Genomic DNA, 57671 nt, shown 5'->3' on the forward strand with positions numbered 1-57671 from the left:
AGGCGAAAAGAAAATTTAGTAACGCTAATACACAAAATGAGCGGTATTCAATATAAAAGTCTTCATATTTTAGTTTGGTTTATAATGGGGTGTGTGCTTTGGCACACGCCCTTAATTGCTCAAAAAAAAGCGGTTAAACCACCCTCGCCTGTAGTTGCCGAAAAAGGCGGCAAGCTAAGCTACAATCCGGCGCCCAACGGCGACCGCATACCCGATTTTTCGTACGCGGGTTATATGGCATCAGAAAAGCCTATTCCCGATGTTCCTGTTAAAGTAACAGTTCCGGTAAAGCCGGGTGACGCTACCCTGCGTATACAAGCAGCCCTGGATTATGTGGCAGTATTGCCTGCCGATAAAGACGGCATACGCGGAGCGGTTTTGTTAGATAAAGGCACATATCAGGTAAATGGCAGTTTAAAGATCAATGCTTCGGGTGTTATCCTGAGGGGTAGCGGTATGGGCAATAATGGCACAGTGTTATTAGCGGCCGGTACAGACAGGGAGACTTTTATTAAGATGATCGGTAAGAACGATCGCCGCAAGGATAAAGAAATTAAGATAACCGATGCCTATGTACCGGTGAACGCTTTTACATTTCACGTAGCATCTGCCGGTGATTTAAAGGCCGGTGATCTGATTGTTGTGCGCCGCCCTTGCACTACTGCCTGGATCAGCAAATTAGGTACGCAAACCTTTGGCGGCGGCCTTAGCTCTTTAGGCTGGCGACCGGGTGATGAAGATATTTATTGGGACAGAAAAATTAAAGCTATAGATGGTAATACCATTACTGTCGATGCACCCTTAACCACCGCATTAGATACCACATACGGCGGCGGCACTATTGCTAAATACCAATGGCCGGGCCGCATCAATCAAACCGGTATCGAAAACCTTTGCCTGCGTTCGGCTTATGATGTAAACAATCCAAAAGATGAAGCACACCGCTGGATGGCTATCACAATAGAAAATGTGAGCGATGCCTGGGTACGGCAGGTAACGTTTGAGCATTTTGCAGGCTCGGCCGTATATGTGCTGGAAACAGCCAACCGCGTTACCGTGCAGGATTGCAAATCCCTGGCTCCCGTATCCGAAATTGGCGGCTACCGCCGTAATATCTTCTGGACAATGGGCGGGCAAACGTTGTTTCAACGATTATATTCAGAAAATGGTTATCACGATTTTGGGACGGGTAATTGTACCCCGGGTCCGACTGCTTTTGTACAATGCATGGGCTGGCAATCCTTAAGTTTTAGTGGTGGTTTGGATAGCTGGGCATCGGGACTTTTGTTTGATGTGACCAGTATCGACGGGCAATCGCTAAGCTACAAAAACCGCGAACAGGATGGGCAGGGCGCCGGCTGGAATGCGGCCAACAGCTTGTTTTGGAATTGCACCGCCGCGCGTGTAGATAATTATAACCCGCCGACCGCCCAAAACTGGGCCTTTGGTACCTGGGCGCAATTTGGCGGCGATGGTTATTGGGAAGAATCGAACAGTACAATTAATCCCCGGAGTTTTTTTTACGCGCAACTGGCTAACCGCTTAAATAAAGATGTAAGTAAACAGGCCGACCTGTTACTGATCATGACCGAGCCATCCAGCAGTCCAACACCCGAACAGGCCGCGGCACTGTTGGCCGAAGCCCGTAAACCTGCTACAACCATAGCCGACTGGATAGATGGCGCCCCAAAACGTAACCCCATCAGCACCTCGGCATCCGGCGCAAAAAGTATTGATGTGATAGGTTTTAAAATGGCTAATCCCCCGGCCTTAGCGCCCAAAATGGATGTAAGTAATGGCTGGCTGGTACGGGGAAATACGTTATTGCAAGGCATGCACTTTGAAGCCCCGTGGTGGAACGGAAACGTGAAGCCCGGTTATTTAGAAAAAACAGCCAAACCGCAGATCAGTCGCTGGGTACCGGGCCGTACAGGTACGGGTTTAACCGACGATATTAATGAGGTAAGCGACTGGATGCTGCAAAATCACATTACCGTGTTTGAACACAACTACGGCCTTTGGTACGAACGCCGCCGCGATGACCACGAACGTATCCGCCGTGCGGATGGTGATGTATGGGCGCCGTTTTACGAATTGCCTTTTGCCCGCAGCGGCCGTGAAAAAGACCTGGCTTTTGACGGGTTAAGCAAATACGACCTGACCAAATACAACACCTGGTACTGGAACCGCCTGACGCAGTTTGCCGACTTGGCCGACCAAAAAGGCCTGGTGCTGTTTCATCAGAATTTCTTTCAGCATAATATTATAGAGGCCGGCGCGCATTATACCGATTTCCCTTGGCGCACAGCTAACAACATAAACAGTACGGGCTTCCCCGAGCCGGTGAACTACGCGGGCGATAAGCGCCAGTTTATGGCCGAGCAGTTTTACGATGTAACTAACCCTACAAGGAAGAAATTGCTGACCGCATACATTAATAAATGCATGGATAACTTTGCCGATAACAACGGCGTTATCCAGTCTACCAGTGCCGAGTTTACCGGTCCCCTGCACTTTATGCAGTTTTGGGTAGATGCGGTAAAGCAGTGGGAAACCATCCATAAAAAGAAACAGATCATCGCGTTAAGCGCAACCAAAGATGTGCAGGATGCCATACTGGCCGACCCGGCAAGGGCAGCGGTAATTGATGCCATTGATATCCGCTATTGGTATTACGAAGGTAACGGTAAACTATTTGCCCCGGCCGGCGGCCAAAGCCTTGCGCCGCGCCAGCAAGAGCGCGTTTATAAACCCAAAGCGGTATCGTTCGAATCGGTTTACCAGGCGGTGAACGAGTATCGTACCAAGTATCCTGATAAGGCCGTATTGTTTTCGGCTGATGGGTTTGATCATTTTGGTTGGGCCGTGTTTATAGCCGGTGGTTCGTTACCGGTATTGCCGGCTACTACCGATGCCAAATTCTTGGCTGATGCCACTACGATGAAACCTATTAAACTGGCAGGTAATCCTACCGGGCAATGGGCATTGGGCGGGGCTAAAGGATATATCGTTTATAATAATACTGATAATGCCATCCGTTTGGACCTGGCAGCAAATACCAATTATAAAGTACAATGGATAGATCCTAAAACAGGCGCTGAAATCCCCGGTCAGCAGCAGGTAAAAGGTGGTAACGGCGTGGAAATAAAAGCTCCCCGAACCGGCGCAAATATCCTTTGGTTAACACGTATCTAAAATGATATTTAAAAAAACTGCTTTGTTAAGTATAGCCTGCGCTATGCTGCTCGCTTTTAAAAGCGACAAACCTGCCGAACTGCCCGTGGTAAAAGTATCGGACAATCATCGCTATTTTACAGCGGGTGATAAGCCTTTTTTCTGGCTGGGTGACACCGGCTGGCTGCTGTTTGCCAAGCTAAAACGCGAGGAGGCTTTGCAATACCTGGAAACCCGCCGCAAGCAGGGTTTTAACATGATACAGGTAATGGTGGTGCATAGCAGCAAAGAGGTAAATGCCTACGGCGATTCGGCTTTGGTGGGCAAAAAAATAACCCAGCCTAAAGTTACACCCGGCAATACCTTTGGCAAAGGTAAAGAGTATGATTATTGGGACCATATCGACTGGATTATTAGCAGAGCGGCCGAGAAAGGCATCTACATTGCACTGGTACCCGTATGGGGATCGGTAGTGAAAGAGAGCCACATTAACGCTGCGCAAGGGAAAATCTACGCCGATTTTTTAGTGAAGCGGTATGCAAGCCATTCCAACATTATCTGGATGAATGGTGGCGATATCCCGGGCACGGATTCCCTGAAAACATGGAACGCGATAGGTAATACCATCAAAGAACTTGATCCGGCGCATTTAATCACCTATCACCCACGCGGGCGTACGCAATCATCAACCTGGTTCCATAACGAGGCCTGGCTTGATTTTAACTGCTTTCAATCGGGCCACCGTAATTACGCGCAGGATACCTCAAAAAAAGACTTGAAATATGGCGAGGACAACTGGAAATATGCAGGGGTGGATTATGCCAAAACACCCATAAAACCCACACTGGATGCCGAGCCGTCGTACGAAAACATCCCATACGGGTTGCATGATGTGAAGCTGCCCCGCTGGACCGCTGCCGACGTGCGCCGCTATGGCTACTGGTCGGTTTTTGCAGGTGGCTGTGGCTACACCTATGGTAATAACGATGTAATGCAAATGCATAAACCCGGCGATAAAGCAAAGGATGTATCGTACGGATCGAAAGCGTATTGGTACCAATCCATTAACGCCCCCGGCGCACGGCAGATGGTTTATCTGAAAAAACTAATGTTATCGCGCCCTTACTTTGAGCGTGTACCCGATCAATCGCTGATAGCAGGCGGGCAGGGCGAGCGGTATAACCGTTTGATAGCTACACGGGGCAAAAGCTATGCCTTTGTGTATACCTATAACGGCCGCGATATGCAAATAAACACGGAGCAACTGGAGGGCACAAAAGTAAGGGCATCATGGTACGATCCGCGTAGCGGGAAGACGACGGTTATAGGCATGTATGCTAAATCAAAAATGCTTAAATTTAATCCTCCCGGAACCAAAAAGAATGGCAACGATTGGGTACTTATCCTGGATGCCATATAAACCAATTGAACTGAAAATGAAACGCCTGTATACATATCTGCTTGTTGGTTTTGCCTCCATGGTTTTGCTATCGTGCAAAAGCGGTAAAAGCGTGTATGTATTCAGTTCGTTTCACGAGCCGGCTAACGAGGGGCTGCGCTTTTTGTACAGTTATGATGCCTATCACTGGACTGACCTGAACCATATTTACCTGAAACCAGAAGCTGGTGATGCCAAAATTATGCGCGATCCCTCGATCGCTCAGGGGGCGGATGGGATATTCCATCTGGTTTGGACAACCGGCTGGAAAGATGATAAGGGCATAGGCCATGCCAGTTCTAAAGATCTGGTGCATTGGTCGGCACAGGAACATATTAATGTAATGGGCTACGAACCGACCACCAAAAATGCCTGGGCGCCGGAAATATTTTATGATGACGAGGCCGGGCAGTATATGATTGTGTGGGCATCTTGCATCCCCGGCCGTTTCCCTAAGGGCCAGGAGGATGAAGATAACAACCATCGCCTGTACTATACTACCACTAAGGATTTTAAAACATTCAACCCGACTAAATTATTTCTCGATCCCGGCTTCAGCGTGATCGATGCCGAAATTGTAAAACGCGGCAAAGGCGATTATGTGCTGGTGATGAAAGATAATACCCGGCCTAACCGTAATATACTGGTAGCATTTGCCAGTAACCCGTTGGGGCCATACAATAATTATACCCCGCGCTTTACCGAATTATTCAGCGAAGGGCCTACAGCCATCAAAGCCGGGAACGATTGGCTGATCTATTATGATTCGTACCGCTTGAAACGCTACGGCGCTATGCGTACCACCGACTTTAAAACGTTTAAAGATATAGCCGATAGTGTAAAAGTACCCGAAGGGCACAAGCACGGTACCATTTTTAAAGTGACCAAAAAAACGCTGGCCGGCTTAAAGCAGGCCGCCACTAATAATTAGATATGAGCAGGAATATAGCCATAACGATATTTACCCTCCTGAGTTTTTGCCTTGCGGCACAAGCGCAGGATACGGTGCATTATACCGGTAACACAGTGGTGAACGTAGATTATCACCACGGGCAATTAAGTCCGGCGGTAGGGGTGCACAGTATGCAGATCTTCCGCGCTAACCGGGAACATCCCGAATTGGCCGAGGGCTTTGGTTTTACCTATAACCATGCCCCCATGCTGGCCTATTGGAACAATACATTTTATGTAGAATACCTGAGCGATAAGGTGGGCGAGAGCATCCCGCCGGGACAAACATTGCTCATTACATCAAAAGACGGCCAAAACTGGAGCAAGCCCGAAGTGGTTTTCCCGCAGTACAAAATACCCGACGGCACTACTAAAGAAGGCAAAACCCAGGTAGCGAAAGACCTGTATTCTGTAATGCACCAGCGGATGGGCTTTTATACTTCTAAATCAAAACGCTTTTTCGTATTGGGCTTTTATGGGATCGTTTTAGAACCGCATGACGACCCGAACGATGGCCTGGGTATTGGCCGAGTAATACGCGAGGTTTTGCCTGATGGCAAATACGGCCCCATTTACTTTATCCACTATAATCCTAAATGGAACGAAAAAAATACCTCGTACCCGTTTTATAAAACCAGCAAGGATAAAGGTTTTGTGCAAGCCTGTGACGAGTTAATGGCTAACCCGCTGATGATGATGCAATGGGTAGAGGAAACCGACCGCAAAGATCCCCTGATCCCGCTGCACAAAGAGTATAAAGCTTTCAACTATTACCATCTGCCTGATGGCCGTGTGGTAGGTTTATGGAAAAACGCGCTGACCAGTATCAGCACCGATAATGGCAAAACCTGGCCGACAAATGCTGCCCGTGCGCCGCGCTTTGTAAATAGTAACGCCAAAATATGGGGACAAAGAACATCCGACGGTAAGTATGCCACGGTATATAACCCATCCGAATTTAGGTGGCCGCTGGCGATATCAGTCAGTAAAGATGGCCTGGATTATACCAACCTGCTGCTGGTGAACGGCGAAATCTCGACCATGCGTTATGGCGGCGCTTATAAATCATACGGCCCACAATATGTGCGCGGTATAGATGAAGGCAATGGAGTTATTCCCGATGGCAAACTGTGGGTAACCTACAGCATGAATAAGGAGGATATCTGGGTATCATCTATCCCAGTGCCGGTAACGGATGTGGCAGACGGCCCGGCTAACGAAGATTTTAACACTCTGCCAGCTGGGAAAGAACTGGAAAAATGGAATACATTCAGTCCGCTTTGGGCAAAAGTTGGGATAGAGAAAATGGCCGATGGCAGCAAAGCACTGGCTTTGAACGACCATGACCCCTTTGATTATGCCCGCGCCGAACGCGTGGTGCCTGAAGCCAAAAGGATGACGGTAGATTTTACCATTGTCCCCGGTCAAACCAATACCGGCATGCTGGACATTGAGTTTCAAAATGCCAAAGGCGATGCGGCTATCCGCTTAACGCTGGACTCGACCGGGGCGCTATTTGCTAAGGCGGGCTATCGCAATAAAAACCTTTTAAAATACGAGGCGGGCAAGCCTTTGCATATTGTGCTCAAGTTGAATACAGATACGCGGTTTTATTCGATGAATATCAACGGGAAAGAGATGTCGGCCAGTTTGTTTTTCGCGCCGGTATTATCGATAAAACGGGTAGTGTTCCGCACCGGTGGTGTGCGCCGTTTCCCGGATGCCGATACCCCAACCGATCAGGATTACGACCTGCCAAAAGCAGGCGAGCAAGTTAAGCAAGCAGTATTTTATATCAAATCGTTTAAAACTGGTAAATATTAGCAGATGAAGAGGAGCGGGATATACATCGGATTATTTTTTCTGCTCTGCTGTTTCAGCGGCTACGCCGAAGTGGTGCTGCCTAAAATACTGGGCAATGGCATGGTGCTACAGCGCGAAAAGCCGGTCCCCGTTTGGGGTACCGCTATTGCGGGCGAAAAGGTGATTGTTAAATTCGGCAAGCAAACTAAAACTACAATAACCGATGCGTCAGGCAACTGGAAGGTAATGCTTGATGCCATGCCTGCATCCGCGAAAGCGGCAACATTGACCATATCAGGAACAAATACCATTAAGCTAACTGATATTTTGGTAGGCGAGGTTTGGCTGTGCTCGGGACAATCAAACATGCTGTACGAGATGCGGAAGAACAGCAAGGTGTCCAAGCCCGATACCATGACCACGGCCTACTCGCCGGTAGATGAGCTGGAACACGCGCATAACCCGCAGATCAGGATCTTTTTAGTGACCCAAAAGAATTTAGCCAAGCCTGATTCCACGCATTCGGGTTGGGCTATCGCGCAGGATTCGGCACTACGCCAGTTTTCAGCAGCAGGATATTTCTTCGCCAAGAATTTAAATCACGACCTGAATGTACCCGTAGGCGTAGTTTGCGCGGCCGTGAGCGGCAGCCTGATAGAGCCATGGATCCCGGAAACGGCATTTAAAACGTCTGCTTATTTTAACCGGGTATCAAAAGACTCGGCCAGGGTAAGCGGGGCTGATGGCAAGTTTTGGCACAGGATGATAGAGCCGTTGGCTCCCTTTGCGCTGCGTGGTTTTTTATGGTACCAGGGCGAAGCCAATATGACCGAAACCACCAGTTACGTTTATAAAATGCAATTGTTGATCAATGCCTGGCGCACGGCCTGGGATGGGAAAACCATGCCGTTTTACTATGTGCAGATCGTACCATATTACTATTCAAAAATGGACCCGAAGGTGCTGATCCCGCCGCAAACGCTTCCCCGTTTTTGGGAGGCGCAGGCATTGGTGCAAAACATCCCGAACACGGGCATGACCATCACCAACGATTTGAATGACGACCCTAAAAACCTGCACCCTAAGTTTAAATGGGAGATAGGCCGCCGGTTGGAGTTATTAGCTTTAGGCAAAACCTACAATAAATCGGTAGTTTATTCAGGGCCGGTGTACCAGCAAATGCACATCAGCGGCAGCAAAATTATACTCGATTTTAAAAACACCGGCAGTGGTTTAGTGAGCCATGACGGAAAACCGCTCAGCCACTTTACTATAGCCGGCAGCGATGGTGCTTTTGTAGAAGCCAATGCGGTAATTAAAGGCAACACGGTAGAAGTATCTGCCCCAACCGTTACTAATCCAACCGCCGTACGTTTTGCCTGGAACGAAGATGCCCAGCCAAATTTATTTAACAAAAACGGCTTGCCCGCCGCGCCTTTCCGTACGGATAACCCGCTGAAGTTTAACCCAACCGACAATTAATAGATATATGAGAAGAGCCGGATATAAAATATTAACGTTTGCCCTGCTGCTTTTGGCGGTATTGAAAACCTACGCGCAGGAAACCCAAAAGGTATTTTTGAGTGGTACCGGCAGCGACCATACCGTTAACTGGCAGTTTTTCTGTACCGAAGGCCGCAACTCGGGCAAATGGACAACTATCCCGGTGCCATCAAACTGGGAGTTGCAGGGTTTTGGCAAATATAATTACGGACTGGATAAGGATAGTTTAAAAGGCAAGGAAAAAGGCCTGTATAAATATGAGTTTAATGTACCTGCCAACTGGCAGGGTAAAGCGGTAAATATTGTGTTTGATGGATCGATGACGGATACGGAAGTAAAGATCAACGGTAAATCTGCCGGGGCTATTCACCAGGGTTCATTCTACCGTTTTAAGTATGATATCAGCCAATTGCTGAACTATGGCAAAAGCAACCTGCTGGAAGTAACGGTATCCAAACACTCGGCCAATGCATCGGTAAACAATGCCGAGCGTAAGGCCGATTTCTGGACTTTCGGGGGCATCTTCCGCCCGGTATTTTTAGAGGCTTTCCCGCAATCGCACATTAAAACATTAGCGGTTGATGCCAAGGCGAGCGGCGTTTTTGATGCCCAGTTAAAAATGGCATCCGCGAAAGCGGGATCGGTTACCGGGCAGATCTATACCCTCGGCGGACAAAAATTTGGGCCTGCTTTTGTGGCCGGTGTTAAGGCCGGAGATACAGTGGTGAAACTGACAGCCAATATCAAAGCGCCGAAATTATGGTCGCCGGAGTTTCCTAACCTGTACAACGTAGTGTTTACGTATAATCAAAATGGCAAAGCGGTACACACCGTAAAACAGCGTTTCGGTTTCCGTACGGTGGAGCTGCGCAAGCAGGACGGCATTTATGTTAACAACGTAAAGATCAAGTTTAAAGGTGTAAACCGCCATTCGTTTTGGCCAACCACGGGCCGCGCCATGAATAAAACTCAAAGCATTGCCGATGTGAAGATGATCAAGGATATGAACATGAATGCGGTGCGGATGTCGCATTATTCGCCTGATGATCATTTCCTGGATGCCTGCGATTCCTTAGGACTTTTTGTGCTGGATGAGCTGACCGGCTGGCACGGCAATTATGATAACGAAGTAGGCGCCAAACTGGTACACGAACTGATAGAGAAAGATGTGAACCACCCGGCTATTGTAATTTGGGATAATGGCAACGAAGGCGGTTTTAACCTTAACCTCGATCATTTATTTGGCGATCTGGATATCCAGCGCCGCCCGCTGATCCACCCGTGGACAATTTACAACGGCACCAATACCCAGCACTATATCAATTACGATTACGGCACGGCCACCAATTTTCACGGTCATGAAGTAACCTTCCCAACCGAATTTCTACATGGTTTGTATGATGGCGGCCATGGTGCCGGTCTGGATGATTTTTGGGAACTGATGTGGCATACGCCGCTATCAGCAGGGGGCTTTTTATGGGTTTTCGCCGATGAAGCCGTAGTACGCACCGATAAAAACGGCGAGTTGGATAGCGATGGCGACCATGGTCCCGATGGCATAGTAGGCCCATATCACGAAAAAGAAGGCAGTTATAATGCCATTAAGGAAATTTGGTGCCCCGTACGCCTGGAAGCACGCGAGATCACTCCGAAATTCGATGGTAAACTACGTTTGGAGAACCGTTATTTCTATACCAATTTAAAGCAGTGTACTTTCAGTTATAAACTAACTAAGCTGGGCAATCCTTATCAAAAGGTTTCGGCAGATGCGAAATCCGGCGTTATTGCCGCGCCTGATGTGGCTCCCGGTCAGTACGGCAATCTGCAAATGGCCTTACCTGCAGGCTGGCAAAACTATGATGTGCTGTATATGACCGCCTATGGCCCGGATAAACGCGAACTGTACACCTGGAGCTGGCCGATCAGTGGTCACGAGGTGATTACCGCCCGCATGGTGACCAAAACAGGCGGAAGCAAACCAACTATTAAAGAAGCAGATTCGCTGTACAAAGTAAGCGCCAACGGTATCGAACTGGACTTTAACCGCAATAGCGGGGTATTAACAAGGGTGAAAAACGTTAAAGGTAATATCCCTTTTAACAACGGCCCGGTACTGGCCGAAGGCGGCGATAAAACCGGGTTTAAACAATTGAAATATCATTACGAAGGTAATAATTTAATCATCGAGGCCGAGTTTGAGAAAAAAGCCAACGCGGCACAATTAAAGTGGACGGTATACCCATCGGGATTGTTAGAATTGGCCATGCGCTATTGGCCGATTGGCGAGGAAGGCAACCTAATGGGCATCAATTTTTCCTATCCCGAAAAGGAGGTAAAAGGCGTAACCTACATGGGCGATGGCCCGTACCGTGTATGGAAAAACCGCATGAAAGGGGTTACACTCAACGTATGGGACAAGGCGTATAACAATACCATTACCGGCCAGGGCCTGGTGCAATACCCGGAGTTTAAAGGCTATTATTCTAACCTGTACTGGATGAAACTGAATACTACCAGTCAGCCTATAACCATTGTATGTGATAACCGCGATGTATTTATGCGTTTGTTTACCCCCGCCAATCCTAAAAAAGTATATAACACGGCACCGGCGTTCCCATCGGGTGATATATCGTTTATGAACGGTATTACGGCCATCGGTACCAAATCGCAAAAGCCGGAAAAATTGGGCACACAAGGTTTCCCTAATAAGTATTTTGATTATTACAGGGATATCAACATGGCATTAAATATCACCTTATATTTTGATTTTTCGGGGAAATGATCAAACGTGCACATATCGCCATCATCGCATTGCTGCTACTATCGTATCAATGCATTGCCGCTACCGGCACGCAAAACCTGCGTTGCGAAATGCTGGTGAACCCGGAGGGTATCGGTACAACCCACCCACGCTTAAGCTGGGAAATTACCGGCGATGGGCGGGGTATTAACCAAACAGCGTATCAAATTATCGTAGCATCAAGCCCGGCAAAACTGGCGGCTAATGTGGGGGATCTTTGGAATTCGCATAAAATTGTATCCGCTAATTCTGTGATGGTTAAATATGCAGGCAAACCACTAATCAGTCGTACAGCGTGCTACTGGAAGGTAAAAGTGTGGACTACCACCGGCGAAAGCACCTGGAGCCAACCGGCCCAATTTACCGTAGGTCTGCTTAACCCTGCCGACTGGAAAGCCAAATGGATAGGCTATGATAACGGCTTTGCCTGGGATAGCGTTTCTAAATTCTCGCGCTTATCGGCACGGTATTACCGCAAAGAGTTTACGGCAGCGCAGGCGGTTAAAAAAGCGACGGTTTATGTGGTAGGCTTAGGCCATTACGAGTTATATGTGAACGGTAAAATCATCGGCGACCAGGTACTATCCACCCCGCCAACCGACTATACCGAATCGGTGATCTACAATACTTTTGATGTGACGAAAGAAATTAAGCAGGGAACAAATGCCGTAGCTACTACCTTAGGTAACGGCCGCTTTTTTACCATGCGGCCCAAGTACAAACCTAAAAAGATCAAGGAATTTGGCTTCCCCAAAATGCTGCTGCAACTGGAATTGGAATATGCTAACGGCACTAAACAAACCATTATCAGCGATGGTAGCTGGAAGTTCACAGCCGATGGCCCTATCCGTACCAATAACGAGTACGATGGCGAAGAATACGATGCCACCAAAGAAATGCCGGAATGGAATACCGTTGGCTATAACGACAGCAAATGGCTGAAGCCCGAACTGGTGCCTGCACCCGGTGGCAAACTGGTACCGCAAACCAACGAGCCGATCCGCGTGGTGCAAATGGTTAAACCAGTATCGGTAAAGTTGGTCAAATCGGGGATGTATGTGATGGATATGGGGCAGAACATGGTGGGTTGGCTGAATATGAAAGTGCACGGCACACGCGGCCAGCAAGTACAATTGCGCTTTGCCGAAACCACGCAAAAGGATGGCGAGCTTTATGTAGCTAACCTGCGTGATGCTAAAGTAACCGATATTTATACCCTGAAAGGCGGAGGCGAAGAAAGCTGGCACCCGGTTTTTGTGTATCACGGTTTCAGGTATGTAGAGATCGTTGATTATCCTGGTACACCAACCATAAACGATTTTGAAGGACAGGTGGTGAATGATGATCTGGAAGTTACGGGTCAGTTTGAAACCTCAAACACGCTGGTTAACCAGATCTACCGCAACGCAGTTTGGGGGATACAGGGCAATTACAAAGGGATGCCCTTGGACTGCCCACAGCGTAACGAACGGATGCCCTGGCTGGCCGACCATGCAACCGGATCGTACAGCGAAAGCTTTGTGTTTGATAACGCCAAACTATACGCCAAATGGCTGGACGATATTGAACAGGCCCAAAAACCAAACGGATCTATCCCCGATGTGGCCCCGGCTTACTGGAATTATTACAGCGATAACATGACCTGGCCCGCCACCTATTTGCAGGTGGCCGATATGCTTTACCAGCAATTTGGCGATAAAGAGTCGATTGCCAAACACTACGCCTCGATGAAAAAGTGGCTGACTTATATGCGCACTTTTATGAAGGATTATATCGTAACGAAGGATAAATATGGCGATTGGTGTGTGCCGCCCGAGTCGCCGGAGTTGATCCACTCTAAAGATACGATGCGTACTACTGATGGTAAGCTAATCGCAACAGCTTATTATTATCGCCTGCTGGTTACCATACAAAAGTTTGCCAAACTGCTAAACAAATCGCAGGATATTAAAGAATTTGCAACCCTGAATGCTAAGATAAAAGCCAAATTTAACCAAACTTATTTTGATGCGGAGCAGCATCGCTATGCCAATAACTCGGTAACATCAAACCTGCTGCCGCTGTATTTTGATATGGTGCCCGAGGCTAACCGGAAAGCGGTTTTTAAAAATATCGAGGATAAGATACTGATTGATAATACCGGCCATATCAGCACCGGCGTTATCGGTACCCAATGGCTAATGCGGAGCCTGAACGATCATGACCGTGCCGATATTGCCTGGCGCATCACTACTAACACCAGTTACCCAAGCTGGGGCTACATGGTAAACAAAGGCGCTACCACCTTTTGGGAATTGTGGAACGGCGATACCGCCAATCCGTCTATGAACTCACAAAACCACGTAATGCTGCTGGGCGACTTGCTGGTATGGTTTTACGAGAATTTGGCCGGGATAAAATCAGATGCACAGAGTGTGGCGTTTAAAAAGATCATCATGAAGCCGGAGACAGTTGATGGTTTGAATTTTGTGAATGCCAGCTACCACTCTATCCATGGGATGATCAAAAGTAACTGGAGAAAGGACATCGGCGGGTTTAACTGGAATATCACCATCCCGGCTAATACTACCGCTATGGTTTATGTGCCGGCAAAAGCTGCAGATGCGGTAACCGAAGGCGGGCAAAAAGCATCAGGCGTAAAAGGTGTAAAGTTTATCCGTATGGAAAACAACCGCGCTGTATTTGAAATAGGCTCGGGAAATTATGTATTTGAAAGCAAATAATTGATATGAAGAAATTGAATATCATAGGTATGGTACTGGCAGTAACACTGTCATTATCAACCGCAGTTAAAGCACAGGAAACGATAAAGGCTAAAGTCGATTTTTCGCCCGAAGCATTGGCTAAAGCCGATGCCGAGGTAAATAAACGGGCAGGCGAATTTGTCGCAGCCTTAAACTTAACAGATGCCGACAAGGCCGCGCGTGTGAAAGAGGTAGTAGCTACCCACCTAAAAGCCGTGCGCGACTGGAATAACTCGCACAGCGCCGATATGGTACCCGCAGGTATCAATCCTTTATCAGGCAAAGCTTTGAGCGATATGGACAGGCAGATCATCGTTAACTCGGCCATCCCAAAATCGGTACACGAAAACCTGATGACGGGTTTACGTAAGGATCTATCCGAAGATCAGGTAGAATTGATACTGGACAAATACACCATTGGCAAAGTGGCCTTTACGCTGAACGGCTATAAATCTATCGTTTCCGATCTGACGCCGACCGAAGAAGCTGTGATTTTAGCCAATCTGAAACAAGCGCGCGAGCAGGCAGTTGATTTTAAAAACATCAAGCAGGTGTCGGCCATATTCGAGATCTACAAAACCAAGAACGAGCAATACCTGAACGAACATGGCCGCAACTGGCACCAATTATATGGCGATTATACCAAAGCTATTATAGCCAAAAAAGCGGCTGATAAAGCTGCGAAAGAAAAGGCCGCTCCAAAACAATAAATATGATGATTAAAAAAATAGCACTTACCGGGATCAGCATTTGCCTTTTAATAACAGGCGTATCCGCGCAAACCAACCCATGGCGCAAGGGTATTGTTAAGGATGAATTTATCTACGATAAGGCGCCTTATCCAGAATGCCATGCCGCAACCATCGCCCAAACAAAAAAAGGTTTGGTGGCAGCCTGGTTTGGCGGTACCAAGGAGCGTAACCCCGATGTATGTATTTGGGTAAGCCGCCTGGTTAAGGGCAAATGGACAGAAGCCATTAACGTAGCTAACGGTATTCAGAGCGATACTTTGCGTTACCCTACCTGGAACCCGGTTTTGTTTCAGATCCCCAGTGGCGATTTAATGTTGTTTTATAAGATCGGCCCCAGCCCCTCTACATGGAAGGGTTATCTGAAAACATCGGCCGATGGCGGTATCACCTGGTCGGCGCAAAGGGCGCTACCTGAAGGTTTTTTAGGCCCGATTAAAAATAAACCTGTTTTATTGAAAGATGGCACTATCATGTGCCCAACCAGCACCGAAGGCAAGGGCTGGCAGGTGCATTTTGAAGCGACAAAAGATAAGGGTAAAACCTGGACGATGATTGGCCCCATTAACGAAGCCAAAGACTCGATGAAAGCCATACAGCCCAGCATCCTGTTCCATAAAGATGGCCGCCTGCAAATAATGGCACGCAGCCAAAACAGGGCTATCCTAACCTCATGGTCAAGTGATAACGGTAAAAGCTGGTCGCCTTTGGCCAAAAGCAATTTGCCTAATAACAATTCGGGTACAGATGCGGTGACGTTGAAGGATGGCCGTCAGTTATTAGTTTATAATCACGTATTGCCACCGGGAAAAGAAATTAAAGGCGCAAGGACACCGTTGAATGTGTCGCTATCCAAGGATGGCATTCATTGGTATGCCGCTGCGATCCTGGAAGATTCGCCAATTAGCCAGTACTCTTATCCATCTGTTATCCAGTCATCGGATGGGATGGTACATGTGGTTTATACCTGGCGCAGGCAAAAAATAAAACACGTAGTGTTAGATCCGGCCAAGCTGCAAATGAAAGAGATAAAAGACGGTATATGGCCGGCAGTAAAAGGTTATACCCTGCCCGTAATAACCGGCGAAGTGGACGTAATGAAATAAAGGTATATGAAAAAGCTATTGTTTTTATTGGGTATGATGGTAGGCGCGATGGTTGCATCGGCGCAGCAAAATTCCGACGATCAGTATAAAAAACCGTTGAAAGATGTGCTGTTGCAGATACAGGATAAATACCACGTAAAAATAAAAATAGACGATAAACTGGTTAAAGATAAATACGTAAAGTACGCCGAATGGCGCTTCCGCCAGGATGTGGAAACCACGCTGAATAATGTACTGGCGCCTTATGATATGAAGGTGATTAAAGAAGGGGATCACTACAAACTTAAAGAATACGAATACTACCGCTGGGATGTGCAGGACGGCTGGAAGGAGTTAGACCGCATAGCCGCGCAATATCATGATAAGGCAACTTTTGAGCAGCGTAAGGCGCTGTTAAGGCCGCAGATATATGCTGCATTGCAACTGTCACCGCTGCCCGCTAAGCCGGTATCAAAGCCTATTATCACCCCCAAACGGGTTTATGATGGTTACACGGTAGAAAACATTGCCATTGAAATTCTGCCGGGATTATATATCAATGGATCCTTATACAAACCGGCAAAATTTAAGGGAAAGATCCCCGTGGTATTAAGTCCGGATGGGCATTGGGACAAGCAGCGTTACCGCGCCGATTGCCAGATCCGTTGCGCCAATATTGCCCGCATGGGTGCCATGGCCTACAGTTACGATCTGTTTGCCTGGGGCGAGTCGCTGCTGCAGTTTAAAGCGGAAGATCACCGCCGGGCATTGGCGCAAACCGTGCAGGCGCTTGGCGCGATACGCATTATAGATTATATGCTGACGCTAAAGGAAACCGACCCAACAAGGATTGGCATTAGCGGGGGATCGGGCGGTGGCAGCCATACCGCTTTAATGGCGGCAATGGACGAACGCATTACTTTGAGCGCACCGGTAGCGGCCATATCATCCTACTTTTACGGCGGTTGCCCTTGTGAAAGCGGCATGCCCGTGCACCAGTGCGGTAACGGTACCGACAATGTGGAACTGGCCGCCATGGCCGCACCGCATCCGCAATTGCTGATCAGTGATGGCGGCGATTGGACAGCCAATATGCCCGAGCACGACTTCCCTTACCTGAAAAAGATCTACGGCTATTATGGAGCACAGGATTTGGTAGAGAACGTGCACTTGCCAAACGATAAGCACGATTTTGGTACAACCAAGCGCTTCCCGCTGTATAGTTTTTTGGCTAAAAATTTCCATTTGGATCTTAAAGCGATACAGGATAAAGCCGGGAATTTTGATGAATCGCACGTAACGATTGAGAAGGAACCAGCCATGTATGTATTTGGCGATAAAGGTGAGAAATTACCCGCTGGGGCTATCCATGGGTTCGATCAGTTAGAGAAGCTTTTTGCCGTAAATCATCAAAAATGAGGAAGAGATTAGCCATCGGATTGTTAGGCATTGCGCTTTTAGGCGGAATGTTTGAAAACGCATCAGCCCAAACTAAGCAACGTTACAAAGTTGCCGTAGCCGATATCATGATCCTGAAAAGGCAAAAACTGGGCGCGTTCCAACTCACTAAAGATATTGGCGCCGATGGTGTAGAAGTAGATATGGGTGGGCTTGGCGACCGTGAAACCTTTGATAACCAACTGGCAAAGGATTCCACCAGGCAGGTGTTTTTAGCGAAGGCTAAGGAATTGAATTTGGAGATCTGCTCGCTGGGGATGACCGGTTTCTTCTCGCAATCATTTGCCAAACGCCCGAGCGCGGTAAAAACCGTGAGCGATTGCATTGCCACCATGCGGCAAATGGGCGTAAAGGTGGGCTTTTTACCTTTGGGCATCACCAGCGATCTGACCAAAAACCCCGAATACCGCCCGGATATTGTATCGCGCTTAAAAGAAGTGGGTAAGATAGCCAAAAAGGCCGGGGTGGTGATTGCCATCGGTACATCGCTGGATGCAACAAGCGAACTGGCTTTACTGAAAGAAGTGGGCTCATCCGCCATAAAAAGCTATTTCAATTTCCAGAACGCGCTGGATAATGGCCGCGATTTGCAAAAGGAACTGGAAATATTAGGCAAGAAAAACATTGCCATGATCCATTGCACCGATACCGACGGCGAATGGCTGCAAAACGACCCAAAGATCGATCTTAAAAAAGTAAAAAGCACGCTGGATAAAATGGGCTGGAGCGGTTGGCTGGTGATAGAACGATCACGCGATGCGAAGGATGTGCATAACGTGAAAAAGAACTACGGCGCGAATACGGCTTATGTTAAATCCATTTTCCAATCTGGTAACTAATGGAACGCAACAAACAAAAAATTGTCATTTCGAACGAGGAACGAGGAGAAATCTTCTGCGTTAAGCATGTCGCTCGTATAAGATTTCTCCCTCTGGTCGAAATGACAAGGTTTCTTTTTGCCTGTCTGATGCTTTTTGCAATTAATAGCTACGCCGCCGATATCTACGTAGCAAAAAACGGTTCGGATAAAAATACAGGTACTAAGGATCAACCCTTAGCTACCCTAAATATGGCTTTAAGGAAAGCCCGCGAACTGCGCCGCTTGAACGATGCATCGGTAAAAGGTGGCATCACCATTAAAATAGAGCAGGGCGTTTATCCTTTAAATGAAACCGTATTTATCCGTCCCGAAGATTCGGGCACGACTGAAAGTCCGACCGTGATTGAAGGTAGTGCCGATGGCAGATCCATATTAAGCGGCGGTATCAACATCACCGGTTGGAAAAAAGTTATCGGTAATATCCCCGGTCTGCCGGCTGAAGCCAAAGGCAAAGTTTGGGTAGCTGATGCACCGGTGATAGGTAACGAAGCCTTGCTATTCCGCCAGTTATGGGTGAATAATGTAAAAGCTACCCGATCGCGCGATACCGAAGTGCCGTTGATGAACCGCATCCTATTATGGGATAAAAAAACGGAAACTTGCTGGATCCCTAAACCGAAAGGGATGGATATCAGCCATATTAAAGGCATGGAAATGTTTATCCACCAATGGTGGGCTATTGCCATGCTGCGTATAAAAGATGCAACGGCGCAGGGTGATAGCGTAAAACTATCCTTTTATCAACCCGAAAGCCGTGTACAATCCGAACACCCATGGCCTGCACCCTGGATCTCTAAAAAAACGGGTAACTCTGCTTTTTATCTCAATAACGCCATTCTGTTTTTAAACAAACCCGGCGAGTGGTTTTTGGATCAGCGCCGGCAAAAGATCTATTATATCCCCCGCCCCGGCGAGGACTTACGCACCGCGACTGTTACCGTCCCTTACCTGGAAACATTGGTGAAAATGCAGGGGACAATTGATAACCCGGTGAGTTACGTGCGTTTTAAAAACATCTCGTTTCAGCATAGTACGTGGTTGCTGCCATCAAAGCAGGGCTTGGTGCCGCACCAGGCGGGTATGTATATGACGGATGCCTACAAACTGAAAATCCCCGGCACACCCGATAAAAAAAGTTTGGAAAACCAGGCCTGGGTTGGTCGACCAGCGGCGGCGGTAGCAGTTGCTTATTCACACCACACCGGTTTTGAAGGCTGCAGTTTTGAACATTTGGCATCAACAGGCTTGGATTATCAGCGTGGTACCCACAATGATGAAATAAAAGGCAACTTGTTTAAGGATATCGGCGGAACGGGCATACTGGCCGGCGTATTCAGCGATGAAGCGCAGGAAGTGCATTTGCCCTATAACCCGAAAGACCCGCGCGAGATTTGCACTAACGACCGTATTGAAAACAACCTGATTACCGATGCGACTAACGAAGATTGGGGCTGTGTAGGCATAGGCGCGGGTTATGTAAAGAATATCAGCATCAGCCATAACGAAATTTGCGAGGTGAACTACACCGGCATCAGCGTAGGCTGGGGCTGGACCAAAACCGAAAACGCCATGCGCGATAACCGCATCACGGCTAATAAGATCCATCACTACGCCCGCAATATGTACGATGTGGCGGGCATCTATACCCTGTCATCCCAGGCAGGAACGGTGATCAGTAATAACTCAGTCGACAGCATTTACAAAGCTCCCTACGCGCACGACCCCGATCATTGGTTTTACCTGTATGGCGATGAAGGCTCGTCATACATTACCGTAAAGGACAACTGGTGCCCGGCCGAGAAATTCCTGCAAAACGCCAATGGGCCCGGTGATGTATGGGAGAATAATGGACCGCAGGTTTCGGTTGGAATAAAGAATAAGGCAGGGTTGCAACCCCCTTACCAATATCTGCTAAAATACCGGGTCATCAATCCGGCTAATCAAGCTATAAACCATAAAGAAGATAAAGATGAGGGTAAAAAGAAATAGCGGCTGGCTGCTGGGCCTGCTGGTACCGCTATGCCTGTTAGCGGCGTGTAGTGGTAATAACACTAAAACGCCAGCGGCTGATAGTTTGTCGCTAATAAAACCGCTTTTACGCAAAAAAATAATCGTCGAGATCATCGTCGCCAAAGATTCGGTATTTAATTCACACGCCCTTCACGATCTGTCGAAAGGCTTTGCGCTCGATCACCAAAATTTGGTTCAGTGGAAAAATAGGGTAGCGATATATGCCGATCTGTCTAATCCGGATGATTTGGTGAACAGCATCAAAAAGGAATACCCTACCGATACGGTACAATACTTTGATGCGCCGTTTTACAACTTCAACCGCAAAATGTGTGCAGATACTACTAACGCTAAAGAGTGGACAAACATATTCCTCTCCGCTAACCTGGTAGCCGACACTAAACTTCAACAGGAATATTTAGACTACCATAAAACCCAGTTTGAAAAATGGCCCGAGGTATCTAACGGATTCTGTAAGGCCGGCTTTCAGCAATTGCTGGTGTTTAAAAATGGCAGGCAGTTAATGCTGGTGATCAGTATCCCGAAAGGAAAAACTCTGGATGAATTAAACCCGTTGACCACCAAAAATAACCCGCGGGTTGATGACTGGAACAAGCTGATGAGCAAATACCAGGAGGGCTTGCCGGGGACTAAAAAAAGAGAGACGTGGGTGTTTTTGAAACCCATATAATAAACCCAACTTGTCATTGCGAGGAGCGGCGTAGGCATGAGCGTAGGGGCGACGCGGCAATCTCGTAGTTTGATTTGCACATTACGAGATTGCCACGCTATCGCTCGCAATGACAATATACGAGCAGGACGGTATAGGAAGATAAACCCGATTATCCTGCGGATTTTAGATGTTCGATAAACCAATTAGCAGATAATCTTCCGGACTTTCGGTCTTTCCGTCTTCCGGACTAACAATAAAATTGATGAAGATAGGCATATTAGGATTAGGCGAAGGGCGCAGTACCATGTCGGCAGCTTTACAAAGTTCAAAAGTAGAACTAAAGATGGTATGCGACCGGGATATAGAAACCTGCAAGCAGCGCGCTCACGAATTTAATTTCCATAACTATACCACCATTTACCAGGATATGCTGGATGACGCGGAGATAGATATCATTGCCATTTATACGCCCGATCACCTGCATGCACAGCATGTAAAGCAAGCCTTGCAGGCGGGCAAGCATGTTGTTTGCACCAAGCCCTTTATTGATGATTTGGCCGATGCGGCAGAGTTAATGGAAATAGCCGAACAATCGGGCAAAAAGGTTTTTGTGGGGCAAAGCTCACGGTTTTTTGAACCCGCAAAACGCCAGCGCAAGGATTTTGAAGCCGGCCTGATAGGCGATCTGATCACCATTGAAGGTGAGTACAGCGCCGACCACCGCTGGTTTTTAGAGAAGCCCTGGGCGCTGGAGAAATCGTTTAAATGGTTGTACGGCGGCTTAAGTCACCCGGTTGATTTTATCCGCTGGTACCTGCCCAATATTGAAGAAGTAATGGGTTACGGCATGATCAGCAGTAATGGCAAAAACGCCGGACTGAAAAACGAAGATACCATGCACTTTATTTTCAGAGCTGCTGACGGGCGCATCGCGCGGGTAAGCGGTGCCTATACAGGCCCTACCCAACCGGCGCAGCGCGACAGCAGCATGAGCACCATATTACGTGGCACCGAAGGTGCATCGCAGGCTGATTACCACGAATTACGTTATGCCGTTACCGATAAAACCGGCGAAGAAAAAATAGTGGTTTGGGGCGATAAAACGCTGAAACACTACTTCAGGTTTGAGGGGCAAAGCCACCACGCGGGCGAGTACCAGAACTACCTGGAATACTTTGCCGATAGCATTACCGAAGGTTTTACCGCTTACCCCGATTTGAAAGAAGGTGTGGGTACAGTCGCTTTGTTGCAGGCCATGGACCGCTCCCTGCAAACCGGCATGCCTGTGAAATTGGACGCCATACTGGCCGAGTTTAATTTATCACGTACACAAATCAGCGCATGATGATCATCGGCATGAGCAATATCGTATCCCGCCTCACTACTTTGGATTATGCCATTGTGGTGGCCTATTTGGTGATCCTGATGGTGATAGGATACCGGGCCAGCTTTGGCAAAAAGAAAAAATCAGAAGAAGGCGAAACGTTGTTTTTGGCTAATAAATCATTAGGCTGGAGCAGTATTGGCTTTAATATGTGGGGCACTAACGTAGGCCCGTCTATGCTGGTGGCTTTTGCCAGTATCGGGTTTAAAACGGGGATAGTGGCCATCAATTTTGAGTGGTATGCTTTTATTTTCCTGATGCTGCTGGCGCTGGTTTTCGCGCCGAGGTATATTGCCGCCAAGGTATCTACCATGCCCGAGTTTATGGGACAACGTTATGGCGATTCGACACAGAATATCCTGGCCTGGTACGCATTGATTAAGATCCAGATCTCGTGGTTAAGTCTTGGTTTATTTGCCGGGGGCTTTTTGGTGCGGCAGATCCTGGGCATCCCCATGTGGCAATCGGTTATTGTGCTGGTATCCTTCGCTGGCTTGTTTGCTTACGCTGGTGGTTTAAAGGCCATTGCTAAAGTAAACGTTTTCCAAATGATCCTGCTGATCGGCGTATCGGTTACGCTCACCATTATCGGCGTAAACAAGGCCGGCGGTCTATCAACGGTTTGGCATGCGGTACCCTCGCATTTTTGGAATTTGGTGCGCCCCGCCAGCGATCCTGATTATCCCTGGTATGCTATTCTGTTAGGTTACCCGGTATCGGCAGTAGCCTTCTTCTGTACCGATCAGGCTATGGTGCAATCAGTTTTAGGCGCTAAAAATTTAGAACAGGGTCAGTTAGGCGTAAACTTCATCGGCTGGCTAAAAATACTCTCGCTGCCGCTGTTTATCCTTACAGGGATACTGTGCCTCATCCTGTTCCCAAACATCGGTAGCCCTGATGAAGCCTATATGACCATGGTGACCAACCTTTTCCCATCAGGCATGAATGGTTTGGTTATCGTGGTCCTGATAGCGGTTTTAGTGGGCACCATCGGTTCATCGCTCAACTCGTTAAGCACCGTGTTCACTATGGATGTTTACGCTAAAAAAATCAAACCAGATGCTACCAATAAAGAGCTGATCAGCATGGGGCGTTTGGTGGTGGTGGTGGGCTGTTTGTTCGCTATCGGCATGGCGCTGGCTATCGACAGTATAAAGGGTCTGAATTTGTTCGATGTGTTCCAATCCATATTGGGCTTTATCGCGCCGCCATTATCGGTGGTATTCCTGCTGACGGTTTTTTGGACACGCATGAGCAAAAAGGCGGTTAATACCATCCTTTCGGCAGGCTCGGCATTTAGTTTGGGTACCGGTGTGATGTACCTGTGGGTATTCCCGCAAAAGGATTATCATATCTGGCCGCATTATATGCTGCTGTCGTTCTATATTTTCGCATTCCTGTTTGTGGTGGCCGTGCTGATCTCGGTATTAGACCCATCGCCAACTTTATACAAAGCCACCGCGCAGCAAACCGCCGATATTGCTAAACCAACCAAACGTGTAAAAATTGCCTGGGCCATGCTTTGCGTGGTGATGGTGATTTTATATATTGTATTTAACGGACATTAAACCAAAAATGAGAATCAACCCTAATCAAAAAAAACTGACCCGGTATATTGGCATGGCACTATGCTTTGGTATGCTGTTTTTTGCCGATGCCGCCATGGCCCAAAAGGCTACCTGGATCTGGTACCCAGGCGATTACGAAGTTTGGCTAAGCAATAAGATGCAAAACCGCCGTACCGAACGTGGCGCTTTCCTGCCGCCGCTTTGGAAAGAGGACAGCCACTACGTGCTGGTAGAATTTCACAAAGATTTTGTGTTGCCTAAAGCCGAAAAGGTGGAGATAGCGGTAGAAGGCCAGTATAATTTAAAGATAGATAGCAAGGCTTATGCGGGTTATCCAAAATCGATAGAAGTGCCGGCCGGCAAGCACCGCATCAGTCTGAAGGTGTATAACCAGGCTAATGTGCCATCTATATATGTTAAAGGCGAGCATTTGGTATCAGATGCGTCCTGGCTGACCACTTTTGAGGATAAGGAATGGATTGATGCATCGGGCAAAGCATCCGACCTGTCGGCTACCATATACGCCAACGCCGGGGCATGGAATTTTTACGATCCTAATTTCGCGCCGTCCATATTCAAACTCCCTACTGAAGAGCACCAGGCCGTTAAGAAAGAGAAAAAAGGTAATACAATTTTGGTGGATTTCGGTAAGGAAACCTTTGGTTTTGTAAAGCTGTTGGGCGTAAAAGGCAAAGGCAATGTAACCCTGTATTACGGCGAATCGAAAGAGGAAGCGCTATCGCCGGATCACGGTGAACTAATGGATGAACTGCCGGTAGATCAATCCGCGAAAGCGGATATTACGATGGAAGGCTCGCGGGCTTTCCGTTATGTAAATATTAAGCTTGATGATAAAGTAAGTGTGGATGATGTGTCCATGCTGTATGAGTATTCGGCGGTTGAACAACGGGGCAGCTTTAAATGTAACGATGAGCAGCTGAACAAAATTTGGGATGTGGCGGCTTATACCCTGCACCTGAATACCCGCGAGTTTTTTATTGATGGTATTAAACGCGACCGCTGGGTTTGGAGCGGCGATGCTTACCAAAGCTACGCCATGAATTATTACCTGTATTTCGATTCGCCAACGGTAACCCGCACCCTGTATGCGCTGCGCGGGAAAGACCCGGTAACCAGCCATATTAATACCATTATGGATTATACCTTCTATTGGTTTTTGGGTATTTACGATTATTACCAGTACACCGGCGATAAGGCGTTTATTAAACAAATGTACCCCCGCATGCAAAGCCTGATGCAATTTTGTCTGAACAGGAGGGATAAATACGGCCTGATGACCGGTCTGCCCGGCGATTGGACTTTCATCGACTGGGCCGATGGCCTCAGCAAAAAAGGCGAGGTGAGTTTTGAGCAATTACTGCTTTGCCGCAGCCTGGAAACCATGGCTCTGTGTGCCAATTTAATGGGGGATAAAGGAAACGGCGCAACCTACAAACAACAAGCAGCTACGCTAAAAACCAAGATTTTCCAATATTACTGGAATGCCCAGAAAGGTGCCTTAGTGCATAGCCGCGTTAACGGCAAGCAAACCGATAATGTAACGCGCTACAGCAATATGTTCTCTATTTTCTTCAACTATTTTACCGAAGCGCAAAAACAGCAGGTAAAGAAAACAGTACTGCTGAACGATAAGATCCAAAAGATCACCACCCCATACATGCGCTTTTACGAGTTGGAAGCCTTGTGCGCCATGGGTGAACAGGATTACGTGCTGAAAGAAATGAAAAGCTACTGGGGCGGTATGCTAAACCTGGGGGCAACCAGCTTTTGGGAAGAATACAACCCCACCAAAACCGGCGCCGACCATTACAGCATGTACGGTCGCGAGTTTGGCAAAAGCCTTTGCCATGCCTGGGGGGCCAGTCCGATATATTTGTTAGGTAAATACTACTTAGGCGTAAAACCAAGCGCGCCGGGCTATAGCCAATATACCATCACCCCTAAATTGGGTGGTTTACAATGGATGGAAGGCAGTGTGCCTACACCCAACGGCGATATTAAAGTACGTTGTGATGCCAAACAAATAAAAGTAAGTGGCGATACGGGTACCGGCACCCTGCATTTTAGCAGCAGCACGCTACCGGTTTGCAAGGATGGAGCGGTGGTAGCCAAAGGTAAAAATGTTTACGAGGTGAGTATTGCGAAGGGTAAGAAATATACGGTGGAGTATACAGCGATGTAATCACATAATTTGTCATTGCGAGGAGCGATAGCGACGTGGCAATCCCAGAGGCAGGTCCACGTTGCATGTCCTTTGGGATTGCCACGCTATCGCTCCTCGCAATGACAAATAGTTATTCGCCCGTTCAAGCGTCCACGCTTGAACGCATTCCTAATTAAGCGTCCACGCTTAATTTAAAAAATAACGTAAGCGTGGACGCTTACACTAAAATTAGGATCAAGCGTGGACGCTTGATCCGGCGTTTTTTTGGTAAAAATGATCATACGCAAATTAATATACGTAATACTTTTACTGCCGCTTGGCGCATTCGCCCAACTGGTGGATAAAACCCCGGCGGCTATCCCCAATGTGCCGGCTATTTATAAGGACGAGCCCTGGGAAAACCCGATGGTAACTGGCATTAACCGCGACGCGGCCAGGGCCACGGCTTATTCATACGCTACGGTTGCCGAGGCATTGAAGGACGACCGCGACAAATCGGGCCGAATGATCAGTCTCAACGGTAAATGGGATTACTGGTATGCCAGCAAACCCGCCGATGCGCCACAGGATTTTTATAAAGGCAAGGTAAGCGGCTGGCATAAAATTATAGTGCCATCGAGCATTGAAATGCAGGGTTATGATAAGCCCATTTATAAAAGCGCCGTGTACCCGTTCCGCCCGGTTAACCCGCCGCATGTGCCGCAGGATTATAATGCCGTCAGCAGCTATCAGCGTACTTTTACCGTTCCGGCTAACTGGAAGGATATGAATATCACCCTGCATTTTGGCGGGGTAAGTTCGGGTTTTAAGGTATGGCTGAACGGCCAGTTTTTGGGTTATGGCGAAGATAGTTTCCTGCCGTCGGAGTTTAACATTACGCCGTATTTGCAGGCAGGCGAGAACACCGTATCGGTACAGGTGATCCGCTGGAGCGACGGCTATTTTTTGGAAGACCAGGACCAGTGGCGTATGAGCGGTATCCACCGCGAGGTGCTGCTGCTGGCCGAACCTAAGTTGCGTATCGCCGATTTTCAGTGGGAATGCAAATTGGATAAGGATTACAAAGATGCCATGCTGATGATCCGCCCGCGGATGGAGAATTTGACCGGTAAAGCTATCCCCGGTTACCAACTGAAAGCGCAATTATTTGATAAGAACGATAAAGAAGTATTTGCCAAGCCCCTGCAAAAAAGTGTAGAAAGCATCGTCAACGAAATTTATCCGCGATTGGATAATGTGAAGTTTGGGATGATGGAGGCCAAGATCAAAAACCCTGATAAATGGAGTGACGAAGCCCCGAACCTGTACACTTTGGCTTTAACTTTAGAGGATAGCACCGGCCACGTACTGGAAGTAAAAAGCTGTAAGGTTGGTTTCCGCAGTATTGAGTTTGGGAAGGATAATGGAAAACTACTGATTAATGGAAAAATAACTTACCTGTACGGTGTAAACCGCCCCGATCATGATCCTATAAAAGGCAAGGCATTATCCCGTGAGGATATTTTGCGCGATGTACAAACCATCAAACGTTTCAACTTTAACTGTATCCGTACCAGCCATTACCCATCCGATCCTTACCTGTACGATCTTTGCGACCAGTACGGGATTTTGGTGATCGACGAGGCCAATTTGGAAACGCACGGTTTGGGTTCTAAACTGAGCAACGACCCGCAATGGGCGGGGGCTTATCTGGACAGGGTAACCCGTATGGTGATGCGCGATAAAAACCATCCGAGTGTGATCATCTGGAGTTTGGGTAACGAAGCCGGTCGCGGGCCAAACCACTCGGCTATGGCCGGCTGGGTGCACGATTTTGATATCACCCGCCCCGTGCATTACGAACCTGCGCAAGGCACACCGCAAGCCGAAGGCTACATAGCGACCGACGATCCGCGCTATCCCAAAACAAACGACCACTCGCACCGCCTGCAAAACCCTATCGATCAACCTTATGTGGATATTGTGAGCCGCATGTATCCGGGTTTGTATACCGCGCCATTGCTGGCTAATCAAAAAAATGGCGATAACCGCCCGATATTTTTTGTGGAATATGCCCACGCCATGGGTAACTCGGTAGGTAACCTGAAAGAATTTTGGGACCAATGGCGCACCACGCCGCGCATCATCGGCGGGGCCATCTGGGAGTTTAAAGACCAGGGTTTATTGAAGAAAGATTCAACCGGCAAATCGTTCTACGCCTACGGCGGCGATTACGGCGAGAAGTATTTTGATGATTTTACCATCAAGGGCATTGTAGCGTCGGATGGCCGGCCTAAGGCTGCTATTTACGAATGCAAGCACGTATTTCAACCGGCGGAATGTAAGTTGGTGGATGCGGCTAAGGCAACTATCAGCATTAAAAACTGGCATGCCGCTACTAATTTGAATGTGTATGATGTAGAGCTGGATGTTTTAGAGGATGGGGCTATTATCGACAAAATTAAAATGCCGCGGATCAATCTTAAAGCTGGCAATGACACAATCATCAATATCAAACAATACTTGCCTGCTTATGCAGCCGGGCACGAGTACTTAGCCAATATTTATTTCGCGCTTGCGGAAAACAGAACATGGGCCCCAAAAGGATACGAAATAGCCGAAGATCAATTCGCTTTAACTGGGCTGGCCAAACTGAAACCTGATACCAAAAAGTATGCACCGCTTAGCGTTGAAACTACCAAAAACGATTACAAGATAAAAGGCAACAATTTTCAATTAACGTTTAGTCGCCAGGATGGCGCTATCCACTCTTATGTTTGGAAAGGGAAGGAGCATGTTTTTGCACCGTTGCTTCCGCATTTTACGCGCCCGGTTACCGATAACGACCGTAGGGGTTGGAAATCTCCCGTTAAGTTAAAGTTTTGGTATGATAACAAACCCCAGTTAAAAAGTATAGGTCTGTCAAATAAGGAACAGAACGGTTATGTCGGTATAACTTCATCCTATAATGTACTGAACGATTCGGTAAAAGTGGACGTTAGTTATATCATCAGGGGTGACGGGGCGATCAGTGTAGATTATCAAATGCACGTTATAGGGAAACACCCGGATATGCCTAAAGTTGGTATGCAGATGGGGATAGCAAAAGCGGATACCAACATAGTCTACTATGGCCGTGGTCCGCTGGAAAATTACATAGACCGTCGCACAGGTTTCAAGGCGGGTATATACATGTCTACCATCAGCAACTTTATCGAGCCTTATGTGGTTCCGCAGGAAAATGGAAACCGTACCGATGTGCGCTGGATGTCTCTTTCCGATAAAAAAACGGGGTTATGGATAGCGGCCGATAGTTTATTGAGCATGAGCGCCTGGCGCTATACCGAGCAAAACATCACAAAAGCCCGCCACACCAATAAATTGGTTGATGCCGGTTACATTACCTTAAATATAGATTTGGTGCAAATGGGCGTAGGCGGTAACGATAGCTGGAGTGCCGTTGCGGCACCGCTTGATCAGTATATGGTACCCGCGCGTAATTATCACTACCGTTTCCAATTGCTATTCGCTGATGATCTGCCGAAGGATTTAGTAGAAATGGGCCACGGAATAAGAGTTAAAAAACCATGACGATTAAAAGAGCGATTCTGATTATTTGTGTATGTCTGGTTTATTTCATTATTCCGGCCACGGCCCAGGTGCTCGGCAAAGTCATCGCTAAAGATCAGCTCAAGCAGGTATTCCTGCATCCGCCCGAAGCAGCCAGGCCCTGGGTGTTTTGGTACTGGATGTATGGCGCGGTAACCCGCGAAGGGGTGACCGCTGATTTGCAAAGCATGAAGGATGCGGGCATTGGCGGTGCTTACCTGATGCCCATAAAAAGCGTCACCAACCCGCCCATGATCCCCAACCCGGTGGCGCAGTTAACGCCCGAATGGTGGGCCATGGTCAAATTCACCATGCAGGAAGCCGACCGCATTGGCGTAAAACTGGCCATGCACGATTGCGACGGATTTGCCCTGGCTGGCGGCCCCTGGATCACGCCTGAATTGTCCATGCAAAAGGTGGTGACCTCGAAAACGTTTATTACAAGCGGCAAAGTTTATCATGATACGCTGCCTATTCCGGCGCACTATAAAAACTATTATAAAGATATTGAAGTGCTGGCCTACCCAAGTCTCCCCGGCGAAGGCAGCAGCAGTTATGATGCACAGCCTAAAATTACCGTTAGCCTGCCAAATACTGATGTGCAGTATTTGGTTCTGCGGGGTAACAAAAAAAGCTTCTCTACCTCGGAGGCCTGCTGGCTGCGGCTGGAGTTCGAAAAGCCTTTTACCTGCCGCTCGCTGGTAATCCATACGGCGGCCAGTAATTACCAGTCGGAACGCTTATTGGTAGAGGCCAGTCAGGATGGTGAGCATTATTTTAACGTAACGCGCTTAATTCCGCCGCGTCACGGCTGGCAGGATGGCGATGCGGAGATCACCAATACCATCCCGACAACCACCGCCAAATATTTTAGGTTCACTTACGATAAAACAGGCTCGGAACCGGGTGCTGAAGATCTGGACTTTGCCAAATGGAAACCGTCGCTCAAGATATCTGGCATCGAACTATCATCCGAACCCAAACTGCATCAATACGAAAGTAAAACCGGTGAAGTATGGCGCATCAGTAAAAGTAGCACAACGGCGCAATTGCCAGACGACTTGTGCGTACCGAAAGACAAGATCATCAACATCACCGGTAAATTAGGTGCCGATGGTAAACTGAACTGGACTGCGCCTGCGGGTAACTGGACCATCCTGCGTATCGGGCATACCAGCACCGGGCATACCAACGCTACGGGCGGGGCGGGTAACGGCTTGGAGTGCGATAAATTTAGTCCCGAAGCGGCCACCATACAGTTTAATAATTGGTTTGGCGAGGCTATTAAACACGGCGGTCCCGAGTTGGCAAAGCGGGTTTTAAAGATCTTCCATATCGATAGCTGGGAGTGTGGCAGCCAAAACTGGTCGCCCATATTTGCGGCCGAGTTTAAGAAACGCCGCGGGTACGATCTGCTGCCTTATCTGCCGCTGATGGCGGGCGTGCCTATCCAAAGCGCCGAAGAATCTGAAAAAGTACTGAGTGACATACGCGAAACCATTGCCCAGTTAATGGTTGATAATTTTTATGGCACCATGGCCAAACTGGCGCATGAAAAGGGCTGCACTTTCACAGCTGAGAGCGTGGCGCCAACAATGGTGAGCGACGGTATGCTGCACTACAGTAAATCGGATATCCCTATGGGCGAATTTTGGTTCCGCAGCCCTACGCACGATAAGCCTAACGATATGCTGGACGCTATTTCGGGCGGGCATATCTATGGCAAAAACATCATCCAGGCCGAGGCTTTTACCGAGCTGCGCCTGATGTGGGACGAACACCCCGGCATGCTGAAAACCATGGCCGACCGCAATTTTGCCTTAGGTATTAACCGCATGGTGTTCCACGTAAATGCTCACAACCCCTGGCTCGACCGCAAGCCCGGCATGACACTGGACGGCATTGGTAATTTCTTCCAGCGTGACCAAACCTGGTGGAAACCGGGCAAGGCCTGGATAGATTATATCCAACGCTGCCAGGCGCTATTACAAATGGGGCACCCGGTAGCTGACATTGCCGTTTTTACGGGTGAGGAAACACCGCGCCGTGCGGTATTGCCAACACGCCTGGTGAGTACACTGCCAGGCTTATTTGGATTGAAAAAAGTATTGAGTGAGGTGGACAGGTTAAGCAATAAAGGTGAACCTATCAGGAATATGGTAGAAGATGCCAGCCACTCAGCCAATATGGAAACTGCGGATATGTTTACCGACCCACTGCGTGGCTACGCTTACGATTCGTTTAATAAGGATGCGTTACTGCGTTTGGCTAAGGTTAAAAATGGCCGGATTGTTTTACCAGGCGGGGCAAGTTATGGCTTATTGCTAATACCGGGCAAAACGCTGATGGATCCAAATGCACAAATGTCGGCAGAAGTGTTTAATAAGATCCAGGAGTTGATAAAAGCCGGGGCTAACGTAATTTTTAACGATGAAAACACGGACACGATAGATTACCCATCGCCCGGTATAAAAGGATCAAAAGGGAAATTACTAATCGGTCCGTATAAAAAAGAAACACTTGACGAATTAGGCATCGCGCGCGATGTTTGGGCAACTGATAGCGCGGGTAAACACGCCGAAGATATTGTTTGGAGGCACCGCTCGGGACAAGGTTTTGATATCTATTTTATCTCCAACCAGCAGGCTGCTGACCGGACCATTAACCTGTCATTACGTAACGGTAGCCGCGCACCACGGATCTTTAACCCGGTTACTGGGGAGATCAGTAACGCCACCAATTGGGAAACTAAAAATGGCCGTTCATTAATGAAACTGGATCTCCCGGCCAACGGATCAACCTTTGTGGTGCTCGACCAGGTTATTACCAAACCTTACCTGTTTGATGACAACGGCGTATGGCCGTCGACTGCTAAAAACGGTAAACAGTTAAATGGTTGGAAAGTGCAATTTGATGCCAAATATGGAGGCCCGAGTCAACCTGTGCAATTTGATGATCTGGAGGATTGGTCGAAACGGGCGGAAGAGGGAATAAAATATTACTCGGGCACAGCAAATTATACTGCCACTTTTAAATGGGCTAAGCCACAACAAAAAGGCGCGGGTACGCAGGTTTGGCTGGATTTGGGTAAGGTGGCCAATATGGCGCAGGTATATGTAAACGGGATTGACTGTGGCGTGGCCTGGACTTATCCCTACCGGGTAAATATTGCCAAAGCGCTAAAACCCGGTGAAAATACATTAAGGATAGCGGTGACCAATACCTGGGCCAACCGCCTAATGGGCGACCATAACCTGCCCGAAAATAAACGCATTACGTGGACAAACGCCCCTTATCGCCTGGAAACCAAATCCCTGTTACCGGCAGGTTTATTAGGCCCGGTAAAATTATTAGAGCAAGTGTACGACCCGAAATAATCAATAAAGAAATGAGCAAAGTGAAAACGATATTAGCTATAGCCGCGCTGACCGGCTTGCTGAAGTTAGATGCATCGGCGCAAAGCAAGGCATTGGTGAACACATCAGCCAGTCCCTACGCTAAATTAAGCAGTGTGGATATGGGCAACGTAAGCTGGACTAAAGGCTTTTGGGCCGACCGTTTTAAGGTGTGCCGCGATACCATGATCCCCAACCTGTGGCGCATTTATACCGACCCTAAGATCAGTCACGCGTTTAAAAACTTTGAGATTGCCGCCGGGCTGGATACGGGTTCGCACTCGGGCCCGCCTTTTCATGATGGCGATTTTTATAAGCTGCTGGAAGCCGTTGCCAGTATGTATGCCTCTACCCATGATCCTAAACTGGATGCGCTGATGGAACATGCCATTACCGTTATCGGTAAAAGCCAGCGGGCAGACGGATATATCCACACACCCGTAATTATTTCGCAGCATAAGCGTGGGGAGGAAACCGCTTTTAAAGACCCAAACAATTTTGAAGCCTATAACCTTGGGCATTTAATGACGGCCGCTTGTGTACATTACCGGGTTACCGGAAAACGGAACTTTTTAACCATCGCCGAAAAGGCAACCGATTATCTGGATAAATTTTATAGCTCGGCATCGCCGGAAGCTGCCCGGAGCGCCATCTGCCCATCGCATTATATGGGCGTGGTTGAGATGTACCGCACCACGCAAAACCCTAAATATTTACAACTGGCAAAACGACTGATAGATTTAAGAGGGGCCAACAAGGACGGCACCGATGATAACCAAGACCGGATCCCTTTCCGCCAGCAAACTACCGCGATGGGGCATGCCGTACGTGGTAATTACCTTTATGCCGGCGTTGCCGATGTATTTGCCGAAACCGGGGATACCACATTGATGCACTCGCTCAACCTGATCTGGAATGATATGGTAAGCCGCAAAATGTATGTAACGGGTGCCACCGGCGCTTTGTATGATGGTGTTTCGCCTGATGCTACATCGTATAATCCCAAAGAAATTCAACAGGTGCACCAGGCTTACGGCAGGGATTATCAATTACCCAATGCCACCGCCCATAACGAAACCTGTGCCAATATTGGTAATATGTTATGGAACTGGCGCATGCTGCAGTTAACCGGCAAAGCCAAATATGCTGATGTTGTGGAACTGGCCCTATATAATAGCGTACTATCCGGCATCAGCTTATCCGGCCGTGAATTTTTATATACTAACCCCTTGAGTTTTTCAGACGACCTGACCTTCAATTCGCGATGGTCTAAGGATAGGGTAGGATATATTAAGCTATCCAATTGCTGCCCGCCAAATGTGGTGCGCACTATTGCCGAGGTGAGCGATTATGCCTACAGCATATCCGATAAAGGCCTTTGGTTTAATTTATATGGTGGTAATAACCTGTCAACCAAATTAAAGGATGGTTCGACTGTCAAATTATCGCAGGTAACGGAATATCCATGGAACGGCAGGATTAGCATCACCATGCAGCAGGTTCCGGCAAAGGCCCTGTCTGTATTTTTACGGATCCCCGGATGGTGCAATGGCGCAATTTTAACGGTGAACGGTATAGCAGTAAACACAAAATTAATTTCGGGCGAGTATGCCGAAGTTAACCGCGTTTGGAAAGCCGGCGATAAAATTGAACTGAACCTGCCCATGCCGGCCAAACTAATGGAAGCTAATCCGCTGGTAGAGGAAACCCGTAACCAGGTAGCGGTTAAGCGCGGACCGATCGTCTATTGCCTGGAATCAAAAGACCTGCCAAAGGGCCAGAAAGTATTTAACGTGGCCATACCGGCAAACATCATCCTAAAACCCGAACTGATAAAAATTGATGGCAGCGAGATCATGAGCCTTACCGGCAAAGCCGATCTGCACAGCAAAACAAACTGGAAAAACCAGTTGTATAAAGAGATCAGCACGGGTAAGCAAACCGTTAATATCCGCCTGATCCCGTACTACGCCTGGGGCAACCGCGGCCATGTAGATATGGAGACTTGGATGCCTGTAGATAGATAGCCCCCTAACCCCCTGAAGGGGAAACAGAACTGCTGCTTTTATCCTTCGTCCTTTAGTTTACGCAGGTCTCTCCGAGAGGACCCTGCGGGGACAGAAATGACATGTTTTTGGCTCCGCAGCTCTACTTCGAAAGATCTTGCAGATTAAAACTATAAGCTTAGTTTTGATGTTAACCCCGGAAAAGCATTAAAGTGTTGTTTGTCAGGTGTTTAATTTGGGTTAACATCGAATTGTGTTAAGTTGTGTTAACCCCTATTTTGTCTATCTTGCACTCGTCTGTGACGAGTGCTTAATACTGTTGAGCGTCTGTGACGCGAGATGCGATGCAATCGCAGGGCCACATTAAGCACTCGTCACAGACGAGCGCAAGTAATAGGAGCCGCCGCCCTACTTCAGCATCACTACCACATCCTTCATCCGCTCTGCCGGTAAAACTTTAAGCGAAGCTACCTTGCCATCCTTTAATACACCTTCAACGGTAGTGTTATAAGGCGCATGCAATTTAAAATGCACATCCCAATCTTTTGGCCAGGCGGGGAAGAGGCAGATCTTTTGACCATCCACCTGCATCAGCATTTCCTGCAGGCCGATCATACCCGAACCGCCCCAGTTATGGTCTGGCGTCCAGTCGAAGCCGGGCCCCCAAAATGCCGGAAAACGCCTGCCGGAATCTTTCAGTTTAAAGGTGGTCAGTTCGGCGGCTTCTTTGGTGAGGCCTAACCGCGCGGCGAAGATATTATCCTGTTTCCAGCCCACCCCGCTGCGGAATTTGATGGCAAGGGTATCGTATTTCCAGGTGTTCAGGGCAATATCCAGGTCGGGTTTATTTAACCCATGAATACCCCAGGGGAATACGCTATAAAACTGGGTGCTTTCCACGTTGTTGATACGCTCCCAGCTTTGCGCCGGTGAAAGCATTTTGTGTCCGTTCATCTCCCGGTAAGTAATAGGCGGGATGCGTTTGGTAAAGTCGACCAGTTTTGCACGCTCCTCTTTTGTCAGGTAATTAGCAGGCAAATCCAGCAAACGTTTGGTAATAGTTTGCAGCGCGGCAATGGTAGAAGTGGCATTGGTAGCCATTTTATAAGTCTCCGCACCCGCACCCGGATAAAGCACTAAATGCCCATTGCCATCCAGCGCTTTAGCACTGCGCGCTTTGCTTAAGTATTGATAATGCTCATCAAAAAAAGTAAGGCAGCTTTGGATAAAAGGCAGGTATTGGTGAATGTCCTTCCCCTCGTACCGTTCGGTTTCCAGCATCATCAGGCAAAACTCAAAAACGGTATCCCAGGTATATTCCAGCCAGGCATTGTACTCTACCCCTTTATCAAAATTAGCAGGGCGTTTGGAACCATACTCGGCAAAATTAGGCAAGCCGAAGTTTTCCAGTTGTTCGGTAAAAGAAGCGCCTTCGTGCCCCCAGTAAACTTTGCTGCGCAGCTCGGCGTTGCGGAGCGACCGCAGATAGAAATCAAATTGCGGCTTCATCATGTCTATATCACCGCTTTTTAACATGGGGAAATAAACCAGCCGTTGGTTTTGGGCCGTCATTAAACCGCCGCCCCAGTTACGGAAATCGGGGGTATAGCTTAAATCTTTATTAATATAAACCGGATCGTAAGTAAACAGGCCGCCGTTAAATTTAGTAGGATATTGCCCGTAAGCATTACAGCCCAGCATATAGCGGAATAGCTGGTAATTTTTACCTGTTTGCCATTCGGCAGTGTTATTAGCCTTGTCGGGGTTAATATAAATAAAACTCCTGTCCCAATATTGTTTCCACCAATCCGCTGTTTTTTGCCAGGCGGTTTTTTGGTGTGTTTCGGCATCCTTTACTACCTTATTTAAATCCGTTTGCCATTCGGCGATGGAGGCGGTTTGGGTAGTGTTCAGATAGATGGTAAGTTCCTGTTGTTTAGCAGCCGATTTGCTTTGCAGTTTCCATCCTTCAAAATCGGTATCCACATATTTGCCGGTATAGGTGCCCGCAGACTGCAGGTTTGCGCCCCGCATGGTACCACCAAAGGTGAGGTTTTTTAGCGGGTTAAACATCTCCGCTTTCACCGCATCCATGGCCTGCTGTTTTACAGTAGCATCAAATACGGTAGAGTCTAAGTTATGATGATAGAACAGGACACGGTTGTCCGCGAAAGCGATCTGGTCTTTTCTCGTAATTATATTTTTCTGTGGCGAGAACTTCCACGATCCTTCGTTTTTTTCGGAACCTGTAACCGGCCGGTCTTTGTACCGCCAGCTTTCAAAAGCGGCTTCTGTTTTTACGGCCTGGTTGCTTTGCATCTCCACATGGATCACCGGACGAAAAACATCCACCCAAACTTTTATTTGTGTGGATAGCTGGCCATTTTTACCGTTGATGGATACCGAACCATTTTGCAGGATGAGTTGCTGTTTAAAATCGCCGCCATCAAATGGGTTGGGGGATAGCTTTACGCGCACCCGGCCCAGTTTCAGCATAGCGTTATTCTCGTCAAATGTGCCGCTGCGGGCGATGTAAAAAAATAGCTCGCCTTTCTCTACCCAAACATTCAACCCGATATCGCCGCCGCCGCAAGGCATTGATTGAGATGAGTTTTGACTTTGACTGGTCCAGGTTTGGTTATACCGGTCAATTCCGGCTGGCTTTTGCGCATAGGCATTTAAGCCGAAACAGCATACCACAATAGCGAAAAGCAGTTTTTTCATCATCATTTTGTTTTACCAGTCATCGGTGCGGAACGAGGATACAGGCAGTCCGTTTGTACCAAAAAGATCACCCACAATAAAATCGCGGAAAGCGTAGCGCACAGCCACAGGTTCTTTCACCAATGGCGACGATACCAATATCGCGCTGCCCGAAATAACAGCCGTAGCCGGGCGGAATGTTTTGTCCTTACCCGCAATCTCAAAATACTGCAAAGTTTTGCCAAACGAGGTAAGGCCCTGATCGGCATTGGTAAAGTTGATAGTAGCTATGCTGCCGTTGATGGTGATATCCTTATAAAGCGGACTGGTATAAATATAGGTTTTGATAGCCTGATTATAGGTTAGCGACAGGGCCAGGTAGGCCAGCCTTGTACCGGGTTCTTCCTTGCGTGCGGGGTGTATGGTGGCCTGTTCGCCTACGTCCATCAGCACCGCCATGCCGCTGTTTGGGATATACCTTAAGGCCTTGCGCTGGGCATCGCGCAGGTAGGCTGAGTTATACTTCCCGCCCGAATTGTAGGGCGGCAATTGGGCATAATCGTAAGGGGCTATCTGGGTGTAGTAGAAAGGGAAATCGCCTTGTCCCCATAGGTCGCGCCAGCGCTTTACCATGGCGGGGAATAGCTGTTCATAACGGTCGGGGCGGTCGTAGTTTGATTCGCCCTGGTACCAGATACAGCCTTTAATGCCATAACCAATAACCGGGTATAGCATGCCATTAAACAAAGTTGTAGGCGTACGGGTAACTACTTTAATGGTATCCGTTTTTTTAGGTATCCGGATCTCGCTAAAATCTTTCAAACCTTCCGCATCCATCCAGGCTTCGGCCGTAGAGCCACCATAGTTATCGCTAATGAGGCCTATCGGCACATGCAAGGTTTGATTTAGTAAGCGACCAAAGAAATATCCCGTAGCGCTAAAGTTAGCCACAAACTCGGGCGTGGCTACGTGCCAGTTGCTCGGCTTGCTGGTATCCTGCGCGGTAGTTACCGATGCGTGAGGAACGGTATAAATATGAATGTCGGGATTGTTGGATTTCAGTATGGCATCTAAAGAACCAATTACCGGCGCACCTTTAAAACCTTTAACCGGCATTTCCATGTTAGATTGCCCGGCGCAAAGCCAAACCTCGCCAATCAGTACGTTATTTAGCTTAATGGGTTTGCCATCGCTAATGGTTACAGTATACGGCCCGCCATAAGCCGGGGTAGCCACCTTTACCATCCATTTGCCGGTACTGGCGGTAGTAACCTTATAGCTTTTATTGTTCCACGATGTAGTTACGGTTACCGTCTTACCGGCAACGTCCCAACCCCAAATGGGGGCTTGGGTTTGCTGTTGCAAAACCATGTTATCGGTAAACAGTGCGCCTAATTTTAATTGCGCGTTTGCCGCGATACCTGAAAAAAGGGTAACCACTGATAGCGCAAATGCTTTAATTTTCATTCGTTAATTATGAATTTTTCTCTTCCAGTTTACGGGCGCGCATAGCTTCTAACCAGCCGCTGTACAGCAGGTTTTTATCTAACACAGGTTTGGGGAAAAACAGACTGGCTACGTAACCAACAATAATTACCACAAAATGGCTGTAAACGCCCAGCATATATTTATGCTGGGTAAAGTTATATTTTCCAAGGTTAAGTAGGATATGTTTTTCGGGACCCATACCAATTTTGGCCGATGTTAAAAATGCCCAGGCGGTGAATATGATACAGGCAATAATGCCAATATTAAGCCCCTGCCGATTAGCCCTCGCGCTGAATAATCCCAAAAGGAAGATTCCCACAATACCGCCCGAGAAGATGGCATACAGTGTAAACACAATACCCAACGCCCCTTCGCCGCCGGCAATCAGGTATAACGATGCAATCCCGATAGCGCCTACACCGGCCCCAACTACAATCCAGCGGCCGGCTTTTAAGTATTGGGTATCTGATTTTCCGGGTTTAAATTTCTTGTAGTAATCTTCCACCCCAATCGCCGAAAGGCAATTCAGGTCGGCGCCCAAACTGGAGATAGCGGCCGAGATCAGCGCGGCTAATATTAAACCTACTACGCCCGGCGGCAATTCGGTCATGATGAAATAAGGGAAAACGGCATCGCTTTTAATATCCGCAGGCAAGGGGTGCTGCTGGTAAAATACAAATAATGCCGTACCGATAAACATAAATAAGCCCCATAATGGAACGGTTAAGGCAACGCCCAATAATGATGCCCTGATGGCGCCTTTATCTGTTTTAGCGGAAAGGTACCGCTGCACCATGGTTTGATCGGTGCCGTATTTTTGGATAGCGTAAAAAAAGCCGTTAATCACCATTACTATAAAGGTCAGCTTTTTAAAATCCCAGGTATAGGGGCCAAAATTTGTTTTATTGTGGATGGTAGCCACGCGCCAAAGCTCGGGGAAACCGCCCTTGATAGAAAATACCAGGATGAAAAAAGAAACGATACCGCCCGCTATCAGCAAAAAGCCCTGAACCACATCGGCCCAGATAACCGCCTCGATACCGCCGATAAGGGTGATGACGATAATGACAATGCCGATGATCCATACAATAGCGTAGGCGTTGGTATTGGTCATATTGGCCAGGGCTAAAGCCAGCAGGAAAAATACCGTCCCCATTTTAGAAAAATGCGTGAGCACAAAACCTACCGAACTATAAAAGCGGGCAAAGGTGCCAAAGCGTTTTTCAAAATACTCGTAAGTGCTTACGCCAATCACCTTACGGTAAAGCGGCACCACAAACCAAACCATGCCTAACAGTACCACCGGCACCATTAATCCCTGAACTAATAAGATCCAGTTAGAAGAAAAACCCTCGCCGGGATAAGCCAAAAAAGTAACACTGCTGATCAATGTTGCCATGAGCGACATACCGATAGCCCAGGCCGGAAGTGACCCGCGCGATACAAAATATTTTTTAGTAGAGTTTTGGCCTTTAGAAAAACGCAGCCCTATAGTTAGGGAAACGGCCAGCGCCACGGCTATAATTACATAATCAATCAGGTGCAGGGTTTCGTGTCTCATCATTAAACAGGTTTATTGGGTTGGTTACCAAACCTCGGGTGGCCATTGGTAGCTGCCGGGTTTTAAAGTTATGGTTAATTGGTTATTGCCGGGTATGCTGGTGCTAATAACGCCCGGCGCAATTTGCTTAATGGGGTACAGTTTAAAGATATGCAATTGCTGCAATATAGCGGTAGCCGTAGCGCCGCCCTCTATTAACAATTGCTGCAGTGGTATTTTATGGTGTATGCCGCTTACCAGTAAGCCCATCTTACGGGCAAGCACACAGGGATCAATACTTTTATGGCGCGTTGCATCAGGCCTAATGGCCATAATACAACTGCCTTTTTGTTTTAGGATGGCGGCTACCGCATCAATATAATTATCAGATAACACCGTACCCGTTTCATCAAAAATAAGATCTTCCGAAAGGTACAGCACCGGGATACCGTTCAGGTGGCCGTCTTTTATTTGGTCGTTATATTTATTAAAGGTGCTTCCAAATACAAATAGACGTGGGGTTGTTGCTAATGGTTCTGCCGGGGTTACACCCGACGGTACAGGCCTTAGATAATTCACCAGGCTACTGAATAGTCCGGACGAGCCGGCAATAAGCGTATCACTGTCTGTTTGCGCTATCCATTTATCGTAATCAGCATCAGTGGCTACTTCGCCCAAGGTAATACCGGTAAGGGGCAGGGGTTGATGGCTTTTAAGCAATTGTACACTGCCATTTGCCCGCAACATGATTTTTACATCTGATGATTTAACGGGGAAGGCAGGATCATTAGCGTAATTGCTTAAGTGAACGGGTTGGTCCAAATAATAATATGCGCCATCAATAATGGTTTTGCCGTGCGATGGGTTACCGGCTACTATCAGCGCGCGGTTTAAACCTGATGCTTCCATTTGGCTGCTAATCTCGGCCAGGATATGGCCGCGGAGCACCGAGTCTATCTTTTTAAAGATCAACCGGGGTTTAAGTTTTACCAGTTCACGGGTAATTTGCGCGATAACCTGTTTGGCTTCTTTAGCCGGTAATGAGCGGGTATCAGTGGAGATGATCAGCAGGTCGGCATTGCAGTTGGGATCTACAACAGTGTTGATCTCGGTTTTCAGATGATAAGTTAAACCGATACCAGCCAGTTCGGCTGCTCCTGTAAGGTCATCTGCAATAACCGCTATCATATCGTTTGCGCTAAGCGGTATTTGCTCAACTGTATAGCCGATTCGATTGCCAGGATCAGGGCATCCGGACTGGCAACGCCCTTGCCGGCTATCTCGAAAGCCGTACCATGATCAACCGACGTGCGGATAATAGGCAAACCCATAGTAATATTTACACCCTTTACACTATCCATCTGCTGCTTTTCGCTATTCCACTTAAAGCCGGTCAGTTTAAAGGGGATATGCCCCTGATCGTGGTACATAGCCACAACACCACCGTAATACCCGGTTGATGCTTTAGAGAACATCGTATCCGCCGGTACCGGGCCTTCCACATCGTAACCTAAGCGGCGGGCTTCTTCAACTGCAGGCAATATTTCCATATCGTCTTCCGTACCGAACAGGCCCGAATCTCCGGCATGTGGGTTTAACCCTGCAATTCCTATCTTTAAGTTCTTCTCGCCTAATGATATCAGGCCGTGGTGCAGCAATTCGGTCACTTCTACAATACGGTCTTTCTTCACCAGATCGCAGGCCTGGCGCAGGGATACGTGGGTTGATACGTGGATCACTTTCATATGATCTTCCACCAGTAGCATGGCGTATTTTTTGGTGCCCGTAAAGTGCGCGTATATTTCGGTATGCCCGGCAAAATGGTGCCCGGCTTCGTTAACCGATTTTTTATTGATCGGGCCGGTAACTGTCGCGTCTATTTCACCCGCCATAGCCAGCTCAATTACTTTCTTTACCGCCTGGAACGATGCCTCGCCGGCCATGGCTGAAATCTCGCCGAACTTAAACTGCGCCATATCTACATTTTGCAGATCGTACACATCCGGTTGGCCATATACAAAGCGGGCGTCTTTAATATCGCTGATGGCATGTATTTTAGCTTTCGATCCAAAACGTTCTACAATAGCTTCAAACACGGCCGCGTCACCAATAATTACCGGGCGGCAAACTTCAAACAGGCGTTCGGTTAAGAGAGCTTTTATGGCTATCTCGGGGCCAATGCTGGCCGGATCGCCCATGGTAATTCCTATAATGGGTTTATCTGTACTCATTGGTAAAAAGGCAGGTTAAGGTTTTCCTTAGCGATAATATTGTGCAGGGTACGCTGCAATTCGGCGGCGTCCAGTTGTGATACCCGATCCAGCGGCGGCATCATATAAGGCTGGCACAGGCCCGCGCTTTGCATTAATGATTTTAATGCCGCTAACGATCCGCCCAATAAACGCTTGCTTTGGTACAGATCGCCCAACAGATCGGAATGTGCCTGTAGCATATAGGCCGTTTGCTGGTCGTCGCGCTCTACCGCGCCTATCATTTCCTGGTAAATATCGGGGCAAAGGTTACCGGTGCTGGGCACTAAACCATCGCTGCCGTTAATTAAAGCATAGGCCGATTTTGCCGCCCAACCTAAAAAGTGACTGAAATCGCTGCGGTTTGCCCACAGGCTTAATGATTGATCTAAACGTTCATCACTCCGTTCCGAATCTTTAGTGCCTACAATATTATCATGGTAACTCAATTCATCAATCAGTTTTACCGGGATAGATATGTGGGTAGTAGACGGGATATTATAAACGATGAGCGGCAGCGGGATCAGATCGGCCAGTGTTTCAAAGTATTTTTTTATCTCGTGCTCGGTTAAGTTAAAGTAGGCAGGCAAGTGTGCCACTACGGCATCTACACCCTCATCGGCACAGCGTTTGGCCATCTCAATAGATTCGGCCACGCAGTTGGATGATATCCCGGTATAAAGCATTTTGCCGGGTTGCTTTAATTTAGCAGCCAGTTTAATAAAGTCGTGCTTTACACTAACGGGTAAAGACGATGCCTCGCCGGTAGTGCCTAATATAAAAGGCAGGGCGCCAAAATTGAAAAAACTATCGAAGATCTTTTCAACTGCTTTATGATCCAGTTTGTGGTTTTCCGTAAGGGGTGTAACAGATGGCACCACTAAGCCATTATATTTCTTTTTTACTTTCATTATGTGTTAATATGCCGCCTCGTAAATATCTATAGCGTCGTTTAAATTGATAGGGCGGGGGTTGTTTTTTAACAGCCGGGTAATTTTCATGGCATCAACAGCCATATCGGGTATGGCTTCTTTGTTAATGCCAGCTTCACTTAGGGTGGCAACTATGCCACACTCCTGTATCAGTTCCCTTATTTTTTCGATGCCTGCCATGGCGGTTTCCTCATCGGTTTTGCCGCTGGTACAGCCTAATGCCCGGGCAACCGCCGCGTAACGCGCAGGCGCCGATGGCATATTAAATTCCATTACATAAGGCAATAACAAGGCGTTAGATAAGCCGTGCGCCAGGTGAAACATACTGCCCAACGGGTAAGATAACGCATGCACCCCCGCTGTATTGACCGGGCCTAAACAAAAGCCACCCAGCATACTGCCAATGGCCAATTGCGCACGGGCATCTTCATCGCTGCCATCGGTTACGGCTTTAACCAGGTTTTCAGCTATCAGGCGCATGCCTTCGTAAGCATACATATCAATAAAGGGGTGGGCGTACAGGTTGGTGTAGGCCTCTAAACAATGGGTTAAGGCATCAAGGCCGGTGGCGGCTGTTACCGCCGGTGGCAGGCTAACCATCAAAGCCGGATCAATGATCACTGTATCGGGTACCAAATACGGGCTGATGATACCTTTCTTTTGATTATCGGTTTCATCTATCAGTATGGCATTGGGCGATACCTCGCTGCCCGTACCGGCAGTGGTTGGGATACATATCAGTTTTTTGCGGCGGCCTTTTAATAAGCCGTTGCCCACAATATCAGCTAAAGATTGCGGGTTATCTAACTGGGCTGCCACCAGCTTAGCTATATCCAGCACACTGCCGCCGCCTATGCCAATTACCGCGTCGGCAAAAATATGACTGAAGGATTTTAGCATGGCCTCCAGATCGGCAAAGGAGGGTTCCTGAATAATAGACGAGTTTACAGTAACGCTGATCCCCAATTCTTCCAACTGCTGTATAACCGGCTGCAGTTTGGGCAATAAGGGGTCGATAGTAATCATAATTACATTAGAATATCCGGCAAGGGATATCTCATCAATCAGCTTTTGTAGCGCGTTTTTTCCGATAATGATCTGTCCGGGGAATCGGATGGTGATGTCCCGGTAAGTTTGATTACCTGTTAATGCCATGTGGTTTATAATAAGCGACAGTAAAAATAGCCAATGTTTTATCCTATACTTTCATAGGCTATCCTTGTACAATCGTTAAACAAATATCGATTACACAGCTGCACTATCCTTATTAGATGTTAGCCTTTCATTGTAGCATCTTATCATGAAATAATCGCAATTGCTTTTTATAGTGTTAGATTATTATAAACCACAAGCCCTTAAATCAATTGCTATGGGCCTTGTATAAGCTTCCCCCTAAATTGATGCTGTTGTATTGAACTTTAAAAAATGTTGTCAGCTTAAAATTTCCTTGCAACCATTTTTACAGTCAACGCGTCTACGCTCATATGAAACTATTATTATCAGTCTTAATTTCTTTCGCGTTTCAACATGCTTTCGCGCAAGATACTACGGTAATTGAAAGACGCTTTTCTAAGAAACAGCTAAACGATGATATCACTTACCTCACCACTACCATAGATAAGGTTCACCCTAATATGTATCACAGCATCAGCATGCAACGATACAAGATGCTGACAGACAGTGTAAAAAGCATTTTGCATGATGATATGACTGAACGGCAGGCCTGGTCCGCCATGGCGCGGTTAGTTGGCGCCCTTGGTGAAGGGCATAGCTCGTTTAATTACCCGGATAGCCTGGTTAACCAGCTTAAACGCGGGAGCCACTTGTTATTTCCCGTATTGATCAGGGAGTTTGATGGAAGCCATCTTGTTGTACGAGCGGATGCGTCGACAGAGGATAAGCTGTTACCGGGCGATCAGATTACCAGTATTAACGGCATCAGTGCTGCAAAACTGATTGATACCTTAAGTGGCTACGCCGGGGGATTAAAACTATACAGGGCAATTGATGTTTGCCGTAACTTAATTACTTACATATACTTATATAACATAGGCAGCCCGTATCAAATAAGCTATTTACGCAACGGTAAACCTGCTACTGTTACATTGGGGGCCGTTTCCTGGTCTGAATTTAAAAGCCACGTGGCTGCAAAAGCGAAGACCTTGCCTGCTACACCTAAATTAACCGATTACTCCTTTAGTTATTTGGATAAAAGCAATGCTTATCTGGTAATTAATTCACTTACCGCTGCCCCCGATCGGTTTAAGCACTTCCTGGATTCTTGTTTCAATAAATTAAAGGAGGCGCCAACAGAGAAGCTAATTATCGATCTGCGCAGAAATGGCGGCGGTAATTCTGCATTGGCAGAAACCTTGCTGGGCTACCTGACAGATAAACCTTATCGTATGACGGGAGGTGTGCGGTGGAAGGTGAGCCAGGAATATAAAGACCAGTTGAATGAAAGATTAAAAGGTGAAGGTGCCCAGAAAATGGGATATTATTTTAATGCGGCTAATGGCAGTATCATATCTGATAATGGCGGTAAGCCTGCAAAGCCGGTCAGCAATTCATTACAATATAAAGGAAAGGTTTTTGTACTGATAGGCCCCCGTACGTTTTCGAGCGCAAACATGCTGGCTAATACCATTCAAGACTATAAGCTGGCCACATTAGTAGGCGAACCGTCCGGAGAGCCGGCCAACGATTATGGCGAACTGATATTCTTAAAGCTTCCTAACACCGGTTTTACTTTTTCAACATCAACCAAGCAGTTTGTAAGGGCCAACGGTAATGTCAAGGATCAGCACCCGGTGTTGCCCGAATACAAAATTACGGATGATCCGTCAACACCCTTAGATGAAGCTATTGAATTTGTAAAGGCTAAATAGTGTTTTCAGCGGTTTGCTTATACGCTGAAAACACGTCGTTAAAAAAATTACCAGGTTAACACTTTCAGGTACGATTGGCCTTCCTTGCCCCAATCGCCCAGGCCTGCATTTAGTTTAATCTTTAAATCCTTATAGGTAATGGCCTTGCCTTTATTTGGCGGAACAACCGTATTGGGCGGCAAGGATGTGTCGGTTATTTTGGTGGCAAACCAGGTAGTATCATCATGCGGAAGGGCTACGCCCAATATCATACCAGGCAAACCGGTGAATGATTCGGGGCCCGAGCTTACCGGTATTTCGGTAGTGTAAAAGGCCACCACATAAACCGAATCCATGATCATGGCATTGGCGCGGCGGCAGGTATAGCCTAAAATATCGCGGGTTTCGTCAGTTATTTTCCAGGTGATCTTACGCGTGCTGTCTTTCAGTAAAAAGATCTCTTCAAACGCCTTTTTTTGAATTACGGTGGTACCGGTATTCAAATCGTTATATACAATGTTGGGCTGCTGGGTAATAGGGCTGGCACTCCAGAAAAAGTTGTTAACGGGGGCGCCGTCTTCTGCTACCGGCACATATAATGATTTATCTTTTGTGAAGCTTAAAACGCTTTTTTGCACCTTAAACTGCGGGTTGTTCTTTTTATACATGTCGGCCGCCTGCTGCATATAGCTTTCGTTATCGCGGTCGAGCGATTTTTTGATCAGGCCGTACATGTTTAACCGGCGTTCAAACTCAATGGTGCCAGTAAAAGTAAAGTGGGTATTTTGGGCCAGCAGCATATTACCGCTAACCAATAATGCTAAAAGTATGGTGAGTTGTTTCATGGCTTGTATTATTTTTGAGGTTGTGACGGGCCGCCCATTTGGCTAAAATCGTAAGTGATGGTGAACATGAAGAACCTTTTAATGGTGGTATAAGTATTTTGGGTGATACTGCCGCCGTACGATCTGCGGTCGAAACCGGTATTTTGGTTAAGTATGTCGTTACCGCTGATAGCCATTTTCAGGTTATCCTGTTTAAGGAAGGTTTTGTTGATAGACGCGTTAACCAGCACTCTTGAAAAAGTTTCGTTAAAGGCCTGTGTTTTACCCCTGTAATCAAGGTTAGCATCCGAACTGATCTGTACTTTGCCCGGCAGGTAAACACTAAAATAGCCATAGCCGGTGAATGTATAACCATTGTTGTTTACATCAGGTTGTAACGATGTTTTGCCAAAGCTGTAACCCGGGCCTGCACCAATGCGGAAATCGTATTTCTTTTGCTTGTATTTGCTGATGTATAATTGACCGCTGTAGCCGGTAGAGGTAGTACTATTCAGCGCATTGTTAATATAATTGAACGATTCGTTTCCGTTAGCCGAAAGATCTATGCCTACGTTAATGCCCGCCACTTTTTGGCCATAGCTACCATTAAAATTGTAGTTATAAGGGCTTTTACCCACCAGGTTAACCGATTGCGTGGTGCTTTTGCCGGTGGCCGCATCCCTGGTAGTGCTGCTTACAATAGCTGTATTGGTAAATCTGTACGAGCCGCTAAGCCATATAGACTCATCGGTTAGTATTTTATACGAGTTAAAATTAGCGTTGAAGCTGTTGTTGAACGATGGGCGCAGGTTGGGGTTACCCAGCACAATGTTAAGGTTGTCGTTATTGTTACGTACCGGTTGTATCTGATCAATAGTTGGCTGGTTGGTATAACCGTAGTACGATAGACGGAACGATTTCTGCTGTGTAAACTTGTATTGGTAGCTGGCATTGGGATTCCAGTTCAGGAAGTTACGGTTAAAGCTGTTGCCTTTTAACTCGTTAGTTTGCTTATAAGTTACAGCAGTACCGGTACCGCCAACATTAATTGTTGTTTTTGTTGTGCGATAATTTAAGGTTGCACCAAAGTTGTTTGAAAGCTGGTTAAGCGTATAGTTGTTACTAAAAGTAGTATCCAGTAAGGTATAGTTACCCGGAGATGCCTGGTTAAGCGACCTCCTGTCGGCATTACTGTGGCTATTGCCTAAACCGTAATTTAGGATAAGTGACGTTTTTTTGCTGAAAGGCTCGGTATAGGTAAAGTTCGAACTAAAATTGTTGGTTTTAGTTAACGTGGTTTTATACTGATCTGTTTTTTGGGTGCTATCCTTCAGGCCGGTTGTAGCGTTATAAAAATCAATGTTTGATTTTAAATAACCTTTAGCATCACTATTATTCACATTGCCCGATAAGTTTACCGATATGGTGCGGCCTATCTTTTTAAATTTTTTGGTGTAAAAAGCGCTGGCGTTAAATATTTGGTTAGTTACATCATTGGTAAGCGAACGGTTGTTACGGTTAAGCAAGGCATCGTTTCCATTGGTAGTTGTAGATAAGTAATCGTTATTGTTTTTACTATCCTTCGCGGTACCGTCTATACTTAACTTTAAATTAGACATGCTATCTAACTTAATTTGATAGGTTACGTCCAGTTTTTGCCTGAAGATGCTGTTATGTGAGGTTTGGTTTGAATTGCTGTTAATAGTAGTACCCGACTGTGTATTTTGTACCTGGTTATTTTCGGTGCCATCTACCGCTAAAGATCCAACCTTGTAATTGGTGTTGATAGACTTTTTATCGCTATCCCACTTGTTATCAAAGTGTAAACCACCGGTATGCGCTTGCGGGATACCGCGGCCATTATATCTTCCGTCAAACGATTCCAGATCATCCCTGCCGCCCGAAATAAAGAATACACTTCCGTCCGATCCGGTCATCGCCTCGGGCCCCGAGCCATATTTGTTGCTGTCTTCCCAACCGAGGCCGGTTTTGCCGGTATTTGAAGAGATGCCAAAAGCCGAAAACTTCTTTTTGCCCTTAAAACGGTTGTACATTGCCTGGGCCGAGTAATAACCATCGGTACCTAAACCGCCGTCCAGTTTACCAAAGTAGCCGTTCTTTTTATCCTCTTTTAATTTAATGTTGATGGTTTTTGCAGTTTTTCCATCATCAATACCGGTAAAGGCTGCCTGATCGCTTTTTTTATCGTAAAGCTGCACCTTATCAACCATATCGCCGCGAAGGTTTTTGGTTACCAGGGTAGGGTCGTCGCCAAAAAATTCTTCGCCATCAACCAAAACCTTTTTTACCTCCTGGCCCTGCGCGGTTATTTTGCCGTCTTTATCTACCTGTATACCGGGCAGTTGTTTCAACAGGTCCTCCACTTTCGAGTTAGGTTGTATGGTATAAGCTTTGGCGTTAAACTCGGTGGTGTCGCCTTTTATTTTAATAGCGGCCACACTGCCCTTTATTAATACTTCCTGCAGTATTTTTGATTTAAGAGTAAGGGATAGTTTGCCAAAATCGCGCTGGGTTTTAACAGAGTCTAAAGTAAAATGCTCCACAAAATCGGCATAGCCAGGGAAGGTTACCAGCAAAATAAATTTACCCTTGCTTAGTTTGTTCATGGCAAATGCGCCGTTGGCATCGGCCCGGGTAAACTGGCGCAGGGTCGAGTCCTTTGCGTTTAATACTGCAATGGTGGTGTTTTGTAAACGTACGTTTGATGAACTGTCTATTATCGTTCCTTTAACACCATAGGCAGGGGCTTGTGCAAAAGTTGATAACGAGAAAAAAACGCATAGTAATAGGAGTAGAATTGTGATCTTCATTAGGTTAATATTAGTTGGGCGAAAGGTATAACTAAATTCTTAGTAATGCAACAGAATTAACATACGTTAACATAGCGGCACTTTTTAGTTTCAATTACGGCTTTATCCCTAAGGTTATAGTTGATATGAAACGAGAAATTCGGAGGCTTATTATTAACTGTGAAAACTATTTGTTAAGGGGCGATAAATGCAGGCTGTAGGCCGTTGTTGGTGTTGTCACCAACAACAGTGCGAAGGCCTCGTCGTTGATGATTTGACACTAATCCACGTGGGCTATTGAAGCTGTTGGTGACAACACCAACAGCGGCCAAACGGCAAACTCCCCGATAAATCAACCCATATAATGCGTTAATATGCCAAATTCATCAATACCGGTTTCATAAAACTTAGCCGAGGAGTATTTATAATTTGAGGGATGATCGGCTAATTGCCATTTATCTTGTAAAGGATTATTATGAATATAAGTCAATTTTTGTGTGAAAACATCTGGACTCCATAATTCAATACTTAGAGAGTTTCTCTCCCAAAATTGGTGCTGCCTGTCTTTAGCATTAACTATAAACTGATTGATTCGGTTATCATTGGTATCCAGTAATTTGAATTTCATTTGTTGCGCGGTAAACTTCATAAACCGCATTTGTATATTATTGTATTTGTATCCATCCTGTATCTGCCATATTAAATGAATATGATTAGGCATAATAACAAAACCATATATAATAATGCTTCCCTCGTTTTTCAAGAACAGTAAGCTATTAATGATAATATCCTTGTAAGTGTCCTCTTTTAACAAAGATTTCCACTCTAATATCGTTGCTGTAAAAAAGTACGAGTTATAATCGAAATTGACTTTATCCATTAAACGAAATTACAATTTTATGGTTGATACATAGTGTGTGGCTTTGGTGCCCACACGGCACTTTTAAAGCGTGAGTAGGCTATTATTGGTTTGTCTCCACAATTTGCGCGGTGGCTATGAAAGCTGTTGGTGACAACACCAACAGCGGCTTCCGCGCATTTAGATCGGGCGTTACAACCACTCATAGAGCTGTAGGCCGTTGTTGGTGTTGTCACCAACAACGGTGCGAAGGCCTTGTCGTTGATGATTTGACACTAATGCACATGTGCATTGAAGCTGTTGGTGACAACACCAACAGCGGCAAAGCCAAACTTATTCAGCCCAAGGTCTATCAAAAACTCTGACTAATGGCCTTATTCGGGAAATCCAGCTTGCCGCTTTTGCGTACCCCTTTCACGGTCATGTGGACAATGTTTATTTGGTCGTCATACAAATTATGCAGCAGGCTTACTTCCACGTCGATTTTTTTAGGCAGGGCTATCTTGTCCGACTCCAGGTAAACGTTCACCGCCTCGCGGTTGATCTCGAAACCTACATAGTTTAGCGGGGCATCCACGCCGTTTGGTTTTACATGTAAATTGGCGGCTACATACTTTTTAACCAGTGCATCCATAGCGGTATGCATGTCGGCTTTTACCAGGTCGGTTTTTGTGTGGTATAATTTGGTTATGGCGTTTTCAAAGTCGTCGGTGTAAATAGTGCAGATCACTTCCAGCTTACCATCCTGCGCGTTATAGCTGATATCGGATGTGCTGACATGCAGGGGGTGAAAAGATTTATTGTCTGTGATTTTTGGCAGGACGCCAATAAGTATGTAACAATATAGCAGGGGTTTAAAAAATAGAGCGGTCATGAATGCGGCACATTTTCGTTAATCTGAAAATCGTGCTAAATTTAACGCTTTCAACGCCGGTATCGCATGTCCGACTTTATTTTTTATTTCAGCCTGGGCTGGCACCACATCATCAGCGCCGACGCTTTAGATCATCAGCTGTTCATCCTGGCACTGGCATCGGTATTTACATTTAAAAACCTGAAGCAGGTATTGATACTGGTTACCGCTTTCACCATCGGCCACTCGTTAACCTTAGCGCTAAGTGTATTGGATGTGATCCGCTTCAGCAGCAAATGGGTAGAGTTTTTGATTCCCTGCACTATTTTTCTTACGGCTATCAATAACCTCATCCAAATAGATAAGGCCGACCGCAGCGCCCGGATCAACTACTATTTAGCCTTAGGTTTTGGGTTGATCCATGGAATGGGTTTTGCCAATGCCGTACGTATCATGCTGGCAAAAGATCAGTCGGTAGGCCTGGGGTTATTTGGCTTTAATGTTGGATTAGAGGCAGGGCAGATATTAGTGGTGGCCATTATTTTATTATTTGCCCAATTGTGTTTAACTTACCTCAAAATTAAGCACCGGGACTGGATCTTCTTTTTATCATCAGGCGTATTTGCACTGGCCGTAAAAATGGCCGTGGAACGGCTGCCGTTATAATTGCATATTAAACTATTAACCGATCAATACATGAAGCGTTTTTTTACTTTTTTATTCACCTCTATTACCGTTACAGGGCTGGTGCACGCGCAGGACATCCAGAACAATCCCGGCAGTAACCACGGTAATAAGTTTGAACAGTTAGGGACTATTTTAAGCACCCCTAACGAACAGCGCACGGCCAGTGGGGCCCCCGGTACCAAATACTGGCAGCAACGCGCCGATTACAATATTAAGTGCGAACTGGACGAAAAGAAGCTGAAACTGAATGGCAGCGAAACCATCACCTATTTCAACAACTCGCCCGATCCGCTAACTTATATCTGGCTGCAGCTGGACGAGAACGAGCACAGCACCATTAATAATGCGGGCTACCAAAGCAGCTCCAGCATGCCCCGGGGCGGTTCATCCATCCAAAATATCGACCGTACGGCAGGCCGCAACGGCACGGTAGATAACGGTTATGGCGATATGATCACTAAACTGACTGATGCCTTGGGTAAAAAGTTACCTTATACCATCAACAAAACCATGATGCGGATCGACCTGCCAACGCCTTTAATGCCGGGCAAGCAGTTTGTATTTAATGTAGACTGGACCTACAACATCTCCGACCGCCAGGTACAAGGCGGCCGCGGTGGCTACGAGTATTTCCCCGAGGATAAAAACTACCTGTTCACTATGGCGCAATGGTATCCGCGCCTATGTGTTTACAGCGATTTCCAGGGCTGGCAAAACCACCAGTTTACCGGCAGGGGCGAGTTTGCGCTTACCTTCGGTAACTTTAAAGTGCAAATGACCGTACCGGCCGATCATGTGGTGGGCGGTACCGGCGAGTGTATCAATTACGCGGCGGTATTAAGTCCGGCGCATTTAGCCAAATACAACCAGGCTAAAACATCAAAGGTGCCGGTTGAGATTGTAACTTTAGATGAAGCCAAAAAAGCCGAGATGAACCCAAGTACGGCTAAAAAAACCTATGTTTTCCAGGCTAATAACGTGCGCGATTTTGCCTGGACATCATCGCGCAAATTTGTTTGGGACGCTATGGGTGTGCCAGTTGGCGGTCATACTACTATGTGTATGAGCTTTTTCAGCAAAGAGTCGTACGCATTATGGGGTAAATACTCAACCCGCTTAGTGGCCCACACGGTTAAAACCTATTCAGATTTTACCTTCCCTTATCCATACCCAACCGCGCAAAGCGTGGAAGCATCAAATGGGATGGAATACCCGATGATCTGCTTTAACAACGGCCGTACCGAAAAGGACGGCACCTATACCGAAAGCACCAAGAACGGCATGATAGGCGTAATCATCCATGAAGTTGGGCATAACTTCTTCCCGATGATCGTCAACAGCGACGAGCGCCAGTGGACATGGATGGACGAAGGCCTGAACTCGTTTGTAGAATATCTGACCGAAGAACTTTGGGATAACAAATTCCCAAGCCGCAAGGGCGCAGCCTATACTATTGCCAACTATATGAAATTGCCAAAGGATCAGTTGGAGCCGATCATGACTAACTCTGAAGATATTGTTCAGTTTGGCCCTAACGCTTATTCAAAACCGGCAACGGCTTTAAACATCCTGCGCGAAACCATTATGGGGCGCAAGTTATTTGATTACGCTTTTAAGGAATACTCGCGCCGTTGGGCATTTAAACACCCAACTCCGGCCGACCTGTTCCGTACCATGGAAGATGCCAGTGGCGAAGATCTGGATTGGTTTTGGCGTGGCTGGTTCTACGGAACCGACCCGGTAGATATCTCGTTAGACTCGGTAAAAGTGGGTAAAGCCGCTTTAACTGATAAGCCTGATATGGCATCGTTTGGATTTGGTGTTGGCCGCCCGACGGGTGCCGCTGCTCCGGGCGGTGGCGCAGGTGGCCGTCAAACTTTTATACAAGCTCCATTGGTTAATGCTTTTGACGACCTGTCTAAAGTGCGTAACCGCGAGGATAAAAAACTGAGCTTTTATACTGATAAAGACCCGATTACCCAGGATTTTTACTGGAAATACGACCGTGGTTTAGTAAGTATTGACGAAGATAAAGTAAAAGCTTTAACCGCAGCCCAACCCCCGCGTACTGCCGGTGGCGGCATACCTGCCGACCCAATGACCGAAGAGGACAAAGCTAAATACGGCGGCAAATATTTTTACGAGCTAAACTTCAGCAACAAAGGTGGTTTGGTGATGCCTATTATTGTGGAGTTTACCTTTAAAGACGGTACTACCCAAATTGACCGTATCCCGGCCCAGATTTGGCGTTTGAACGAAAAGAAGGTATCGAAATTCTATGTGCAGGATAAAGAAGTGGCATCTATTAAATTAGACCCCATGCGCGAAACTGCTGACATTGACGAAACCAACAACTACTGGGGCAAAATGCCGGAGCCATCTAAATTCCAGCTGTTTAAACAACGTGCAGCAGCAGGAGGTGCCCGTGGCGGCGCAACCGGTGCAATTAACCCTATGCAGGTAGGGAAATAGTTAGAAAGTCCGGAAGTCTGAAAGACGGAAAGTCCGAAAGTAAAAGCCCTTTGGTTGCATGCAACCAAAGGGCTTTTTATAGTATAAAGCAGTATTTTCGGTCTTCCCGATTATCAAAACATATCTTTCGGTCTTCCGGACTTCCTGTCTTCCTGACTTATTTTGCTATACTATTCAAATAAGCCAAAATTTTAGGGTTACTATAATCGGCGCTGCCTTCCTGGTGGAAAACAATTTGGCCGCTTTTATCAATAATGGTAGTTGTCGGGATAGAATTGCTGACCAGGTTTGACGGTACACTACTGGCCAATTGGTAAAGCGGCATAGTAAATTTGCGCTTGGCCATAAACGGTACCGATTTCTGGAAGTTATGATCGGCATCTACAATAATAAACACGATATTCTTGTTGTTTTTCAGCTTTTCATACAATCCGTTGATAGACGGCATTTCGGCAATACAGGGTGGGCACCAGGTGGCCCAAAAGTTCAGGAAAACCACTTTGCCTTTTTGTTCCGCTAAATGTATGGTGCGTCCATCCGTACTTTTAAAAACCACATCGGACAAACCGGCTGCAGTTACCTCTTTACTTACCGGTTTATCCATATCCGGCTGAAACAGGCCAATGTGCATTAAGCCCTGTATCGCTACAGCTTTGGCCGATGGATTAAATATCAGTACCAGCACTCCCACAAAAAACAACCCGTTCAGCAGGTTAGATATTTTGAACCATTTTTTTATCATGCGTTATAATTTTTGCTGATACTTATAATGCAGCCGTTTTAATGTTTCAATAGAGGCCTCATCCATGGTATAACCGTAACCCGATACCAATACGCCCTTTACACCCGATGGCGATGCCAGGGCATAAACGATAGCCTCATCAGCCGGATCGGAAGGGCCTTCGTAACGGTACAGATCTACTATCTCAAACTCATCGGCGGTATAGGTGTACTCGCCGGCCATTAGCTGGTTTTCTTTTAAATTGAAATCGAGGGTATAACCTTGTTTACGCAGTTGCTCAACGGCGTCTGCAACAGGGGCGTAGTGGAATTGCTGTTTCATAGATCTTTATATTTTAACAAATATAAACATAGTCGTTAGGTCATTGTTCATTGGTGCATTATTTTTTGGGATGATAACTTGCTCTGACGATTAATGCTACAAAAGCGCAGATTATATGGTATTGAGCAGCAGGTGTATATGGTTGTAGATGCCCTTATCAGGGATTAAAGCCAAACAAACTAAAAAACAAAAGCGGATGTTACCTTCATATCATCCGCTTTGGCCATTTTTTAAAACTTAAAGTATTAAATTTTATTAATTTCAATAGCTTATAAGAGCAACCATGCGTTTGATACATAACCACCTTTGTTAACGCTGCATTGCACTAAGGTTGGAGTCTAATATTAGCTACTATCATATTCAATAAACTATCATTACGATAATAATAATCACCGGAGTTTAAAATCCCACCAGAGAACGATGTTTTCGTAATGACAAAGGTGATGTTATGCATAGTCTTAAGATGCAGTTTAACTTCACACAATCCTTGATTTGACTTAATGTTGACATCACTATAATTTACTCTTGAAGAAGAGACAATTAGTCTTGATAATAACTTCAACCTTTCTGCATCGCTTATTAAAACGGAGTCATTACCTAAAATCCCTCGATCATAGATTTTTATTGAGCGTATATCTTTAGGATGAATCTTGGTTATATCTAATGCTGGATTTAATTCTATTATATGTATTAGGTAGGACAAAAGCCAAACTATAATCACCACAAAGAAGACTAATATTACTTTACCGTTTTTAATCATTTTGGATTTGTTTTTTTGGTATAGATAATGCAGGAATTATTTGTGAATTGGAAAACGTATACTGAAGGCCCATACCCCCCCGCTACCGCAAGCGTCCAGGCTTGTGGCACCATGACATTCGGACTCTGCTTTTACTTACACAAGCTTATGGCCTTAAAAGTAACAAAAAG

Annotated in this window: 37 protein-coding genes (1 of these 37 only partly in view); 23 read left to right on the forward strand and 14 right to left on the reverse strand. The window is 46.8% G+C overall.

The window, feature by feature from the left end; genetic code table 11:
• The 20 genes from AC07M6_RS14345 to AC07M6_RS14440 form a co-directional block, all read left to right on the forward strand.
• Nucleotides 1-19, forward strand: the final stretch of a protein-coding gene (locus AC07M6_RS14345) for a polysaccharide lyase (RefSeq protein ID WP_494890507.1). 1631 nt of this gene lie to the left of the window's left edge; only the last 19 of its 1650 coding nucleotides appear in the window; its start codon lies beyond the left edge, outside the window; it ends in the stop codon at nt 17-19.
• Nucleotides 20-36: 17 nt separating this feature from the next.
• Nucleotides 37-3195, forward strand: coding sequence for a DUF6298 domain-containing protein (locus AC07M6_RS14350; RefSeq protein WP_494890509.1), 3159 nt, complete (start codon nt 37-39; stop codon nt 3193-3195).
• 1 nt (nt 3196) lies between these two features.
• Entirely contained in the window at nt 3197-4594 is a 1398-nt protein-coding gene (locus AC07M6_RS14355) for a glycoside hydrolase family 140 protein (RefSeq protein WP_494890511.1), read from the forward strand.
• A gap of 16 nt (nt 4595-4610) precedes the next feature.
• On the forward strand, nt 4611-5543 hold the full coding sequence (locus AC07M6_RS14360; protein ID WP_494890513.1) for a glycoside hydrolase family 43 protein: 933 nt from the start codon (nt 4611-4613) through the stop codon (nt 5541-5543).
• Between the two features lie 2 nt (nt 5544-5545).
• Nucleotides 5546-7387, forward strand: coding sequence for a six-hairpin glycosidase (locus tag AC07M6_RS14365; RefSeq protein WP_494890515.1), 1842 nt, complete (start codon nt 5546-5548; stop codon nt 7385-7387).
• 3 nt (nt 7388-7390) lie between these two features.
• Complete coding sequence (locus AC07M6_RS14370) at nt 7391-8848, forward strand: sialate O-acetylesterase (protein ID WP_494890517.1); 1458 nt, start codon at nt 7391-7393, stop codon at nt 8846-8848.
• Between the two features lie 7 nt (nt 8849-8855).
• Nucleotides 8856-11651, forward strand: coding sequence for a glycoside hydrolase family 2 protein (locus AC07M6_RS14375; protein WP_494890519.1), 2796 nt, complete (start codon nt 8856-8858; stop codon nt 11649-11651).
• Nucleotides 11648-14392, forward strand: a complete 2745-nt coding sequence (locus tag AC07M6_RS14380; protein WP_494890521.1) for an alpha-L-rhamnosidase — start codon at nt 11648-11650, stop codon at nt 14390-14392. The genes AC07M6_RS14375 and AC07M6_RS14380 overlap by 4 nt, the downstream gene beginning before the upstream one ends.
• Nucleotides 14393-14397: 5 nt before the next feature.
• A complete protein-coding gene (locus AC07M6_RS14385) occupies nt 14398-15123 on the forward strand; it encodes a DUF3826 domain-containing protein (protein WP_494890523.1) in 726 nt (241 codons plus the stop codon).
• 2 nt (nt 15124-15125) lie between these two features.
• Nucleotides 15126-16268: a sialidase family protein gene (locus AC07M6_RS14390; protein WP_494890525.1), complete on the forward strand. Its 1143-nt coding sequence runs from the start codon at nt 15126-15128 to the stop codon at nt 16266-16268.
• Nucleotides 16269-16274: 6 nt separating this feature from the next.
• On the forward strand, nt 16275-17666 hold the full coding sequence (locus AC07M6_RS14395; protein ID WP_494890527.1) for an acetylxylan esterase: 1392 nt from the start codon (nt 16275-16277) through the stop codon (nt 17664-17666).
• Entirely contained in the window at nt 17663-18544 is an 882-nt protein-coding gene (locus tag AC07M6_RS14400; protein ID WP_494890529.1) for a sugar phosphate isomerase/epimerase family protein, read from the forward strand. The genes AC07M6_RS14395 and AC07M6_RS14400 overlap by 4 nt, the downstream gene beginning before the upstream one ends.
• A gap of 128 nt (nt 18545-18672) precedes the next feature.
• The gene (locus AC07M6_RS14405; RefSeq protein ID WP_494890531.1) at nt 18673-20574 is read left to right on the forward strand and encodes a right-handed parallel beta-helix repeat-containing protein; all 1902 of its coding nucleotides are present in this window, start codon (nt 18673-18675) and stop codon (nt 20572-20574) included.
• Nucleotides 20555-21286, forward strand: a complete 732-nt coding sequence (locus tag AC07M6_RS14410; protein ID WP_494890533.1) for an L-rhamnose mutarotase — start codon at nt 20555-20557, stop codon at nt 21284-21286. Before AC07M6_RS14405 ends, AC07M6_RS14410 begins: the two co-directional genes overlap by 20 nt.
• 244 nt (nt 21287-21530) lie before the next feature.
• Nucleotides 21531-22613 carry a Gfo/Idh/MocA family protein gene (locus AC07M6_RS14415; protein ID WP_494890534.1) on the forward strand — a complete coding sequence of 361 codons (1083 nt, stop codon included), beginning with the start codon at nt 21531-21533 and terminating at the stop codon, nt 22611-22613.
• A complete protein-coding gene (locus tag AC07M6_RS14420) occupies nt 22610-24220 on the forward strand; it encodes a sodium:solute symporter family transporter (protein WP_494890535.1) in 1611 nt (536 codons plus the stop codon). Before AC07M6_RS14415 ends, AC07M6_RS14420 begins: the two co-directional genes overlap by 4 nt.
• A gap of 7 nt (nt 24221-24227) precedes the next feature.
• Nucleotides 24228-26423, forward strand: a complete 2196-nt coding sequence (locus AC07M6_RS14425; protein ID WP_494890537.1) for an alpha-L-rhamnosidase-related protein — start codon at nt 24228-24230, stop codon at nt 26421-26423.
• Nucleotides 26424-26678: 255 nt separating this feature from the next.
• Nucleotides 26679-29975 carry a glycoside hydrolase family 2 TIM barrel-domain containing protein gene (locus tag AC07M6_RS14430; RefSeq protein ID WP_494890538.1) on the forward strand — a complete coding sequence of 1099 codons (3297 nt, stop codon included), beginning with the start codon at nt 26679-26681 and terminating at the stop codon, nt 29973-29975.
• Nucleotides 29972-33370 (forward strand): glycosyl hydrolase, encoded by a 3399-nt coding sequence (locus AC07M6_RS14435; RefSeq protein ID WP_494890540.1) that lies wholly within the window; start codon nt 29972-29974, stop codon nt 33368-33370. The genes AC07M6_RS14430 and AC07M6_RS14435 overlap by 4 nt, the downstream gene beginning before the upstream one ends.
• An 11-nt stretch (nt 33371-33381) precedes the next feature.
• Entirely contained in the window at nt 33382-35415 is a 2034-nt protein-coding gene (locus tag AC07M6_RS14440; protein ID WP_494890542.1) for an aceric acid hydrolase, read from the forward strand.
• A 387-nt stretch (nt 35416-35802) separates the two neighbouring features.
• Here the strand turns inward: AC07M6_RS14440 and AC07M6_RS14445 are convergent, their stop codons facing one another.
• From AC07M6_RS14445 to AC07M6_RS14475, 7 genes are read right to left on the reverse strand one after another with little or no spacing between them, the layout of a single operon-like run.
• Nucleotides 35803-38124, reverse strand: a complete 2322-nt coding sequence (locus AC07M6_RS14445; protein WP_494890544.1) for a DUF5703 domain-containing protein — start codon at nt 38122-38124, stop codon at nt 35803-35805.
• 6 nt (nt 38125-38130) lie between these two features.
• The gene (locus AC07M6_RS14450) at nt 38131-39564 is read right to left on the reverse strand and encodes a sialate O-acetylesterase (protein WP_494890546.1); all 1434 of its coding nucleotides are present in this window, start codon (nt 39562-39564) and stop codon (nt 38131-38133) included.
• A gap of 7 nt (nt 39565-39571) precedes the next feature.
• Complete coding sequence (locus AC07M6_RS14455; RefSeq protein WP_494890548.1) at nt 39572-41149, reverse strand: sodium:solute symporter family protein; 1578 nt, start codon at nt 41147-41149, stop codon at nt 39572-39574.
• Nucleotides 41150-41170: 21 nt separating this feature from the next.
• A complete protein-coding gene (locus AC07M6_RS14460; RefSeq protein WP_494890550.1) occupies nt 41171-42313 on the reverse strand; it encodes a four-carbon acid sugar kinase family protein in 1143 nt (380 codons plus the stop codon).
• On the reverse strand, nt 42310-43356 hold the full coding sequence (pdxA, locus tag AC07M6_RS14465) for a 4-hydroxythreonine-4-phosphate dehydrogenase PdxA (RefSeq protein WP_494890552.1): 1047 nt from the start codon (nt 43354-43356) through the stop codon (nt 42310-42312). Before pdxA ends, AC07M6_RS14460 begins: the two co-directional genes overlap by 4 nt.
• On the reverse strand, nt 43353-44285 hold the full coding sequence (locus tag AC07M6_RS14470; RefSeq protein WP_494890554.1) for a dihydrodipicolinate synthase family protein: 933 nt from the start codon (nt 44283-44285) through the stop codon (nt 43353-43355). The genes pdxA and AC07M6_RS14470 overlap by 4 nt, the downstream gene beginning before the upstream one ends.
• A 6-nt stretch (nt 44286-44291) precedes the next feature.
• On the reverse strand, nt 44292-45461 hold the full coding sequence (locus AC07M6_RS14475) for an iron-containing alcohol dehydrogenase (RefSeq protein WP_494890556.1): 1170 nt from the start codon (nt 45459-45461) through the stop codon (nt 44292-44294).
• A 329-nt stretch (nt 45462-45790) separates the two neighbouring features.
• Between AC07M6_RS14475 and AC07M6_RS14480 the strand changes: the two genes are divergently transcribed.
• Complete coding sequence (locus AC07M6_RS14480) at nt 45791-47194, forward strand: S41 family peptidase (protein ID WP_494890558.1); 1404 nt, start codon at nt 45791-45793, stop codon at nt 47192-47194.
• 47 nt (nt 47195-47241) lie between these two features.
• On the opposite strand, the gene AC07M6_RS14485 is transcribed toward AC07M6_RS14480, so the two are convergent.
• The 4 genes from AC07M6_RS14485 to AC07M6_RS14500 form a co-directional block, all read right to left on the reverse strand.
• On the reverse strand, nt 47242-48018 hold the full coding sequence (locus AC07M6_RS14485) for a GLPGLI family protein (protein ID WP_494890560.1): 777 nt from the start codon (nt 48016-48018) through the stop codon (nt 47242-47244).
• Between the two features lie 8 nt (nt 48019-48026).
• On the reverse strand, nt 48027-50828 hold the full coding sequence (locus AC07M6_RS14490; protein ID WP_494890562.1) for an outer membrane beta-barrel protein: 2802 nt from the start codon (nt 50826-50828) through the stop codon (nt 48027-48029).
• Between the two features lie 331 nt (nt 50829-51159).
• Nucleotides 51160-51687: a transposase gene (locus tag AC07M6_RS14495; protein ID WP_494890564.1), complete on the reverse strand. Its 528-nt coding sequence runs from the start codon at nt 51685-51687 to the stop codon at nt 51160-51162.
• A gap of 331 nt (nt 51688-52018) precedes the next feature.
• Entirely contained in the window at nt 52019-52540 is a 522-nt protein-coding gene (locus AC07M6_RS14500) for a DUF6702 family protein (protein WP_494890566.1), read from the reverse strand.
• Nucleotides 52541-52606: 66 nt separating this feature from the next.
• Here AC07M6_RS14500 and AC07M6_RS14505 point away from each other — a divergent pair, with 66 nt between their 5' ends.
• Complete coding sequence (locus tag AC07M6_RS14505; RefSeq protein ID WP_494890568.1) at nt 52607-53185, forward strand: HupE/UreJ family protein; 579 nt, start codon at nt 52607-52609, stop codon at nt 53183-53185.
• A gap of 30 nt (nt 53186-53215) precedes the next feature.
• The gene (locus tag AC07M6_RS14510) at nt 53216-55678 is read left to right on the forward strand and encodes a M1 family metallopeptidase (protein ID WP_494890570.1); all 2463 of its coding nucleotides are present in this window, start codon (nt 53216-53218) and stop codon (nt 55676-55678) included.
• 157 nt (nt 55679-55835) lie between these two features.
• On the opposite strand, the gene AC07M6_RS14515 is transcribed toward AC07M6_RS14510, so the two are convergent.
• The 3 genes from AC07M6_RS14515 to AC07M6_RS14525 all read right to left on the reverse strand — a co-directional run bounded on the left by AC07M6_RS14515 (nt 55836) and on the right by AC07M6_RS14525 (nt 57501).
• Nucleotides 55836-56420: a TlpA family protein disulfide reductase gene (locus AC07M6_RS14515; protein WP_494890572.1), complete on the reverse strand. Its 585-nt coding sequence runs from the start codon at nt 56418-56420 to the stop codon at nt 55836-55838.
• Nucleotides 56421-56423: 3 nt separating this feature from the next.
• On the reverse strand, nt 56424-56741 hold the full coding sequence (locus tag AC07M6_RS14520) for a phosphoribosylpyrophosphate synthetase (protein ID WP_494890574.1): 318 nt from the start codon (nt 56739-56741) through the stop codon (nt 56424-56426).
• A 325-nt stretch (nt 56742-57066) separates the two neighbouring features.
• Nucleotides 57067-57501 (reverse strand): hypothetical protein, encoded by a 435-nt coding sequence (locus AC07M6_RS14525; RefSeq protein WP_494890576.1) that lies wholly within the window; start codon nt 57499-57501, stop codon nt 57067-57069.
• Between the last annotated feature and the right edge of the window lie 170 nt (nt 57502-57671).

It is taken from the genome of Mucilaginibacter sp. GW821-FHT07H05 (genome assembly GCF_059418485.1).

Coding starts and splice junctions, on each gene's coding strand:
- AC07M6_RS14485 (WP_494890560.1), bottom strand. CDS start 48,018: ATGAAACAACTCACCATACTTTTAGCATTATTGGTTAGCGGTAATATG.
- AC07M6_RS14480 (WP_494890558.1), top strand. CDS start 45,791: ATGAAACTATTATTATCAGTCTTAATTTCTTTCGCGTTTCAACATGCT.
- AC07M6_RS14455 (WP_494890548.1), bottom strand. CDS start 41,149: ATGATGAGACACGAAACCCTGCACCTGATTGATTATGTAATTATAGCC.
- AC07M6_RS14470 (WP_494890554.1), bottom strand. CDS start 44,285: ATGAAAGTAAAAAAGAAATATAATGGCTTAGTGGTGCCATCTGTTACA.
- AC07M6_RS14510 (WP_494890570.1), top strand. CDS start 53,216: ATGAAGCGTTTTTTTACTTTTTTATTCACCTCTATTACCGTTACAGGG.
- AC07M6_RS14365 (WP_494890515.1), top strand. CDS start 5,546: ATGAGCAGGAATATAGCCATAACGATATTTACCCTCCTGAGTTTTTGC.
- AC07M6_RS14515 (WP_494890572.1), bottom strand. CDS start 56,420: ATGATAAAAAAATGGTTCAAAATATCTAACCTGCTGAACGGGTTGTTT.
- AC07M6_RS14460 (WP_494890550.1), bottom strand. CDS start 42,313: ATGATAGCGGTTATTGCAGATGACCTTACAGGAGCAGCCGAACTGGCT.
- AC07M6_RS14445 (WP_494890544.1), bottom strand. CDS start 38,124: ATGATGATGAAAAAACTGCTTTTCGCTATTGTGGTATGCTGTTTCGGC.
- AC07M6_RS14370 (WP_494890517.1), top strand. CDS start 7,391: ATGAAGAGGAGCGGGATATACATCGGATTATTTTTTCTGCTCTGCTGT.
- AC07M6_RS14350 (WP_494890509.1), top strand. CDS start 37: ATGAGCGGTATTCAATATAAAAGTCTTCATATTTTAGTTTGGTTTATA.
- AC07M6_RS14475 (WP_494890556.1), bottom strand. CDS start 45,461: ATGGCATTAACAGGTAATCAAACTTACCGGGACATCACCATCCGATTC.
- AC07M6_RS14435 (WP_494890540.1), top strand. CDS start 29,972: ATGACGATTAAAAGAGCGATTCTGATTATTTGTGTATGTCTGGTTTAT.
- AC07M6_RS14395 (WP_494890527.1), top strand. CDS start 16,275: ATGAAAAAGCTATTGTTTTTATTGGGTATGATGGTAGGCGCGATGGTT.
- AC07M6_RS14360 (WP_494890513.1), top strand. CDS start 4,611: ATGAAACGCCTGTATACATATCTGCTTGTTGGTTTTGCCTCCATGGTT.
- AC07M6_RS14500 (WP_494890566.1), bottom strand. CDS start 52,540: ATGACCGCTCTATTTTTTAAACCCCTGCTATATTGTTACATACTTATT.
- AC07M6_RS14425 (WP_494890537.1), top strand. CDS start 24,228: ATGAGAATCAACCCTAATCAAAAAAAACTGACCCGGTATATTGGCATG.
- AC07M6_RS14490 (WP_494890562.1), bottom strand. CDS start 50,828: ATGAAGATCACAATTCTACTCCTATTACTATGCGTTTTTTTCTCGTTA.
- AC07M6_RS14390 (WP_494890525.1), top strand. CDS start 15,126: ATGATGATTAAAAAAATAGCACTTACCGGGATCAGCATTTGCCTTTTA.
- pdxA (WP_494890552.1), bottom strand. CDS start 43,356: ATGAGTACAGATAAACCCATTATAGGAATTACCATGGGCGATCCGGCC.
- AC07M6_RS14505 (WP_494890568.1), top strand. CDS start 52,607: ATGTCCGACTTTATTTTTTATTTCAGCCTGGGCTGGCACCACATCATC.
- AC07M6_RS14380 (WP_494890521.1), top strand. CDS start 11,648: ATGATCAAACGTGCACATATCGCCATCATCGCATTGCTGCTACTATCG.
- AC07M6_RS14440 (WP_494890542.1), top strand. CDS start 33,382: ATGAGCAAAGTGAAAACGATATTAGCTATAGCCGCGCTGACCGGCTTG.
- AC07M6_RS14520 (WP_494890574.1), bottom strand. CDS start 56,741: ATGAAACAGCAATTCCACTACGCCCCTGTTGCAGACGCCGTTGAGCAA.
- AC07M6_RS14410 (WP_494890533.1), top strand. CDS start 20,555: ATGAGGGTAAAAAGAAATAGCGGCTGGCTGCTGGGCCTGCTGGTACCG.
- AC07M6_RS14525 (WP_494890576.1), bottom strand. CDS start 57,501: ATGATTAAAAACGGTAAAGTAATATTAGTCTTCTTTGTGGTGATTATA.
- AC07M6_RS14405 (WP_494890531.1), top strand. CDS start 18,673: ATGCTTTTTGCAATTAATAGCTACGCCGCCGATATCTACGTAGCAAAA.
- AC07M6_RS14385 (WP_494890523.1), top strand. CDS start 14,398: ATGAAGAAATTGAATATCATAGGTATGGTACTGGCAGTAACACTGTCA.
- AC07M6_RS14450 (WP_494890546.1), bottom strand. CDS start 39,564: ATGAAAATTAAAGCATTTGCGCTATCAGTGGTTACCCTTTTTTCAGGT.
- AC07M6_RS14495 (WP_494890564.1), bottom strand. CDS start 51,687: ATGGATAAAGTCAATTTCGATTATAACTCGTACTTTTTTACAGCAACG.
- AC07M6_RS14420 (WP_494890535.1), top strand. CDS start 22,610: ATGATGATCATCGGCATGAGCAATATCGTATCCCGCCTCACTACTTTG.
- AC07M6_RS14355 (WP_494890511.1), top strand. CDS start 3,197: ATGATATTTAAAAAAACTGCTTTGTTAAGTATAGCCTGCGCTATGCTG.
- AC07M6_RS14400 (WP_494890529.1), top strand. CDS start 17,663: ATGAGGAAGAGATTAGCCATCGGATTGTTAGGCATTGCGCTTTTAGGC.
- AC07M6_RS14430 (WP_494890538.1), top strand. CDS start 26,679: ATGATCATACGCAAATTAATATACGTAATACTTTTACTGCCGCTTGGC.
- AC07M6_RS14415 (WP_494890534.1), top strand. CDS start 21,531: ATGAAGATAGGCATATTAGGATTAGGCGAAGGGCGCAGTACCATGTCG.
- AC07M6_RS14375 (WP_494890519.1), top strand. CDS start 8,856: ATGAGAAGAGCCGGATATAAAATATTAACGTTTGCCCTGCTGCTTTTG.